We start from the raw sequence: 57,671 nt of genomic DNA, 5'->3' as shown, positions 1-57,671 counted from the left end.
CCATTGAAATACAAGTGATTTTAAAAACTGGCACGGCTTCTGCTTTATCTCTGGCACAACAACAATAACAACGCTTGAAACCTCAACAATAAAAACAATACAGAACGACTCCAGCACAACAAAAACAACAACGCGGAGGCGCAGCTAACTGATTCTTTTGGAGAGGATTTGCCCTTGGGGTTCGCCCCACAACCAGGCCGAGAACAACAAAAACTGCACTAAAGCAGCGCCTGCACTGGTTGGGTCACGGAATGATCAAGGCAGCATCAGCATCCAAAGCAATCCGTTTGCTCCTGGTACCCGATTTGGGCTACCCGAAACGGGCCTACAACAAAAACAACAGGCCCGCACAATAATAAAAACAAAGCACGCACCTATTTGGGGGGGAGCTTCGGCTCCCCCAGTAGCTTCACCCCACCTCGCTTTCCCCAGCCTGCCTTTTCCACCACTCCCCTTCCCGATGCTAGAATCCGCGCCAATCCTGCGGCGATCTGCAATTGTGGCCGCCTATCCCTGCAAACAGTGCATCCCATGCTGAAAAAGCTGTTCAAGTCGTTCCGCTCACCTCTCAAGCGCCAAGCCCGCCCCCGCAGCACGCCGGAAATTCTCGGCCCGCGCCAGCATTCCCTGCAACGCAGCCAGTTCAGCCGCAATGCGGTAAACGTGGTGGAGCGCCTGCAGAACGCCGGCTACCAGGCCTATCTGGTCGGCGGCTGCGTACGCGACCTGCTGATCGGCGTGCAGCCCAAGGACTTCGACGTGGCCACCAGCGCCACCCCCGAGCAGGTGCGGGCCGAGTTCCGCAACGCCCGGGTGATCGGCCGCCGCTTCAAGCTGGCGCATGTGCATTTCGGCCGCGAGATCATCGAGGTGGCGACCTTCCGCAGCAACCACCCGCAGGGCGACGACGAGGAAGACAGCCATCAGTCCGCCCGTAACGAGAGCGGGCGCATCCTGCGCGACAACGTCTACGGCAGTCAGGAGAGCGATGCCCAGCGCCGCGACTTCACGATCAACGCCCTGTACTTCGACGTCAGCAGCGAGCGCGTGCTGGACTACGCCCACGGCGTGCACGACATCCGCAACCGCCTGATCCGCCTGATCGGCGACCCCGAGCAGCGCTACCTGGAAGACCCGGTACGCATGCTGCGCGCCGTGCGCTTCGCCGCCAAGCTGGACTTCGACATCGAGAAACACAGCGCCGCGCCGATCCGTCGCCTGGCGCCGATGCTGCGCGACATCCCTGCCGCACGCCTGTTCGACGAGGTGCTCAAGCTGTTCCTCGCCGGCTACGCCGAGCGCACCTTCGAGCTGCTGCTCGAGTACGACCTGTTCGCCCCGCTGTTCCCGGCCAGCGCCCGCGCCCTGGAGCGCGATCCCGACTATGCCGGCGAGCTGATCCGCCAGGCCCTGGCCAACACCGACGAGCGCATCGCCCAGGGCAAGCCGGTGACCCCCGCCTTCCTCTTCGCCGCCCTGCTCTGGCCGGCACTGCCGGCGCGCGCCGCGCAGCTGCAGGAGCGCGGCATGCCGCCGATCCCGGCGATGCAGGAAGCGGCCCACGACCTGATCGTCGAGCAGTGCAAGCGCATCGCCGTGCCCAAGCGCTTCACCATCCCGATCCGCGAGATCTGGGACATGCAGGAGCGCCTGCCACGGCGCCAGGGCAAGCGTGCCGACCTGCTGCTGGAGAACCCGCGCTTCCGCGCCGGCTACGACTTCCTCCTGCTGCGCGAAGAGGCCGGCGAGCAGACCGGCGGCCTGGGCGACTGGTGGACCGACTACCAGGACGCCAGCGACAGCGAACGCCGCGCCATGATCCGCGACCTCAGCAGCCGCGCGGATGACGGCGACGACAGCGCACCGGCACGCAAGCGCCGCCGCGGCGGGCGCAACCGCCGCCGCGGCCCGCGCAGCGACGCGCCGGCCGGGGACTGATGGAAAGGGTCTACATCGGCCTCGGCAGCAACCTGGCCGAGCCGCTCCAGCAGCTGCGGGCGGCGCTGGCCGCGCTTGCCGAACTGCCGGCCAGCCGCCTGGCGGCCACCTCCTCCTTCTATGCCAGCGACCCGCTGGGCCCGCCCGACCAGCCGCGCTACGTTAATGCCGTGGCCGCGCTGGACACCGAGCTGGCACCGCTGCAGCTGCTCGACGCCCTGCAACGCATCGAGCTGGAACAGGGCCGCGAGCGCAAGGTCGAGCGCTGGGGCCCGCGTACCCTGGACCTGGACATCCTGTTGTTCGGCTCACGCCTGCTCGCCGAGGAGCGCCTGACCGTGCCGCACTACCACATTCACGCCCGCGCCTTCGTCCTCTACCCGCTGGCCGAGATCGCCCCAGCCGACCTGCAGCTGCCGGACGGCCGCCGCCTGCCGGAACTGCTCGCCGCCTGTCCCTATGCGGGCCTGGAGCGCCTGGTAACGCCGTAACAGCGCGGTAACACCCGCGATTGACTTCACGCCTCCCCATCGGGACTATAGGCGTCCCGTTGCCCCGAGGCAGCACAGACAGCGCTGCCCAAGAGGCCGAGCAGAGGCGCCACAAGCGCCGCGAAACGGCCCGCTGATGAGGACTCTCCGATGCCTGATGTAACCGTAAGCACCCTGCTGGGCATGAAGCAGAAGGGCGAAAAGATCGCCATGCTGACCGCCTACGACGCCACCTTCGCCCAGGCAGCCTGCCAGGCCGGGGTGGAAGTGCTGCTGGTGGGCGACTCCCTCGGCATGGTCCTGCAGGGCCACGACAGCACCCTGCCGGTGTCGCTGGCCGACATGGCCTACCACACCGCCGCGGTGAAGCGTGGCAACCAGGGCGCGCTGATCCTCACCGACCTACCGTTCATGGCCTACGCCACCCTGGAGCAGACCTTCGCCAGCTGCGCCACGGTGATGCAGGCCGGCGCCCACATGGTCAAGCTGGAAGGCGCCGGCTGGCTGGCCGAGCCGATCCGCCAGTTGGCCGAGCGCGGCGTACCGGTGTGCGCCCACCTGGGCCTGACCCCGCAGGCGGTCAACGTGTTCGGCGGCTTCAAGGTGCAGGGCCGTGGCGACGCCGCCGCACGCCAGCTGCGCGCCGACGCCATGGCCCTGGAACAGGCTGGCGCGGCCATGCTGCTGCTCGAGTGCGTGCCCAGCGAGCTGGCCGCCGAGATCAGCCAGGCGGTGAAGATCCCGGTGATCGGCATCGGCGCGGGCAATGCCACCGACGGCCAGGTGCTGGTGATGCACGACCTGCTGGGCCTGTCGCTGACCGGACGTACGCCGAAGTTCGTGAAGAACTTCATGGCAGGCCAGCCCAACGTGCAGGCCGCCTTCGCCGCCTATGTACGCGCCGTGAAGGACACCAGCTTCCCCGCCGAGGAACACGGATTCTCCGCATGAACACCGTCAAGACCGTACTCGAACTGCGCGCCGCCGTGGCGCGCGCGCGTGGCGAAGGCAAGCGCATCGCCTTCGTGCCGACCATGGGCAACCTGCACGAGGGCCACGTCGCCCTGGTGGAGAAGGCCGGCCAGCGCGCCGATTTCGTGGTCGCCAGCATCTTCGTCAACCCGCTGCAGTTCGGCCCCAGCGAAGACCTGGCCAAGTACCCGCGCACCCTCGTGGCCGACCAGGAAAAGCTGGTCGCCGCCGGCTGCCACCTGCTGTTCCACCCAGACGTGGAGGAGATGTATCCCCACGGCCAGGACGGCCAGACCCGGGTCAGCGTGCCCGGCGTTTCCGAGGGTCTGTGCGGCGCCAGCCGCCCCGGTCACTTCGAGGGCGTCGCCACCGTGGTGACCAAGCTGTTCAACATGGTCCAGCCGGACCTCGCCGTGTTCGGCGAGAAGGACTTCCAGCAGCTGGCGGTGATCCGCACCCTGGTGCGCGACCTGAACATGCCGATCCAGATCATCGGCGAGCCGACCGTGCGCGCCGAGGACGGCCTGGCCCTGTCCTCGCGCAACGGCTACCTGAGCGCCGAGCAACGCGCGCAGGCGCCGGCCCTGTATGCCACCCTGCAGCAGCTGGCCACCTCCATCCACAGTGGCGAGCGCGACTTCGCCCGGCTGATCGACAGCGGCAAGGCCCGCCTGGCGGACGCCGGCCTGCGCCCCGACTACCTGGAGATCCGCGAGGCCAACAGCCTGCGCCCGGCGACCGCCGGGGACCGCCAGCTGGTGATCCTGGCCGCCGCCTTCCTCGGCACCACGCGCCTGATCGACAACCTGGCCTTCGAGCTGTAACCCGCGCGACCACCGGCCTTGAAGCCCCTCGGGGCTTCGGGCACACTCTGCCGCCGCCGATTTCCCTACAGGAGCCTCCGCCATGCACGCCATCATGCTCAAGGCCAAGCTGCACCGCGCCATCGTCACCCACGCGGTGCTCGACTACGAAGGCTCCTGCGCCATCGACGGCGAGTGGCTGGACCTGGCCGGCATTCGCGAGTACGAGCAGATCCAGATCTATAACGTGGACAACGGCGAGCGCTTCACCACCTACGCCATCCGCGGCGAGGAAGGCTCGCGGATCATCTCGGTCAACGGCGCCGCCGCGCACAAGGCCGGCGTCGGCCAGCGCGTGATCATCTGCGCCTATGCCCATTACAGCGAGGCCGAGCTGGCCAACTTCCAGCCGCGCGTGCTGTACATGGGCGAAGGTGGCGAGCTGAGCCACACCAGCAATGCGATTCCGGTACAGGTCGCCTGACGCCGCCACGTACCGCTAAACTCCAAGCCCGGAACCTGCCGGGCTTTTTAATGCCCGAAACGCCGCACAACAAGGAATTTGCCGCCCATGGCGTACCATCAGCAGCCGCTCGACGTCACCACCCTGCCCGCCTGGCAGGCCCTGCTCCAGCACCGTCAGGCCATGCAGGGCTTCAGCATGCGCGAGGCCTTCGCCAGCGATGCGCAGCGCTTCGAGCGCTTCTCCATGAGTACCAGCGGCATCTTCCTCGACTACTCGAAGAACCTGCTCAGCGAGCAGACCCGCGCCCTGCTGGTCGACCTGGCCCGCGAGGCCGGACTGCAGGAGGCCATCGAGGCGCTGTTCAATGGCGAGCGGGTCAACGTCTCGGAAGGCCGCCCGGCGCTGCACACCGCCCTGCGCCGACCGATCGGCGACTGCGTGAAGGTAGACGGCGTCAACGTGATGCCGGAAGTGCACCGCGTGCTCAACCAGATGACCGACCTGGTCGGGCGCATCCACAGCAACATGTGGCGCGGCTACAGCGACAAGGCCATCACCGACGTGGTCAACATCGGCATCGGCGGCTCCTTCCTCGGCCCGCAGCTGGTCTCCGAGGCGCTGCTGCCCTTCACCCAGCACGGCGTGCGCTGCCACTACCTGGCCAACATCGATGGCAGCGAGTTCCACGAACTGGCCGCCAAACTGAATGCCGAGACCACCCTGTTCATCGTCTCGTCGAAATCCTTCGGAACCCTGGAAACCCTGAAGAACGCCCAGGCCGCGCGCACCTGGTACCTGGCCCGCGGCGGTACCGAGGAGCGCCTGTACCGCCACTTCATCGCGGTGACCAGCAACAAGGAAGCGGCCATCGCCTTCGGCATCCGCGAGAAGAACGTCTTCCCCATGTGGGACTGGGTCGGCGGGCGCTACTCGCTGTGGTCGGCCATCGGCCTGCCGATCGCCCTGGCCATCGGCATGTCCAACTTCAAGGAGCTGCTCTCCGGCGCCTACAGCATGGACACGCACTTCCGCAGCACCGCGTTCGAGAAGAACATGCCGGTGCTGCTGGCCCTGCTCGGCGTCTGGTACGGCAACTTCTGGGGCGCGCAGAGCCACGCCATCCTTCCGTACGATCACTACCTGCGCAACATCACCAAGCACCTGCAGCAGCTGGACATGGAATCCAACGGCAAGAGCGTGCGCCAGGACGGCAACCCGGTCAGCACCGAGACCGGCCCGGTGATCTGGGGCGGCGTCGGCTGCAACGGCCAGCACGCCTATCACCAGCTGCTGCACCAGGGCACCGCGCTGATTCCGGCGGACTTCATCGTGCCGGTGGTCAGCTACAACCCGGTCGCCGACCATCACCAGTGGCTGTACGCCAACTGCCTGTCGCAGAGCCAGGCGCTGATGCTCGGCAAGACCCGCGCCGAGGCCGAGGCCGAGCTGCGTGCCCGCGGCCTGGGCGAGGACGAAGTGCAGCGCCTGGCGCCGCACAAGGTGATTCCGGGCAACCGGCCGAGCAATACCCTGGTGCTGGAGCGCATCAGCCCGCGGCGCCTGGGTGCGCTGGTGGCCATGTACGAGCACAAGGTGTTCGTGCAGAGCGTGATCTGGGGCATCAACGCCTTCGACCAGTGGGGCGTGGAACTGGGCAAGGAACTCGGCAAGGGCGTCTACCAGCGCCTCACCGGCTGGGACCAGCCACCGGCCGAGGACGCCTCGACCCAGGGTCTGATCGACTTCTTCCGCGGCCGTCACCGCGGCTGATCGCCCCGTAGAGCCCGGCCCAGCGCCGGGCTCTGCGCTTTCGGGCGGCCGGGGCTTGAACCAAGCAACTGCTTGGATGCACCCTAGCGGGCATCGCGGCACGATAACAACAAGGACCCGCCATGTTCGAAATCAGCCTTCACCCGGTCAAGGACGAGGTGCGCCGGCGCGCCCACCTGAACAACGAGCAGTACCAGCAGCTCTACCGCCAGTCCATCGAGCAGCCGGACGGCTTCTGGGCCGAGCAGGCGCGGAAGTTCCTGCACTGGTTCAAGCCCTGGGACCGCGTGCAGCACAGCGACCTGGCCAAGGGCGAGGCCCGGTGGTTCGCCGGCGGCCAGCTCAACGTCGCCCACAACTGCATCGACCGCCACCTGCCGCAGCGCGGCGAACAGATCGCCATCATCTGGGAAGGCGACAACCCGGCCGAGTCGGCGCACATCACCTACAACAAGTTGCACCACAACGTCAGCCGTCTGGCCAACGTGCTGAAGAGCCGCGGCGTGCAGAAGGGCGACCGGGTGTGCATCTACATGCCGATGATCCCCGAAGCGGCCTACGCCATGCTGGCCTGCGCACGCATCGGCGCCATCCACTCGGTGGTGTTCGGCGGCTTCTCCCCGGACGCCCTGCGCGACCGCATCCTCGATGCCGACTGCCGCACGGTGATCACCGCCGACGAGGGCGTGCGCGGCGGCAAGTACATTCCGCTCAAGGCCAACGTCGACCAGGCCCTGCAGAGCTGCCCGAACGTCTCCACCGTGGTGGTGGTCGAGCGTACCCAGGGCGAGATCGCCTGGGTGGAGGGCCGCGACCTCTGGTACCACCTGGCCCTCAAGGAGGCCAGCGGCGACTGCCCGGCCGAGCCGATGGACGCCGAGGACCCGCTGTTCATCCTCTACACCTCGGGCTCCACGGGTAAGCCCAAGGGCGTGCTGCATACCACCGGCGGCTACCTGCTGGGCGCGGCGATGACCCACAAATACGTGTTCGACTACCACGAGGGCGACATCTACTGGTGCACCGCCGACGTCGGCTGGGTCACCGGGCACAGCTACATCGTCTACGGGCCGCTGGCCAACGGCGCCACCACCCTGATGTTCGAGGGCGTGCCCAACTACCCGGACGCCTCGCGCTTCTGGCAGGTGATCGACAAGCACCAGGTGAACATCTTCTACACCGCCCCAACCGCCCTGCGCGCGCTGATGCGCGAGGGTGAAGGCCCGGTCAAGGCTACCTCGCGCTCGAGCCTGCGCCTGCTCGGCTCGGTGGGCGAGCCGATCAACCCGGAAGCCTGGGAGTGGTACTACCACGTGGTCGGCGAGACCCGTTGCCCGATCGTCGACACCTGGTGGCAGACCGAGACCGGCTCGATCCTGATCACCCCGCTGCCCGGCGCCACCGACCTCAAGCCCGGCTCGGCGACCCGGCCGTTCTTCGGTGTGCAGCCGGTGCTGCTCGACGAACAGGGCAAGGAAATCGAGGGCCCCGGCGCCGGCGTGCTGGCGATCAAGGCCAGCTGGCCGAGCCAGATCCGCAGCGTCTACGGCGACCACCAGCGGATGATCGATACCTACTTCAAGCCCTACCCCGGCTACTACTTCACCGGCGACGGCGCGCGCCGCGACGAGGACGGCTACTGGTGGATCACCGGCCGCGTCGACGATGTGATCAATGTCTCCGGCCATCGCATCGGTACCGCCGAGGTAGAGAGCGCCCTGGTCCTGCATGACGAGGTGGCCGAGGCGGCGGTGGTCGGCTACCCGCACGACGTGAAGGGCCAGGGCATCTACGCCTATGTCACCCTGATGAAGGGCAGCGAGCCCAGCGAGGCGCTGACCAAGGAGCTGCTGGCCCTGGTCGGCAAGGAGATCGGCAGCTTCGCCAAGCCGGAGCTGATCCAGTGGGCGCCGGGCCTGCCCAAGACCCGCTCGGGCAAGATCATGCGGCGCATCCTGCGCAAGATCGCCTGCAACGAGCTGGAGAACATGGGCGATACCTCGACCCTGGCCGACCCCTCGGTGGTCGACAGCCTGATCGAACGGCGCCTCAATCGCTGATGCCCGTGGCGGGCCCTACCCCGCTTGATCCGGCGCGATCCAGCACCGACACTGGCGGCCATGGAACCGCTACGCCGCCAGATCGCCGCCCAGGTCCACAGCCTCACCGGCGCCTCGCTCAACCAGCTCGACCTCGACCAGCCGCGGGGCGACCCCGGCCTGTTCGGGCCCGCCTCGATGGTCTGGGAAGTGCACGCCGACTTCACCTCGATGATGGTCGGCGGCATCGCCGCCCTGCTCCTGCAGATGCTCCATCCGCTGGCCCTGGCCGGGGTGTGGGACCACTCCAACTTCCGTCAGGACCTGATCGGCCGCCTGCGCCGCACCAGTCTGTTCATCGCCGGCACCAGCTACGGCGGCGTCGCGGACGCCGAGCGTCTGATCGCCAAGGTGCGCAGCATCCACCAGCAGGTGGTGGGCCAGGCCCCCGACGGGCGCCCCTATGCGGCCAGCGACCCGGCCCTGCTGACCTGGGTGCACGTGGCCGAGGTGCACTGCTTCCTCAACGGCTACCTGCGCTACTGCAATCCTGACCTGCCGGAAGCCGAGCAGGACCGCTACTACGCCGAGGTGGCGCTGATCGCCCGGCGCCTCGGCGCGCAGGAGGTCCCCGATTCGCGCCAGGCGGTCAGCACCTACCTCGAGGCGATGCGCCCCCAGCTGCGCTGCGACGAGCGCACCCGCGAAGTGGTGCGCCTGCTGCACGCTGCGCCCATGCCCAGCCTGCTGGCCCGCCCCTTCGGCGGGCTGATGATGCAGGCCAGCTTCGACCTGCTGCCCACCTGGGCCAGCGCCCTGCTCGGCGAGAGCGTCCCGGCCTGGCGCCGCCCGCTGCTGCGCGCCAGCGTGCAGCGCACTGCCCAACTGCTGCGCTGGGCCGTGGCCGACAACACCGCGGCGCAGCGCGCCCGGCGCCGCCTGCTGGTGGCTGGCCGGTCAGAATCCGCTATGCGACCATAAGCGCCTTTCCGGTCACAGCCTGAACCGCATCGAGGACATGAACATGCAAGACGTTGTCATAGTTGCCGCCACCCGCACCGCCATCGGCAGCTTCCAGGGCTCCCTGGCCGGCGTTCCCGCCGTGGACCTGGGCGCCGCCGTGATCAAGCGCCTGCTGGAGCAGGCCGGCCTCGACGGCAGCCAGGTCGACGAAGTGATCCTCGGCCACGTGCTGACCGCCGGTGCCGGGCAGAACACCGCCCGCCAGGCCGCGATCAAGGCCGGCCTGCCGAATGCCGTACCGGCCATGACCCTGAACAAGGTCTGCGGCTCCGGCCTCAAGGCCCTGCACCTGGGTGCGCAGGCGATCTGTTGCGGCGACGCCGACGTCATCATCGCCGGCGGCATGGAGAACATGAGCCAGGCCCCCTACGTGATGCCTGCGGCCCGTACCGGCCAGCGCATGGGCCACGGCAAGCTGATCGACAGCATGATCCAGGACGGCCTGTGGGATGCCTTCAACGACTACCACATGGGCATCACCGCCGAGAACCTGGTGGACAAGTACGCCATCAGCCGTGAGGAGCAGGATGCCTTCGCCGCCGCCTCGCAGCAGAAGGCCGTGGCCGCCATCGAGGCCGGGCGCTTCGCCGACGAAATCACGCCGATCCTGATCCCCTCGCGCAAGGGTGACCCGGTCAGCTTCGCCCAGGACGAGCAGCCGCGCGCCGGCACCACGGCGGAGTCCCTGGGCAAGCTCAAGCCGGCGTTCAAGAAGGACGGCAGCGTCACCGCCGGCAACGCCTCCAGCCTCAACGACGGCGCCGCCGCCGTGCTGCTGATGAGCGCCGACAAGGCCAAGGCCCTCGGCCTGCCGGTACTGGCGCGGATCGCCGCCTATGCCAACGCCGGCGTCGACCCGGCGATCATGGGCATCGGCCCTGTCTCCGCCACCCGCCGCTGCCTGGACAAGGCCGGCTGGCAGGTGGCCGACCTCGACCTGATCGAGGCCAACGAGGCCTTCGCCGCCCAGGCCCTGTCGGTGGGCAAGGAGCTGGGCTGGGATGCCGCCAAGGTCAACGTCAACGGCGGCGCCATCGCCCTCGGCCACCCGATCGGCGCCTCCGGCTGCCGCGTGCTGGTGACCCTGCTGCACGAGATGATCAAGCGTGACGCCAAGAAAGGCCTGGCCACCCTGTGCATCGGCGGCGGGCAAGGCGTGGCCCTGGCCATCGAACGCTGATAGCAGGTCAATCGCTGCTGCGCTTGATCAGACGTTGTTGAAAGCAGGCTCGGGCTGCTCATTTACACACAAGTAAACTCCGCGCCCTCGCCAACTTTCGCCTAGCCTGACCTGCGCTCGCGACGCGATTGCTCCTGCTATCCCGATTAGCGCCGGCCGAGAGCCGGCGTTTTTCTTGGTAAACTGCGCGCCCTTCCCGTTCCGAGACGCCGCGCATGTCCTCTCTCGACCAGGCGCTGCGCGCCGCCCTCGACGCTCGCCAGCCGCTGCTGGCCGAGCTGCACCAGCAGCAGACCGACTGCTACCGCCTGTTCCATGGCAGCCAGGAAGGCGCTCCGGGCCTGACCATCGACCGCTACGGTGCGCAGCTGATGGTGCAGAGCTTCCACCAGCCGCTCGCGCACGATGAACTGCTCGACCTGCACGCCGCCGTCAACGAACACCTCGGCCTCGACCTGCAGCTGGTCTACAACGACCGTTCCGGCGGCAACTCGCGCATCGACCGGCGCGATCCGGTGTACCAGGCCACGCCCGAGGCGCTGGAAGACCTGGTCGGCCGGGAATGGGGCCTCAACTACCGGGTGCGCGGCCGCCATCCGGGGCAGGACCCGCTGCTGTTCCTCGACCTGCGCGAGGCGCGCGGCTGGGTCAAGCGCCACAGCGCCGGCAAGCACGTGCTCAACCTGTTCGCCTACACCTGCGGCGTCGGCCTGTGCGCGGCGGCCGGCGGCGCGCGCGCGGTGCTCAACCTGGACTTCGCCGAGGGCAATCTGGCGGTGGGCCGGGAGAACCTGGCACTCAACCCGGGCCTGGCCATGGACTTCGTGCAGTCCGACTACTTCCCGGCCATCCGCCAGCTGGCCGGCCTGCCCATCGCCACTCGCCGCGGGCACAAGCTGCCGAGCTACCCGCGCCTGCAACAGCAGCAGTTCGATCTGGTGTTGCTCGACCCACCCGCCTGGGCCAAGAGCGCCTTTGGCACCGTCGACCTGCTGCGCGACTACCAGAGCCTGCTCAAGCCGGCGATCCTCACCACCGCCGACGACGGCGTGCTGATCTGCTGTAACAACCTGGCGAAAGTCGAGCTGGAGGAGTGGCGCAACCAGGTGCTGCGCTGCGCCGAGAAACTCGGCCGGCCGGTGCGCGACTGCGCGCAGCTGCTGCCGGCCGCCGACTTCCCCTCGCGCGATGGCCGGCCACCGCTGAAGACCCTGATCCTGCGCTTCTGAGGCACCTGCCAGCGGCACTCTGATGGCCCACAAAGCGGCAACGGCCATGCCATACTCCAGGCTCCACAGACTGGAAGATGACGCCGTACCATGCTCAAAGGATTGCAACGTACCGCCTACGCCCTGGCCATCACCCTCGGCCTGTACAGCCTGCTCGGCTTCCTGATCCTGCCCGGCATCGGGCAACGGGTCGCCAACCAGCAGCTGGCGCAGCTGGCCACCGTTCCGGCGCACCTCGCGCGCGTCGAGCTCAACCCCTTCAGCCTGGAGCTGCAGCTCTGGGGCCTGCATATCGGCGAGGCGGAACAGCCGCAGATCGCCTTCCAGCGCCTGTATGCCAACCTGCAGCTGGACAGCCTGTGGAGCGGCGCCCTGCACCTGGCCGATATCGAGCTGGAAAAGGCCCACACCGAAGTGCTGTTCGCCAAGGACGGCACGTTCAACCTGACCGGCCTGTTCAAGCTGCCACCGTCCGAGGAGAAGCCCGCTACGGAAGAGCCGAGCGAGCCTTTCCCACTGCGCATCGGCCGCATCGCCCTGATCGAGAACGGCCTGCACTTCGAGGACCTGCGCCCCAGCGAGCCGGTGGAGTTCGTCTATGACTCGCTGAACCTGGAGCTGACCAACCTCAGCACCCTGCCCGACGACAACGCCGACATGCAGATGGTCGCCATCGGCCCGCGCGGCGGACGCATCGACTGGCAGGGCCAGGTCAGCCTTTCCCCCATCGCCTCCAAAGGCCAGCTGAAGATCAGCGACGGCCAGCTCAAGGGTGTGTGGCCCTATGTGCGCGACGCCGTGCCGCTGGTGCTGGAAGACGGCGTGCTCGACCTCAGCACAGAGTATTCGCTGAACCTGGCCAAGGGCACCGAGCTGCAGCTGAGCCGGGTCAGCGCCACTCTTGCCCGGTTCGCCATCAAGAGCCCGGAGGACAAACCTCTGCTGCGCCTGGAGCGCCTGGAAGTCGGCGACACCAGCCTGGACCTGGCCAAGCAGCAGGTGGTGATCGGCACCATCCGCAGCCAGAAGCTGGAGACCTGGGCGGCCCGCGAGAAGGACGGCCAGCTGGACTGGCAGAAACTGTTCGCCAGCCATAGCAAACCGACGCCATCGACCACGCCCGTCGCCGCACAACCTCCCGCGCCCAAGGCTCCGGCTCCGGCTCCGGCTCCGGCTCCGGCTCCGGCTCCGAGCGAAAGTGGCACCGGTTCCGTGCCCGCACCAGCTAGTGCGGAACAAGCCGAGACCGTCGCCCAGCAACAGAGTGGCAACGCGGAACCGCCACAGGAGCCGGCCAAGCCCTGGCAGGTGCTGCTGCGCGACGTGCAGCTGCGCGACTACCAGATCCACCTGGCCGACCGTGCCGCCGGCAGCCAGGAAGTGAAGCTCGACCTGGCCCCGCTCAACCTCGACCTCAAGGACTTCGACAGCCTGGGTACCTCGCCCTTCGGCCTCAAGCTGGACACCGGGGTCAACAAGAACGGGCAGATCCAGGTCGCCGGCCAGGTGCAGATCAGCCCGACCTGGGCCAAGCTGCAGGTCGCCACCCGCGACATCGACCTGCGCCTGGCGCAGGCCTACATCAGCCCCTTCGTGCGCCTGGAGCTGCGTAGCGGCTTGCTCGGCAGCGACCTGGCCGTCGACCTGAAGAGCGTCGAGCCGCTGGCCTTCAGCATCGGCGGCAAGGCCGAGGTCAACCAGCTGCATACCCTGGACACCCTCAAGGAGCGCGACTTCCTCAAGTGGCAGCAGCTGGTCGTCGAGGGCCTCGACTATCGCCATGGCGAGGGCCTGGCCATTGACAAGGTCAGTCTGCAGCAGCCCTACGTGCGCTTCATCATCAACGAAGACCTGACCACCAACGTCAACGACCTGATGATCCCGCAGCCGGAGCAGCCCAATGCCAAGGCCGCGCCGGCCGGCAAGCCGCTGCCGATCCGTATCGGCGGCATCGCCATCAAGGACGGCTCGGCCAACTTCGCCGACTTCAGCCTGACCCCCAACTTCGCCACCGCCATCCAGCAACTCAACGGCCAGATCGGCACCCTCGACAACCAGAGCCCGAAAACCGCCGGCGTCGATATCAAGGGCAAGGTCGACAAGTACGCGCCGGTCAGCATCAAGGGCCAGCTGACACCGTTCGACCCGATGAACAGCCTGGATATCGCCACCAGCTTCAAGAACGTCGAGCTGACCACCCTCACCCCCTATTCCGGCAAGTTCGCCGGCTACCGCATCCGCAAGGGCCGGCTCAACCTCGACCTGCACTACCGCATCGAGAAGGGCCAGCTGAACGCCGAAAACAAGCTGCTGCTGGAAGACCTGCAACTGGGCGAGCAGGTGGACAGCAAGGACGCCGTGGATCTGCCGATCCGCCTGGCCGTGGCGCTGCTCAAGGACACCCAGGGCAACATCGACATCCAGCTGCCAGTGCAGGGCGACCTCAACAATCCCGAGTTCAGCGTCATGCCCATCGTCTGGCAGACCCTGCGCAACCTGGTGCTGCGCGCGGCCCAGGCGCCGTTCAAGTTCATCGCCGGGCTGGTCGGCGGCAGCGATACCGACCTCAGCCAGATCCGCTTCGCCGCCGGCAGCGACGAGCTCGACGGCAGTGCGCAGAAGGCCCTGGACACCCTGGCCGCGGCCCTCAAGGAGCGCCCGGTGCTGCGCCTGGAGGTCGAAGGCATGAGCGCCCAGGCCAGCGACGGCCCGCCGTTGGCCCTCGCCCGCCTCGAGCGCGAGTACCAGAACACCCAGTACAAGATGCTCCAGCGCAGCGGCGAGCAGGTCCCCGCCGAGCCCGCGGAGCTGGTGGTGGACGAGGACGACAAGTCGGTGCTGCTGGAAGGCATCTACCGCAGCCGTCTCAAGCAGCAGCCGCCGGCGGAGTGGAAGGAGCTGCCGGACGAGGAGCGCACGGCGAAGATGCGCGACGCCGTGCTGCAGTCCTGGGGCCAGAGTGAACTGCTGCTGCGCCAGCTCGCCCAGGCCCGCGCCGCCAGCATCAAGGACTACCTGGTAGAGCGTGGCGGCCTGGAAGACCAGCGCATCTACCTGCTCGATGTCGCCCTCGCCGAGGCCCAGGCCGATGGCCAGGTCGCCACGGCCCTGCATCTGGGCAGCCAGTGATGCGCGGCCTGGCCCTGCTGCTCGGCGCACTGCTGGCCGGTGCCGCCCAGGCCGAGACGCTGCGCTGCGGCACCCAGCTGGTCAGCGTCGGCGACCGCGCCTTCGAGGTGGAGCGCAAGTGCGGCGTTCCGGCCTACCGTGACCTGGTGGGCTACACCCTCGGCGGCTACGATCGCCGCGAGCTGAAGATCGAGGAGTGGGTCTACGGCCCTGACAACGGCATGCTCAGCATCCTCACCTTCGAGGGCAACCGCCTGACCCGCATCGAGCGCAAACGCAACCGCTGACAGCCGCGAGGCGCCGGTGTAGGCTGGCGCCGTCGCCTCCCGGAGCCCCCGATGTACCGCGCGCTCATCCTCAGCCTCGCCCTGCTGCCCGTCGCCGCCCACGCCGGTTCCACCCTGCGTTGCGGCAGCGCCCTGATCAGCACAGGCGATCTCGCCAGCGAAATCCGCGACAAGTGCGGCGAGCCGGTCAGCGCGGACCTGCTCGGCTATCGCGAGGTGCGCGACTACTACGGCTACCTCAGCGAAGTCGCCATCGAGGAGTGGGTCTACGGGCCCCGCAGCGGCATGTACTACTTCCTGCGCCTGGAGGGTAACCGCCTGGTCAGGATCGAAAGCAAACGGGGCAATTGAAGCCCGCTCGTCACTCAAGGATGACCCTCATGAAACTGCATACCCCCCTTATCGCCGGCCTGCTGGCCATCGCCAGCCTGGATGCCCGTGCCGACTCGCTGCGCTGCGCCAAGGGCATCGCCAGCACCGGCGACCGCAGCGCCGAAGTGCTGAGCAAGTGCGGCCAGCCGGTCAGCAAGAGCGTGGTCGGCTACGTCGTCAGCGACCGGCAGAACATCGAGGTGCCGCAAGAGGAATGGGTCTACACCCCCGAAGGCGGCATGCAGTATTTCCTGCTGATCGAAGGCGGCGTGCTCAAGCGCATCGACAGCCGGCGCGGCTAAGCGCAAGCACATCCGCGCATGCTGATCATTCCCGCCGAGCACCCGCTGGACTGGAAGCGGCCACCGCTGATCACCCTCCTGCTGATCCTGCTCAATACCCTGATCTATTTCGCCTACCAGGGTGGCGACGAGGAACGCCGCACGCTGGCCGTGCAGGCCTACCTGGACGGCGGCCTGCTCGGGCGCGAGCGGGCGCTGTTCCTCGAGGACGTCGCCCGCCGCGAGCAGCTGGACGGTGACCAGCGTGCCTATGTCGACGGCCTGCGCCGCCAGGAGCTGGCTGCCTGGATTCTCCACGACCTGGAGTTCGAGCAGCGACTGCACCAGCGTGCCGACTTCCGTGCCGACCGGGCCTGGCAGGCAGCCCGCGACAAGGCCGAACGGGCCCGTGACCGCATCAGTGCCTACCGCTTCGGTTTCGTTCCGGCGCGCTTCAGCCTCGAAGGCCTGTTCGGTGCCATGTTCCTGCATGGCGACTTCATGCACCTGCTGGGCAACATGCTGTTCCTGTTCATCTTCGGCTTCGCCCTGGAGATCGCCCTGGGCCGCTGGGCCTACCTAGGCCTCTACCTGCTCAGCGGGGTCGCCGCGCACCTGCTGTGGTGGGCCGTGGATCCGGCCTGGGTCACCGGCGTGGGCGCCTCGGGTGCCATTTCCGGGCTAATGGGCATGTACGTCGGCGTCTTCGGCCTGCGGCGGATCAACTTCTTCTACTGGCTGGGTCCGCTGATCGGCTACTTCAAGGCGCCGGCCCTGTGGATACTGCCGGTGTGGATCGGCAAGGAGCTGTTCGGCCTGCTGCAGGCCGGGGACAACGTCAACTACCTGGCCCACCTGGGCGGCCTGCTGGCCGGCTTCCTGGCCGTCTGGCTGCCGCGCCAGGGCGGGCGCCTGAAGGTGGACGAAGCCTACCTGCACAAGCAAGACCCGGACGCACCGTTCAAGCGCGAGCTGGCGGCGCTGGACCGGCAGCTCGGCCAGTTCGCCCTGGCCGAGGCCGCGGCCCGCGGGCCCGAGCTGCTGAATCGCTATCCAGGCCGTGCGGAGCTGCTGGAGCGGCTCTATGCCGTGGCCCGCGGACGCCAGGACAAGGCGCTGCTCGGCAGCGTGCTGAAGCAGCTGTTCGCCCTGGCGGACGGCCAGCAGGCCCTGCCACTGCTCAGGCGCATCGCCGACGACAGCGACGAGGCCGGGCAGCGCCTGCTGCTGCACCCGGCCGTGCAGCTGCACCTGCTTACCCCCCTGATCCGCGCCGGCGAAGGCCAGCGTGCCCTGGGCGCCTGGCGGCGCCTGAGCCAGGGCGCGCAACGCCCGGCCCAGCTCCCCGGGCTGACCCTGCAGCTGGCGCGCCTGCTGGGCCAGGGCCGGGACCTGCGCGGCGTCACCGAGCTCAGCCGTTTCCTGCGTGACAGTTACCCGGAAGCCGAGCAGACGCGCCAGCTGGCCCTGCTCCAGCAGCACCTGGCGCGCTGATTCAGGCCTGCGCTGCCAGCCGGCGCAGGGTTTCCTCCAGGCGTTCCACCTCGCCGAGCAGCGGCGACTGCGGATAGCGCGCACGAATGTAGCCCAGCAGCTGCTGCGCCGGCTCCACCTGGCCGAGCCCCTCGGCGAAGCCGCGCGCGGCCAGCAGGTAGGCCCGCGGGATATGCGGATAGTCGGGGAAGCGCCGATGCAGGTTGCGCAACAGGCTCAGGCCCTCGCGGGTCTTGTGCCGCTCCAGCAGCGCCTGGGCGACCCGCTCGCAGACCTGGGCATCCTCCGGCAGGTAGTCGGCCTTGAACTGGCGGGCATTGAGCAGGGCCGTGGCCGCCTGCACCGGGTTGAGTCGCGCGGCCAGCGGCAGGTAGTGCTGCAGGTGGCGCAGGCAGCGCTCGCGGGCATTCAGGCCGAACAGCAGGCGATGGAAGCGCTCGTTGAGGGCGAAGTCATCGGGCATGCCGTTCAGCGCCTGGGCCAGCACCTCCAGGGCCCGCTCGCTCTGCCCCTCCTTGAGGCGAATCTCGGCCTCGGCCAGCGCCCGGCGCCGCCGATACTCCTCGGCGGGCAGGCCGCGCGGCGCGCCCTCCTCCACCGCCACATAGCCCAGGGCGCCCTGATACTGGAACACCGCATAGCCCATCATGGCGCACATCACCACGCTGAAGTAGCCGAACAGCAGGGTCGCCAGCGGCACCAGCACCACCTGCGGCAGGCCGCCGGTCAGCATGTAGGCGACCCAGCCCGGCGACTGCCAGAGAATGAACAGGAAGGCCCAGAGGATCAGGTAGCGCCAGCCCATGGCCTTGATCACCAGTCCCACCTGGTCGGGACTCAGCGCCGCACCCAGGGTCTTGTCCAGGGCCAGGCGGATGATGCTGGCCGGCAGCACCAGCTGCACGCCGAGGGTGGCCGCCCAGAACAGCGCCTCGCTGTCGAAGTCGGCCGCCAGCCAGACAACGGCGAAGCCAACGAAGAAGATCACCAGGAGCCGCCAGAACAGGCTGAAGCCCTCGCCATCCAGAGCCCCGCGCAGGCTGGGAGCCTCACGGGCGCCCAGGCTGGCGCTTTCGATCACGCTCTGCAGGTACTTGGTGGCGACGCAGAACAATGCCAGCCACAGCAGCTTCCAGGGCGGCATGAACAGGCTGGCCAGGCCCAGCAGGGCGGCAAAAGCCAGTGGAGCCGGCTGCAGGCCATAGCGGAAGAAGGCCGGGATGCGCTGCCAGAAGGGCTGCGCGGTGTTGGCCGCGCCGAGGAACTGCAGCTGGCCATGGCACAGCGGGCAGCTCGGATCCTGCTCGGGGGCCTCGGCATTCAGCGGGATGCAGCAATCGCCGTAGTCGCGCTGGCAGGGCGGGCAATGCCAGGTGGCGGGTTGCGCGGGGTGATAGCGGCAGTGGCTGATTTCCATCGCCTGACGTCCTTGTGGGTACTGCACCAGGCGCCATTGTCGGGGCAAACCGCAGGCAAAAAAAGAGGGCCCCGCAGGGCCCTCCTTTGCAGCATGGTCTCGGCTTAGACGCCCGAGGCTTCCGCTGCGGCGACGTCCTTGATCGACAGCTTGATGCGGCCGCGGTTGTCCACGTCCAGCACCAGGACCTTCACTTCCTGGCCTTCCTTGAGCACGTCGGTGACCTTGTCGATGCGCTGATCGCTGATCTGCGAGATGTGCACCAGACCGTCCTTGCCCGGCAGGATGTTGACGAAGGCGCCGAAGTCGACGATGCGTTCGACCTTGCCGACGTAGATCTTGCCGATCTCGGCCTCGGCGGTGATGCCGAGCACGCGCTGCTTGGCCGCCTCGGCCGCTTCCTTGGTCTCGCCGAAGATCTTGATCGAACCGTCGTCCTCGATGTCGATCGAGGCCTTGGTCTCTTCGCAGATGGCGCGGATGGTGGCGCCGCCCTTGCCGATCACGTCGCGGATCTTGTCCTGGTCGATCTTCATCGCCAGCATGGTCGGGGCGTTGGCCGACAGCTCGCTGCGCGACTGGGAGATGACCTGGTTCATCTGGCCGAGGATGTTCAGACGGGCTTCCAGGGCCTGGCCCAGGGCGATCTCCATGATCTCCTCGGTGATGCCCTGGATCTTGATGTCCATCTGCAGGGCGGTGACGCCCTTGGCGGTACCGGCGACCTTGAAGTCCATGTCGCCCAGGTGGTCTTCGTCACCCAGGATGTCGGTCAGTACGGCGAACTTCTCGCCTTCCAGCACCAGGCCCATGGCGATACCGGCCACCGGCGCCTTCATCGGCACGCCGGCGTCCATCAGCGCCAGGGAGGCGCCGCACACGGAGGCCATGGAGGAGGAACCGTTGGACTCGGTGATCTCCGACACCACGCGGATGGTGTAGGGGAACTCGTCGCCCTTCGGCAGCATGGCGGCGACACCGCGGCGGGCCAGACGGCCGTGGCCGATCTCGCGGCGACCGGCGCTGCCCATGCGACCACACTCGCCCACCGAGAACGGAGGGAAGTTGTAGTGCAGCATGAAGGGGTCTTTCTTCTCGCCTTCCAGGGTGTCCAGCAGCTGGGCATCGCGGGCGGTGCCGAGGGTGGCGACCACCAGGGCCTGGGTCTCGCCACGGGTGAACAGGGCGGAGCCGTGGGTCTTGTCCAGCACGCCGACTTCGATCTTCAGCGGGCGTACGGTACGGGTGTCACGACCGTCGATACGCGGCTTGCCGTTGACGATGTTCTCGCGCACGGTGCGGTATTCGATCAGGCCGAAGGCATCCTTGACCTCGCCGGCGGACGGCTGACCTTCCTCGCCGGAGAACTTGGCCACGACCTGGTCGCGCAGCTCGTCCAGACGGTTGTAGCGGTCCTGCTTGATGGTGATGGTGTAGGCCTGGGAAATGGCCTCGCCGAACTCGGCCTTGATGGCGCTGAGCAGCGCGGTGTTCTCGGCCGGGGCGGTCCAGTTCCAGGTCGGCTTGCCGGCTTCGGCGGCGAATTCCTTGACGGCCTGGATCACGGCCTGGAATTCCTGGTGGGCGAACAGCACGGCGCCCAGCATCTGGTCTTCGGTCAGCTCGTCGGCTTCGGACTCGACCATCAGCACGGCGGTCTCGGTACCGGCCACCACCATGTCCAGGCTGGAGGCTTTCAGCTGCTCGTAGTTCGGGTTCAGCAGGTAACCGGTGTCCTCGTGGAAGGCCACGCGGGCGGCGCCGATCGGGCCGTTGAACGGGATGCCGGAGATGGCCAGGGCAGCCGAGGTACCGATCATCGAGGCGATGTCCGGATCGGTCTTCTTGCTGGTGGAGACGACGGTGCAGACGACCTGCACTTCGTTCATGAAGCCTTCCGGGAACAGCGGGCGGATCGGGCGGTCGATCAGGCGCGAGGTCAGGGTTTCCTTCTCGCTCGGACGGCCTTCACGCTTGAAGTAGCCACCCGGGATCTTGCCGGCGGCATAGGTCTTTTCCTGGTAGTGCACGGACAGCGGGAAGAAGCCCTTGCTCGGATCGGCCTGCTTGGCGCCAACCACGGTGACCAGCACGCTGACGTCGTTGTCGATGCTGACCAGCACGGCGCCAGAGGCCTGGCGGGCGATGCGGCCGGTTTCCAGGGTGACGGTCGACTGACCGAACTTGAATTGCTTGATAACCGGATTCACGGTGTTTTCCTTCTCTTTGTTGCCTTGGGGAAATCGGGGGGAATGCCGGGAGTCGGACCCGTTGTCATACCCCTGAAAAGCCAGAAGCTGGAAGCCCGAAGCCGCCGGCCGGTATCAACCGTCCTGCAACCCCGTGCTCCCAGCTTCTCACTTCAGGTGCACGTCTTAGCGACGCAGACCCAGGCGACCGATGAGGGCGCTGTAACGAGTGGTGTCCTTACCCTTCAGGTAGTCCAGCAGCTTGCGACGCTGGTTGACCATGCGGATCAGGCCACGACGGGAGTGGTGGTCTTTGCCGTTGGCTTTGAAGTGATCCTGCAGCTTGTTGATGTTGGCGGTCAGCAGGGCAACCTGCACTTCCGGAGAACCGGTATCGCCTTCAGCTTGCTTGTACTCGTTAACGATCTGGGCTTTTTCTTCAACGCTCAGTGCCATGATGGGCTCCTTGAGTGAACAGGCCGGGAACCAGTCCCGTGTTTTAAAAAGAGGAATGACCGTGCCTGCTGACAGCCACCCTCGCTCCGGTCGCACCGACCGAATCCATCGCCCCGAGCCGCAACCCGGGGCGCCTGCCGACGCTAGGCGCCGGTCGAAATCAGACGCTTGGGCGCGATGCGCCCGTCCTCGCTCACCTCACCGATGCCGATGAAGCGGCCGGTATGATCCTGCACCCGCAGCATGCCGAACTTGGGCGCTTCCGGCGCCCGCACCGGCTGACCGTGCAGCCAGTAGTAGGCGCTGTGCTCGGACAGCTGCAGCAGCGGCCAGTGCTCCAGGCCGCTGTCCACCGGCAGGAGGAACTGGTCGAGGGCCTCGCTGCCGCCTTCGGCATGGACCTTCTCCAGCGTCTCCAGGCTGATGGCCTGGGCCAGGCCGAAAGGCCCGGCCTGGGTACGCCGCAGCTCGGCCACATGGGCACCGCAGCCCAGCTGCTGGCCGATGTCCTCGACCAGGGTACGGATATAGGTACCCTTGCTGCAGGCCACGGCCAGGCGCAGCTGCGCCTGCTCCAGGGCCAGTAAATCCAGGCGCGCGATAGTAACAGATCGCGGCTCGCGCTCCACTACCTCGCCGGCGCGGGCCAGCTTGTAGAGCGGCTGACCGTCCTTCTTCAGGGCCGAGTACATCGGCGGTATCTGCTTGATTTCACCACGAAAACGCGGCAGGACGGCCTCCACGGCCTCCCGACCGACGGTCACTTCGCGGCGCTCGAGGACTTCGCCCTCGGCATCGCCGGTGGTGGTGGTGACGCCGAGCTGGGCCAGGGTCTCGTAGCCCTTGTCGGCGTCCAGCAGGTACTGGGAGAACTTGGTCGCCTCGCCGAAGCACAGCGGCAGCACGCCGGTGGCCAGCGGATCGAGGCTACCGGTGTGCCCGGCCTTCTCGGCGTTGAGCAGCCAGCGCACCTTCTGCAGGGCCTGGTTGGAGCTCATGCCGCGCGGCTTGTCGAGCACCAGAATGCCGCTGACCTGGCGGCGGATACGTTTGACCTGGGCCACGCTCAATCGTCCTGATGCTTGCTGTCTTCGGCCACGGCGCGCTCGATCAGCGCCGACAGGTGCACGCCACGCGAGATGCTCTCGTCGAAGTGGAAGTGCAGCTGCGGCACGCTGCGCACCTTCATCGACTTGCCCAGCAGCATGCGCAGGTAGCCGGCGGCCTCGTTGAGGATTTCCAGGTTGAGCTTGATCTTCTCGGCAGCGTTCTCGCCCATCAGGGTGATGAACACCTTGGCGTGACCGAGGTCGCGGCTGACATCCACGGCAGTGACGGTGACGAAGCCCAGGCGCGGATCGCGCACCTCGCGCGGGATCATCTGCGCCAGCTCGCGCTGCATCTGGTCACCGATGCGCTGGGTACGGCTGTATTCTTTGGCCATTTTTCCTACCTCTCCCGCCGCCTTCGCGTGCGGGCTCAAAAGCGGCAAACGCCCGGCCGCGCACATGCGGGGCCGGGCGTCGCGTGTTGCAACTCGCGCTTAGAGCGTACGAGCCACCTGGACCTTCTCGAACACCTCGATCTTGTCCCCGACCTTGACGTCGTTGTAGCTCTTCACGCCGATACCGCACTCCATGCCGTTACGCACTTCGGCGACGTCGTCCTTGAAGCGACGCAGGGATTCCAGCTCGCCTTCGAAGATCACCACGTCGTCGCGCAGCACGCGGATCGGACGGTTGCGGTAGACGGTGCCCTCGATGACCATGCAGCCGGCGATGGCGCCGAACTTCGGCGAACGGAACACGTCGCGCACCTCGGCGGTGCCCAGGATGTTCTCGCGCACGTCGCTGCCGAGCATACCGGTGAGCGCCTTCTTGACGTCCTCGATGATGTCGTAGATGACGTTGTAGTAGCGCAGGTCGATGCCCTCCTGCTCGACGATCTTGCGCGCACCGGCATCGGCACGCACGTTGAAGCCGAACAGCACGGCATTGGAGGCCAGCGCCAGGTTGGCATCGGACTCGGTGATACCACCGACGCCGCCACCGATCACGCGCACCTGGACTTCCTCGTTGCCGAGGTCGGCCAGAGCACCCTGCAGGGCCTCGAGGGAGCCACGCACATCGGACTTGAGCACGATGTTGAGGGTCTTCTTCTCGTCCTGGCCCATGGTCTCGAAGATGTTCTCCAGCTTCGAGCTGTGCTGGCGGGCGAGCTTGACCTCGCGGAACTTGCCCTGGCGGAACAGGGCGACTTCGCGGGCCTTCTTCTCGTCAGCCACCACCATCATTTCGTCACCGGCATCCGGGGTGCCGTCCAGGCCGAGGATCTCGACCGGGATGGACGGACCGGCTTCCTTGATGGTCTTGCCGTTCTCGTCGAGCATGGCGCGCACGCGGCCGTAGTTGACGCCGACCAGTACCATGTCGCCCTGGCGCAGGGTACCGTCCTGCACCAGCACGGTCGCCACCGGGCCGCGGCCCTTGTCCAGGCGCGATTCGACCACCACGCCGCGGCCCGGGGCCGCCGGAGTGGCTTTCAGCTCGAGCATCTCGGCCTGCAGCAGCACGGCTTCCAGCAGCTCGTCGACGCCGGTACCGGCCTTGGCCGAAACGGGTACGAACGGGGTATCGCCGCCCCACTCTTCCGGGATCACATCCAGCGCGGCCAGGCCGTTCTTGATGTTGTCCGGGTTGGCTTCCGGCTTGTCCATCTTGTTCACCGCAACCACGATCGGCACGCCAGCCGCTTTCGCGTGCTGCACCGCTTCCTGGGTCTGCGGCATCACGCCGTCGTCGGCCGCCACTACCAGGATGACGATGTCGGTGGCCTTGGCACCACGAGCACGCATGGCGGTGAACGCGGCGTGGCCGGGGGTGTCGAGGAAGGTGACCATGCCGCGGTCGGTTTCCACGTGATAGGCACCGATGTGCTGGGTGATACCGCCGGCTTCGCCCGCGGCCACCTTGGCGCGACGGATGTAGTCGAGCAGGGAAGTCTTGCCGTGGTCGACGTGACCCATCACGGTCACCACCGGCGCGCGGGAGAAAGCCTCGCCTTCGAACTTCAGCGACTCGGCCAGCTGCTCTTCGAGGGCGTTCTCGCTGACCAGCTTGACCTTGTGGCCCATTTCCTCGGCGACCAGCTGCGCGGTCTCCTGGTCCAGGACCTGGTTGATGGTCACCGGGGAGCCCATCTTGAACATGAACTTGACCACTTCGGCGCCCTTGACCGACATCTGGGCGGCCAGCTCGGCAACGGTAATGGTCTCGCCGATCGCTACTTCGCGCACTATAGGTCCTGTCGGGCTCTGGAACCCGTGCTGATTACGCTTCTTCGGCTTCATCCGGCCGCCACGGCCACGACGGAAGTCATCGACTTCCTCGTCGGTGCTACGCGGAGCGACACGCGGAGCCGGTGCCTTGTCTTTCAGGGTCGGACGGTGCTGAGCATGCTTGCGGTCGCGGCGCTCGTCATCGTCGCTGCGCACAGGCTTGTCCTTCTCGGCGCGACGCGCCTCTTCCTTCTTGCGCTCCACGGCCGCAGCAGCGGTTTCGTTGACCACCACGGCGGGGGCCGGCGCATCAACGCCCGCAGCAGGCGCAACAGCGGCCAGGGCAGCTGCATCCTGCTGCTTGCGGGCTTCCGCCTCGGCCTGTTTGCGTGCCTCTTCCTCGGCCTTCAGGCGCGCGGCCTCTTCGGCGGCACGCTGCTCTTCCAGCTCGCGCTGCTTCTCGGCCTCGATTTCGGCCGGGCTGCGTTTGACGTAGGTCTTCTTCTTGCGCACTTCCACGCTGATGGTCTTGCTACCGGCAACCTTCAGGGTGGTGGTGGTCTTGCGCTGCAGGGTGATCTTGCGCGGCTCTTCCAGCTTCTCGCCGTGGCTGCTCTTCAGATGGGCCAGCAGGGCCTGCTTCTCGTTATCGGTCACCACTTGCTCGGCACTGGTGTGCGGCAGTCCCGCCTCACGCATCTGCTGCAGCAGGCGCTCCACCGGTGTGTCGACCACTTGGGCCAGTTCTTTCACCGTGACTTGCGTCATGCATTTCTCTCCTCAGGCCGCAACCGCTTACTCGAACCAATGGGCTCGGGCGGCCATGATCAGCTTGCCGGCACGCTCTTCGTCGATGCCGTCGATGTCGAGCAGGTCGTCGATCGACTGCTCGGCCAGGTCTTCGCGGGTAACTACACCACGCACCGCCAGTTCCTGGGCCAGGGTCTTGTCCATGCCGTCCAGGGACAGCAGGTCTTCGGCCGGTTGCGCATCGGCCAGTTTTTCTTCGTTGGCGATGGCCTTGGTCAGCAGACGATCCTTGGCACGAGCACGCAGTTCGTTGACGATGTCCTCGTCGAAGCCGTCGATGCTGAGCATCTCCTCCATCGGCACGTAGGCGATCTCTTCCAGGCTGGTGAAGCCTTCCTCGACCAGTACCTGGGCCAGCTCCTCGTCGACATCCAGCTCTTCGACGAAGCGCTGCAGGATGTCTCCAGTCTCGGCCTGCTGCTTGGCCTGGATGTCGGCCTCGGTCATCACGTTCAGGGTCCAGCCGGTCAGCTGGCTGGCCAGGCGCACGTTCTGGCCACCGCGACCGATAGCCTGGGCCAGGTTGTCCTCGGCCACGGCGATGTCCATGGCATGGGCATCTTCGTCGACGATGATCGCCGCCACTTCGGCCGGAGCCATGGCGTTGATCACGAACTGGGCGACGTTCTCGTCCCACAGCACGATGTCAACGCGCTCGCCACCGATCTCGCCGGAAACGGCCTGTACGCGCGAGCCACGCATACCGATGCAGGCGCCCTGCGGATCGATACGCTTGTCCTTGGAGCGCACGGCGATCTTGGCGCGCGAGCCCGGATCGCGAGCGGCGGCCATCACTTCGATCAGGCCTTCGGCGATTTCCGGAACCTCGATGGTGAACAGCTCGATCAGCATCTGCGGCGCAGTGCGCGACAGGATCAGCTGCGGACCACGGTTCTCGGTGCGGATCTCCTTGAGCAGGGCGCGCACGCGGGCGCCGACACGGAAGGTTTCGCGCGGGATGATGTCCTCGCGGGCCAGCAGAGCCTCGGCGTTATTGCCCAGGTCGACGATCACGCTGTCGCGGGTGACCTTCTTCACGGTGCCGGAGATGATCTCGCCGACGCGCTCGCGGTAGGCATCGACCACCTGGGCACGCTCGGCCTCGCGCACTTTCTGCACGATCACCTGCTTGGCGGTTTGCGCGGCGATGCGGCCGAACTCGATGGACTCGACAGGCTCCTCGATGACATCGCCGACCTTGGCGCCGGGCTGACGCTCCTGGGCCTGCTCCACGGTCAGCTGGGCCGCCGGGTTCTCCAGATCGTCTTCCTCGACCACGGTCCAGCAGCGGAAAGTCTCATAGCTGCCGTTATGACGATTGATCGCCACGCGCAGCTCGACCTCGTCGTCGAAACGTTTCTTGGTCGCTGTCGCCAGCGCCAGTTCCAGTGCCTCGAAAATCACACCGGCCGGTACACCTTTCTCGTTGGATACCGACTCTACAACCAGCAGTACTTCTTTACTCATCGTACGCCTCGCCTTTCGCAATCCATTGGACCCGCGGGATCCGCGTCTCAGTCAAAACGGGGGATAATATTGGCCTTGTCGATCAGATCGATCGGCAACAGGAATTCGTGGTCATCCACCAGCACCACCACGTCCTGCTCCTCCACTCCGCGGAGGAGGCCCTGGAAATTGCGCCGCCCGTCGAAGGGCGAACGCAGCTTGATCTTCACCTGCTCTCCGGCATGCTGGGCGAACTGCTCGAGAGTGAACAGCGGCCGATCCATGCCCGGCGACGACACCTCCAGGGTGTACTCACTGCTGATCGGATCCTCGACATCCAGCACAGCACTGACCTGGCGACTAACCACCTCGCAGTCGTCTACCAGAATGCCGCCTTCGCGATCGATATACACACGCAGCAACGAATGCCGCCCCTGGGAAATGAACTCAATCCCCCAGCACTGGTAGCCGAGAGACTCGACCACCGGGGCCAGCATGGCCTGCAACTGTTCCAGCTTGCTCGACACCCGAAGCCCTCCGCGCATGTCGTAGAAATAAAAAATGGGCGAAACGCCCATCCATCGTGCCGCCCGACCAGGGTCGGCGGCGGACTGTCCAGCTAGCAAAAAGCCCCTGAAAAGGGGCTTCACTACTACTGGTTGCGGGGGCTGGATGAACCAACGACCTTCGGATAGTGAATCCGACGAGCTACCAGACTGCTCCACCCCGCGCCAAAGCTGGGCCAGAAGTATACGGATCATGACCCACAGGGTCAACCAACGCCCTGGAAACGAAAGAGCCCGCGAAAGCGGGCTCTGTCTTGTATGGTACCGAGGAGGGGACTCGAACCCCTACAGCCTATGGCCACTACCACCTCAAGGTAGCGTGTCTACCAATTCCACCACCTCGGCAAAGAGGGTATTACTTCTGCTCCGGAGCCTGCGGAACGTCAGCCTGTTCGACTGCCGTCTTCTGCTCTTCGAGCACCGGAACGTCTTCGACGGCCGGCTTCTGCTGCACTTCGAGAACCGCCGGATCCGGCAGACCTTCTTGCGTCAGCATATCAGCTTTTTCTTTAGCAAAATACGCTAAGCCCAAGCTGGTAATGAAAAAAACCGTAGCGAGTATAGCAGTAAAGCGACTCAGAAAGGTAGCGGAACCTTGGCTACCGAACACGGTGGCCGAAGCGCCTGCACCGAAGGATGCGCCCGCATCGGCACCCTTGCCCTGCTGGATCAGCACGAAACCGACGACCCCGAGAGCCACCAACAGATGCAACACAACAACGATGGTTTCCAGCATTTTCTCAGTTTCCTGCAGCGCGACAGATCGCACCGAACTCATCCGCATTCAAGGAGGCTCCACCAATGAGCCCCCCATCGATATCCGGCATGCCGAACAGCTCGGCAGCATTGGCGGCCTTCACACTGCCGCCATACAGAATCCTCAAACCGCGCGCCACTTCAGCACTTTCGGCAGCTAGCTGTGCGCGAATCGCCGCATGCACTTCCTGCGCCTGCTGCGGGGAGGCAGTCAGTCCGGTACCTATGGCCCAGACCGGCTCGTAAGCCACTACAGCACTGGCAAACGCCCCAACGCCCAACTCATCGATGACACTGCCCAACTGGGCAGATACCACCGCCAGAGTCTGGCCGGACTGCCGCTGCTCCAGCGTCTCCCCCACACACAGCACGGGTACCAACCCACAGGATTGGGCCGCCGCAAACTTACGCGCCACCTGATCATCGCGCTCGCCAAGAACCAGACGACGCTCGGAGTGACCAACCAGCACCATGCTGCAGCCCGCATCGGCCAGCTGACTCGGCGCAATCTCTCCAGTCAGGGCACCCTGCATGGGCTCGACCGCAGAATTCTGCGCACCAACCGCGATTGCCTTACCTTCGAGACCGGCCAGCACTTGACCGATATACAGACAGGGGGGCATCACCGCGACCTCAACACCTGTCGGCAGCGCCAGCTGGCGCAAACCCTTGATCAGCTCTGCGACGCTGGCGCGGGTACCGTGCATTTTCCAGTTACCAGCTACCAGGGGGCGACGCATGCCGAACCTCGTCGTTCAAAGTGGGCGCAGATGTTACCCAAGAGCCTCCACCCTCGCAAGCCGATTCAGGCACAAACCTCGGCGACCACCTTGGCCAGCTCCTCGGCATAGGCACGCACCTGTCGCTCGTCGTCACCCTCGACCATTACTCGCACCAGCGGTTCGGTTCCGGACTTGCGCAGCAACACACGACCACGCCCAGCCATACGCTCGGTCACGCGCGCGCAGGCTTCCTGCACCGCCGGATGCTCGACCGGGTCGACCGAGCCATTCAGGCGAACATTGATCAATACCTGAGGACACTTGCGCAGTGCCTGCCGGGCCTGCGCCAGATTCACATCGGCACGCTTGAGCGCCATCAGCACCTGCAGCGCAGCGATGATCGCATCCCCCGTGGTGGTGTGCTGGCAGCACACCAGATGCCCCGAGTTCTCGCCACCCAGCTGCCAGTCGCGCCCCTGCAACTCGGCCATCACATAACGATCGCCAACCTTGGCGCGCACAAAGGGGATGCCTAGCTCGACCAGGGCCAGCTCCAGGCCAAGGTTGCTCATCAACGTTCCGACCACCCCACCCTGCAGCTTGCCGCGTTCCAGCAGATCGCGCGCGATGATGTAGAGCAGCTCATCGCCATCCACGGCAGCACCGGTATGGTCGACCATCAGCACGCGATCGCCATCGCCATCAAAGGCGATACCCAGATCCGCCTGCTGCGCCAGCACTTCAGCCTGCAGTGCCTCGACGTGCGTCGAACCGCAGTTATCGTTGATGTTTAGCCCATTGGGCTGCGCAGAGAGCACGGAAACCTGGGCACCAAGCTCACGAAACACGCTGGGCGCAACCTTGTAGGTGGCACCATGGGCGCAGTCGATGACCAGCTTGAGCCCGGAGAAGCTGGTACTGCTCGGCACGCTGCTCTTGCAGAACTCGATGTAGCGACCCGCTGCATCGTTGATGCGCGAGACCTTGCCGAGCTGCTCGGACTCCACCACCGTCATCGGCTGGTCGAGCAACTCCTCGATCATCAGCTCGATTTCGTCCGGCAGCTTGGTACCCTTGCCGGAAAAGAACTTGAAGCCGTTGTCATGATGCGGATTGTGCGAGGCACTGATGACGATCCCCGCATCGGCCTGAAAGGTACGGGTCAGGTAGGCGATGGCCGGTGTCGGCATCGGCCCCAGGAGCATCACATCCGCACCGGCAGCGACCAAGCCGGCCTCCAGGGCCGACTCGAACATATATCCGGAAATCCGCGTGTCCTTGCCGATCAGGATGCGGCACTTGCCCTGCTTGCGAAAAGCCATGCCGGCCGCCCAGCCCAGCTTGAGGATGAACTCGGGCGTGATAGGGAACTGCCCCACCAGACCGCGGATACCATCGGTACCGAAATACTTTCTACCCATTTCCTAAACTCCAGTTCTTATTCTGCTGCCTGCACGGCCGCGACCATACGCACCGCATCGACCGTTTCGGCGACATCGTGAACCCGCAGGATGCAGGCTCCCTTGGCCACCGCCAAGGCAGCCAGAGCGAGGCCGCCAGCCAGGCGCTCGTGCACCTCGCGCCCAAGCGCCTGGCCGATCATACTCTTGCGCGAAACGCCCACCAGCAGCGGCCGCCCCAGTTCGTGCAGCATTTCCAGATGCTTGAACAGGCTCAGATTGTGTCCGAGCGTCTTGGCAAAACCGAAGCCCGGATCGAGAACCAATCGTTCCGCAGGGATGCCGGCAGCGGCGCACTCGGCCATGCGCCGAGCCAGGAAATCGCGCACCTCGCCCACCACATCCTGATACTGCGGATTCTGCTGCATGTTGCCCGGCTCACCCAGCATGTGCATCAGGCAGACCGGCAACCCGGTGTCGGCCGCGGCTTCCAAGGCGCCATCACGACGCAGTGAACGCACGTCGTTGATGAGGCCCGCACCAAGACGAGCCCCCTCACGCATGACAGCAGGAGTCGAAGTATCGAGGGAGATGATCACATCCAGCTCGGCAGCGATGGCCTCGACCATCGGTGCCACCCGCTCGAGCTCCTCGACAGGGGAGACCGGCCGCGCACCGGGACGGGTTGACTCGCCCCCCACATCGATCAGGGTGGCACCAGCCGCCACCATCGCGGCGGCATGGCGCAAGGCAGCGTCACGCGCAGCGAAACGGCCACCATCGGAAAAGGAGTCGGGAGTGACGTTGAGGATGCCCATCACCTGCGGCTGGGCCAGATCGAGCATCCGGCTGCCACAGGGCAGCCGGAGCGGGTACTGCGGAAGAATCATGTGCGGGCCTTAGTGCTCACCCGCCGGGCCGCCGATCGGGGTCTCCGGGCGCTCGGCCTGCTCCTTGGATGCCGGAGTACCGGAACCACCCTGCCAGTCACGCGGCTCGCGCGGAGTACGACCAGCCATGATGTCGTCGATCTGGTCGGCGTCGATGGTTTCGTACTTCATCAGCGCGTCGGCCATCATATCGAGCTTGTCGCGATTCTCTTCCAGCAGGCGCTTAGCAGTACCGTAGCAGCCGTCGATGATGCTGCGCACTTCCTCGTCGATGGCCTTGGCGGTCTCCCCGGAGACGTTAGCGTGCTGACTGCCGGCGCTGCGACCGAGGAATACCTCACCCTCTTCCTCCGCGTACATCAGCGGACCGAGCTTCTCCGACAGGCCCCACTTGGTCACCATGTTCCGCGCCAGGCGGGTGGCGCGCATGATGTCGTTGGAGGCGCCGGTGGTGACGCCATCGAAGCCCAGGGTCATCTCCTCGGCGATACGACCGCCGAACAGCGAGCATATCTGGCTGGTCAGGGCGCGCTTGGACAGGCTGTAGCGATCCTCTTCCGGCAGGAACATGGTCACGCCCAGAGCGCGGCCGCGCGGAATGATCGACACCTTGTAGACCGGATCATGCTCGGGCACCAGGCGCCCGACGATGGCATGGCCGGCCTCGTGGTAGGCGGTGTTGAGCTTCTCCTTCTCGGACATGACCATGGATTTGCGCTCGGCGCCCATCATGATCTTGTCCTTGGCCAGCTCGAACTCCTTCATCTCCACCAGGCGCTTGCTGGCACGGGCGGCGAACAGCGAAGCCTCGTTGACCAGGTTGGCCAGGTCGGCGCCGGAGAAGCCCGGGGTGCCGCGGGCAATCACGGCCGGCTCGACGTTGTCGCCCACCGGCACCTTGCGCATGTGCACTTTCAGGATCTGCTCGCGACCACGGATGTCCGGCAGGCCTACCACCACCTGGCGGTCGAAGCGGCCCGGACGCAGCAGCGCGGGGTCCAGCACGTCTGGACGGTTGGTGGCGGCGATGACGATGATGCCATCGTTCATCTCGAAGCCGTCCATCTCCACCAGCAGCTGGTTGAGGGTCTGCTCGCGCTCGTCGTGACCACCGCCCAGACCGGCGCCACGATGGCGACCGACGGCATCGATCTCGTCGATGAAGATAATGCAGGGCGCATGCTTCTTGGCCTGCTCGAACATGTCGCGCACGCGGGAGGCGCCGACACCGACGAACATCTCGACGAAGTCGGAACCGGAAATGGTGAAGAACGGCACCTTGGCCTCACCGGCGATGGCCTTGGCCAGCAGAGTCTTGCCGGTACCCGGCGGGCCGACCATCAGCACACCGCGCGGGATACGCCCGCCGAGGCGCTGGAACTTGCCGGGATCACGCAGGAACTCGACCAGCTCACCGACTTCTTCCTTGGCCTCGTCACAACCGGCGACGTCGGCCAGGGTGGTCTTGACCTGATCTTCGGAGAGCAGGCGCGCCTTGGACTTGCCGAAGCTCATCGGGCCACCACGACCGCCGCCGCCGCCCTGCATCTGGCGCATGAAGAACATGAACACGGCGATGATCACCAGGATCGGGAAGCTGGCGACCAGCAGCTGGGTCCAGATGCTCTGGCGCTCCGGCTGCTTGCCGACGATCTCGACGTTGTTGTCGATCAGGTCCTTGATCAGGCCACGGTCCTCGATAGCCGGACGCACGGTCTCGAAGGTGGTGCCATCGAGATTCTTGCCGCTGATGATGTAGCCATCGACAGTGACCTGCCGGACCTTGCCTTCCTGGACCTGCTGGATGAACTCGGAATAGTTCAGCTTGCCGGCTTCGCTCGGGCTGGAGAAGTTGTTCATCACCGTGACCAGGACGGCTGCGATGATCAGCCACAGGATCAGGTTCTTTGCCATGTCGTTCAATTCGCTACCCTCGGAAACGAGCCCCGTCCTGAAACACGCTTCACATGACGGCTGGTGGATTACCAACCTAACTTACTACACAACCCGCCGCGGCAGGCAGGGACCGTCTGTAACCCTTTATGAGACCTCGACCATCGGCCCCGTCCGGCAAGCCAGCGGTTCCAGTCTAGGCGCCCTGGAAAACCCAGGCCAACCGAGTACCGCGGCAGCTCGCCCCCGCATCCCGCAGAACAGCCAAGCGACGAGCGGAAACCCTCACCGCACTCATATTGGGGCCATGCTGCAAATCACAAGGCCCGCAGGCTCCGCATAGCGACGCAATGCACCCTCACCAATGCCACATTCCCGCCCCGAATAGAAACGGGCGTAGCCGTGCCGGCTCGGGTAAACTATGGGGTTTTCGGCCGGCGCACCGGCAACAGGATGGTCAATGGCTAGGGCCAACCCGTCCAGCAGGGCCGACTTCCATAGCAACAGGGTCAGATTATGGCGCTTACCAACGAACAGAAGAAACACTTCAAATCTATCGGTCACCACCTGAAACCGGTATTGATCGTGGCCGAGAACGGCCTGACCGAAGGCGTGCTGGCCGAACTGGAGCGCGCACTCAATGATCACGAGCTGATCAAGGTGCAGTTCCGCCTGACCGAGCGCGATGATCGCCGCGCCCTGATCGACGAACTGGCCGCCGTCAGCCGCTGCGAGCTGGTCCAGGTGATCGGCAAGATGGCCCTGATCTACCGCAAGAACCCCAAGCCGAACAAGAACCTGTCGAACATCCATCGCTATCAGGCCTGATAGCGGCCCGCCCTACTCGCTCCGCTGCCCCGGCAGCGGTTGCAGCACCAGCACCAGGCCACACAGGGCCAGCACCAGATAGTTGAACTGCAGCCAGCGCTGGGCATCCGGCAGCCAGTGGCGCACGACGAAGAAGGCCGCAGCCATGCCCAGCACCACCAGCAACAGCTGACCGCGCATGTCGCGCCACAGGCTGGGCAGCCCCTCGGCCTGAGCCAGCACCATGCCCTGCAACAGCGCGCAGAAGGCGGCGAAGCCGATCAACAGCGGCGCCAGCACGGCGCTGATCTCGGCGATCAGCAGCGGCGCCAGCCCCAGCTTTTCCAGCGCCGGCAGCATGACGAAATGTAGCAGCCAGAGGCCGCCGACCCAGAAGGTCTGGGCCAGCTGCCAACTGATGCTGCCGGCACGCAGCGGTCGCTGACGCTTAAATATGGCGGACTTCGACAATCTCGTACTCGACCAAGCCGCTGGGGGTCTGCACCGCCACCACGTCACCCTCCTCCTTGCCCACCAGGGCGCGGGCGATGGGCGAACTGACCGACAGCTTGCCGACCTTGATGTCGGCCTCGTCCTCACCGACGATCTGGTAGGTCACGGTCTCGTCGGTATCGCAGTTGGCGATGTCGACGGTGGTACCGAAGATCACCTTGCCGCTGTGCGGGATGGTGGTGACGTCGATCACCACCGCATGCTGCAGACGCCCCTCGATATCGCGGATACGCGCCTCGACCATGCCCTGCTCCTCGCGGGCGGCGTGGTATTCGGCGTTTTCCTTGAGGTCACCCAGCTCACGAGCCTCGGCGATCGCCTGGCTGAGCGCGGGGCGGCGCACCTTGGTCAGATGCGCCAGTTCCTCTTCCAGGGCGCGAGCGCCCTGGACGGTCATGGGGTACTTGTTCATGCCTTGATTCCTGCATGCAGATCCTGCAGCCGGCGCACGGTCTTCTCGGGACCGAACTTGAGCGCCTCGCAGACCGCCTGCCCCGCCGCGATGGTGGTGGTGCAGTAGATCTTGTGCTGCAGAGCGTTACGACGGATCGAGTAGGAGTCAGCGATGGACTGACGCCCCTCGGTGGTGTTGATGATCAGGGTGACTTCGTCGTTCTTGATCATATCGACGACATGCGGACGACCTTCGGTCACCTTGTTCACCCGGCGCACCGGCAGACCGGCCGCCTCGATCACTTTGGCGGTGCCCGCAGTGGCCACCACCTCGAAGCCCAGCGCCACCAGGTCACGTGCTACCTGCACCGCCTGCTCCTTGTCGTCCTCGCGCACACTGATGAAGGCGCAGCCGGAGTTCGGCAGGATCTCGCTGGCACCGACCTGAGCCTTGGCGAAGGCTTCGCCGAAGCTGTCGCCGACGCCCATCACCTCGCCGGTGGACTTCATTTCCGGGCCGAGGATCGGGTCGACGCCCGGGAATTTGGCGAAGGGGAACACCGCTTCCTTGACGCTGAAGAACGGCGGGATGATTTCCTTGGTGTAGCCGACCTCGGCCAGGCTCTTGCCGGCCATGACCCGGGCGGCCACCTTGGCCAGCGACTCGCCGACGCACTTGGAGACGAACGGCACGGTACGCGAGGCGCGCGGGTTCACTTCGATGACGTAGATGTCCTCGCCCTGCACGGCCATCTGCACGTTCATCAGGCCGACCACGCCGAGCTCCAGGGCCATCTTCTTGACCTGCTCGCGGATCTCGTCCTGGATGTGCGCCGGCAGAGAGTAAGGCGGCAGCGAGCAGGCGGAGTCGCCGGAGTGCACGCCGGCCTGTTCGATGTGCTGCATGATGGCGCCGATCACCACGGTCTCGCCGTCGCACACCGCATCCACGTCCACTTCGATGGCGCAGTTGAGGAAGCGATCCAGCAGCACCGGGCTGTCGTTGGACACTTTCACCGCTTCGCGCATATAGCGCTTGAGCTCTTCTTCCTGGTAGACGATTTCCATCGCCCGGCCGCCCAGCACGTAGGACGGACGCACGACCATCGGGTAGCCGATGCCCTTGGACAGGGCCAGGGCCTCGTCTTCGCTGCGCGCGGTGGCGTTGGCCGGCTGGCGCAGGCCGAGGCGCTGGACCATCTGCTGGAAGCGCTCGCGGTCTTCGGCGCGATCGATGGCCTCGGGGCTGGTGCCGATGATCGGCACGCCGGCCTCTTCCAGGGCGCGACAGATCTTCAGCGGAGTCTGGCCACCGTACTGCACGATCACGCCTTTCGGCTGCTCGACGTGGACGATTTCCAGCACGTCTTCCAGGGTCACCGGCTCGAAGTACAGGCGGTCGGAGGTGTCGTAGTCGGTGGAGACGGTTTCCGGGTTGCAGTTGACCATGATGGTCTCGTAGCCGTCTTCACGCATGGCCAGCGCCGCGTGCACGCAGCAGTAATCGAACTCGATGCCCTGGCCGATGCGGTTGGGGCCGCCACCGAGGATCATGATCTTGTCGCGGGTCGACGGCGCGGCCTCGCACTCTTCCTCGTAGGTCGAGTACATGTAGGCGGTGTCGGTGGCGAATTCGGCGGCGCAGGTGTCCACGCGCTTGTACACCGGCAGCACTTTCAGCTTGTGGCGATGGGCGCGCAGGCTCTTCTCGGAAACGCCGAGCAGCTTGGCCAGGCGCGCATCGGAGAAGCCCTTGCGCTTGAGCTTGAACATCAGGTCGTAGTCGATGGCGGACAGGCCGAGGGTCTTGACCTTCTCCTCGTCCTTGACCAGGTCCTCGATCTGCACCAGGAACCACTCGTCGATGCGGGTCAGCTCGAACACTTCGGCGACGCTCTTGCCGGCGCGGAAGGCATCGGCCACATACCAGATGCGGTCGGCACTGGGCACGGTCAGTTCGCGACGCAGGGTGCTCTCGGCTTCCGGGTCGTTGAGGTCGAGCTTCGGATCGAAACCGGCGACGCCCACTTCCAGGCCGCGCAGGGCTTTCTGCACGGACTCCTGGAAGGTGCGGCCGATGGCCATGACTTCACCCACGGACTTCATCTGGGTGGTCAGGCGGGCGTCGGCCTTGGGGAACTTCTCGAAGGCGAAGCGCGGGATCTTGGTCACGACGTAGTCGATGGCCGGCTCGAACGAGGCCGGGGTACGACCGCCAGTGATGTCGTTGGAGAGCTCATCGAGGGTGTAGCCGACGGCCAGCTTGGCGGCGATCTTGGCGATCGGGAAGCCGGTGGCCTTGGAAGCCAGGGCCGAGGAGCGCGACACGCGCGGGTTCATCTCGATCACCACCATGCGCCCGGTGTTCGGGCAGATGCCGAACTGCACGTTGGAGCCGCCGGTTTCCACGCCGATCTCGCGCAGCACCGCCAGGGAGGCGTTGCGCATGATCTGGTATTCCTTGTCGGTCAGGGTCTGGGCCGGGGCCACGGTGATCGAGTCGCCGGTGTGCACGCCCATCGGGTCGAAGTTCTCGATGGAGCAGACGATGATGCAGTTGTCCTTCTTGTCGCGGACCACCTCCATCTCGTACTCCTTCCAGCCGATCAGCGATTCGTCGATCAGCAGCTCGCTGGTCGGCGACAGATCCAGGCCGCGAGCGCAGATTTCCTCGAATTCTTCACGGTTGTAGGCGATGCCGCCGCCGGTGCCGCCCATGGTGAAGGACGGCCGGATGATGCAGGGGAAGCCCACCTGCTCCAGCACGCCGTAGGCCTCTTCCATGTTGTGCGCGATGCCGGAGCGCGGGCAGGCCAGGCCGATGCTCTTCATGGCCTTGTCGAAGCGCGAACGGTCTTCGGCCTTGTCGATGGTGTCGGCGTTGGCACCGATCATCTCGACGCCGAACTTCTCCAGGATGCCGTGCTTTTCCAGGTCCAGGGCGCAGTTCAGCGCGGTCTGGCCACCCATGGTCGGCAGCAGGGCGTCCGGGCGCTCCTTCTCGATGATCTTGGCCACGGTGGCCCACTTGATCGGCTCGATGTAGGTGGCGTCGGCCATGGCCGGGTCGGTCATGATGGTGGCCGGGTTGGAGTTCACCAGGATGACGCGGAAGCCTTCTTCCTTCAGGGCCTTGCAGGCCTGGGCGCCTGAGTAGTCGAACTCGCAGGCCTGGCCGATGACGATGGGGCCGGCGCCGAGGATCAGGATGCTTTTGATGTCTGTACGTTTTGGCATGTTTCTTACTCGAATCCTTGGGTCAGTCGGCGGGGCTTAGCGGCGCTTGGCCATGGCTTCGATGAAGCGATCGAACAGCGGGGCCACGTCGTGCGGGCCGGGACTCGCCTCCGGGTGGCCCTGGAAGCTGAAGGCCACCTTGTCGGTGCGCTCAATGCCCTGCAGGGTGCCGTCGAACAGCGACTTGTGGGTGGCGCGCAGGTTGCCCGGCAGGCTGGCTTCATCCACGGCGAAACCGTGGTTCTGGCTGGTGATCATCACCACGCCGGAATCCAGGTCCTGCACCGGGTGGTTGGCACCGTGGTGGCCGTGGCCCATCTTCAGGGTCTTGGCACCGGAGGCCAGGGCCAGCAGCTGGTGGCCTAGACAGATGCCGAATACCGGGATATCGGTGGTGAGCACTTCCTTGATCGCAGCGATGGCGTAGTCGCACGGCTCGGGGTCGCCGGGGCCGTTGGAGAGGAACACGCCGTCCGGGTTCAGTGCCAGCACATCCTTGGCCGGGGTCTGCGCCGGCACCACGGTCAGGCGGCAGCCGCGCTCGACCAGCATGCGCAGGATGTTGACCTTGACCCCGTAGTCATAGGCGACCACGTGGTAGGGCAGCTCGCTGGCGGCGATTTCCGGGTGGCTGTCGGTCTGCAGGTTCCACACGCTGGAACGCCACTCGTAGCGCTCGGTGCAGCTGACCACCTTGGCCAGGTCCATGCCCTTGAGGCCGGGGAAGCTGCGCGCCAGTTCCAGGGCCTTTTCCTCGGTCGCGCCTTCGCCAGCCAGGATGCAGCCGTTCTGCGAACCCTTCTCACGCAGGATGCGGGTCAGGCGACGGGTGTCGATGCCGGCGATGGCGACGGTGCCGTTTTCCTTCAGGTACTCATCCAGCGGCTGCTTGTCACGCCAGTTACTGGAGATCAGCGGCAGGTCGCGGATGATCAGGCCGGCGGCCCACACGCGGTTGGATTCGGCGTCTTCCGGCGTGGTGCCGGTGTTGCCGATGTGCGGGTAGGTCAGGGTGACGATCTGCTGGGCATAGGAAGGATCGGTGAGGATTTCCTGATAGCCGGTCATGGCGGTGTTGAACACCACCTCACCAATGGTATGGCCATCGGCACCAATGGCTTCGCCGCGGAAAATGCTGCCGTCAGCGAGTGCGAGTATGGCTGGCTTAGTCAAGAAGACCTCCCTTAGATCTGCTGCTTGTTCAAACGCAGGTTGTAAAAAAGCGGGATGACGTATTGACCGTCACCCCGCTTCTTTATCTGATTCATTCTGCGTAACTTTTAGTGGACACACTAAAGCGGGCAGCTTACAGGAAAAGCCCTTTTCGGTCCAGCAATTGCATGGACCGAAAAGGTATTTCAGTTCAGGCCCAGCACGTCCTGCATGTCATAAAGACCGGCCGGCTGCGCCTGCAGCCACAGCGCCGCGCGCACCGCGCCCTTGGCGAAGGTCATCCGGCTGGAGGCCTTGTGGGTGATCTCCACGCGCTCACCCTCGGCGGCGAACAGCACGGTGTGATCACCCACCACGTCGCCAGCCCGCACGGTGGCGAAGCCGATGGTCTCGCGCTCGCGCGCGCCGGTCTGGCCTTCGCGACCATAGACCGCGACCTTCTGCAGGTCGCGCCCCAGAGCGGCGGCCACCACCTCGCCCATGCGCAGCGCGGTACCGGACGGTGCATCAACCTTGTGCCGGTGGTGCGCCTCGATGATCTCGATGTCCACCTCGTCGCCCAACACGCGCGCGGCGGTATCCAGCAGTTTCAGGCAGAGGTTGACGCCGACGCTGTAGTTGGCGGCGAAGACGATCGGGATCTCCTGCGCGGCCGCCTCCAGCTGCTGCCGCTCCTCCGGCGAGAAGCCGGTGGTGCCGATGACCATGGCCTTGCCGGCGCGCCGACAGATTTCCAGATTCTTCAGGGTCACCGAAGGGTGGGTGAAGTCGATCAGCACGTCGAACTGATCCAGCACGGCATTCAGGTCGCCCACCAGCTGCACGCCCAGCTTGCCCTGGGCCACCAGCTCGCCAGCATCGGCGCCAATCAGACTGCTGTCGGGACGGTCGATGGCGGCGCTCAGCTGCGCGCCTTCGGCCTGGCCGACCGCCTCGATCAGGTTCTTGCCCATGCGCCCGGCGGCGCCCATCACTGCAATACGTCGCATAGCCGAATCCTTAGATGTCACCGAAGAAACGCTTCATGCCATCGAACCAGCCGCTGGCCTTGGGCGAGTGGGAACTGTCGCCCTCCAGCGACTTGCGGAACTCCTCCAGCAGCTCGCGCTGACGCTTGTCCAGGTTGACCGGGGTTTCCACCGCCACCTTGCACAGCAGGTCGCCGGCCCCGCCGCCACGCACCGGGGCCACGCCCTTGCCACGCAGGCGGAACAGCTTGCCGGTCTGGGTGCCTTCCGGGATCTTCAGCTTGACCCGGCCGTCCAGGGTCGGCACTTCCAGCTCGCCGCCCAGCGCTGCGTCGGCGAAGCTGATCGGCACCTCGCAGTAAAGGTGCTTGCCGTCGCGCTGGAAGATCGGGTGCTCGCGCACGTTGACCACCACGTAGAGGTCACCGGCCGGCCCACCATGGGAGCCCGCCTCGCCCTCGCCGGACAGGCGGATGCGATCGCCGGTATCGACGCCCGCCGGCACCTTGACCGACAGGGTCTTGCTCTCTTCCACCCGGCCCTGGCCGTGGCAGCTGCCGCAGGGGTCGGTGATCATCTTGCCGCTGCCGTGGCAGCGCGGGCAGGTCTGCTGCACCGAGAAGAAGCCCTGCTGCATGCGCACCTGGCCGATGCCGCCGCAGGTGGTACAGGTCACCGGACTGGTGCCCTTCTTGGCACCGGTACCATCGCAGGTCTTGCAGCCGACCAGGGTCGGCACGCGGATGGTCACGGTGGTGCCGCGCACCGCTTCTTCCAGGTCCAGCTCCAGGGTGTAGCGCAGGTCGGAGCCGCGCTGGGCACCACCGCGCGAGCCGCCGCGGCCACCGCCGAAGAAGTCGCTGAACACGTCACCGAAGATGTCGGAGAAGTTGGCGCCGCCGAAACCGCCGGCACCGCCGCCCATCTGCGGATCGACCCCGGCATGGCCGTACTGGTCGTAGGCCGAACGCTTGGCGGCGTCGGAGAGCACCTCGTAGGCCTCGTTGGCCTCCTTGAATTTCTCTTCCGCAGCCTTGTCATCCGGGTTGCGGTCCGGGTGGTACTTCATCGCCAGGCGGCGGTAGGCCTTCTTCAGGTCCGCCTCGCTGGCGCCGCGCTCGACTCCGAGCACTTCGTAATAGTCACGTTTGGCCATAAATCCTCAACACCTCTGATTCACAGGCTCCAGACACGCCAACGCGGGAGCAAGCCCCCGCGCGGAGAATCGCCGACCGCAACGCGGCCGGCTGGCACCTTAGTAAGCGGGGCTTACTTGTTGTCCTTGACCTCTTCGAACTCGGCGTCGACCACGTCGTCGGCCGCATCCTTGGCACCCTCGGCGCCCTGGGCGGCTGCGCCCGGCTGCGGCTGCTCGGCATACATCTTCTGCGCCAGCGGAGTGGTGGCCTCGGACAGGGCGTTGATCTTGGCCTCGATCTCGGCCTTGTCGTCACCCTTGAGGGCCACTTCCAGGTCGCCGATGGCCTTCTCGATAGCCGCCTTCTCGTCGGCAGTGGCCTTGTCGCCGGCCTCGGTGATCATCTTGCGGGTGGCGTGGACCAGACCGTCGCCCTGGTTGCGGGCCGCGGCCAGCTCCTCGAACTTGCGGTCTTCCTCGGCGTTGGCCTCGGCGTCACGCACCATGCGCTCGATTTCCTCGTCGGACAGGCCGGAGTTGGCCTTGATCACGATGGACTGCTGCTTGCCGGTGGCCTTGTCCTTGGCGGACACGTGCAGGATGCCGTTGGCGTCGATGTCGAAGGTCACTTCGATCTGCGGCACGCCACGCGGCGCCGGCGGGATCTCGGCCAGGTCGAACTTGCCCAGCGACTTGTTCTGCGTGGCCTGCTTGCGCTCACCCTGCAGCACATGGATGGTCACCGCGCTCTGGTTGTCGTCGGCGGTGGAGAACACCTGCGACTTCTTGGTCGGGATGGTGGTGTTCTTCTCGATCAGCGGAGTCATCACGCCGCCCATGGTCTCGATGCCCAGGGTCAGCGGGGAGACGTCGAGCAGCAGCACGTCCTTGACGTCACCGGCCAGAACGGCGCCCTGGATGGCGGCACCGATGGCCACGGCTTCGTCCGGGTTGACGTCCTTGCGCGCTTCCTTGCCGAAGAACTCGGCGACCTTCTGCTGCACCAGCGGCATGCGGGTCTGGCCACCGACCAGGATCACGTCGTCGATCTTGCTGGCGTCGATGCCGGCGTCCTTCAGGGCGATGCGGCACGGCTCGATGGTACGGGCGACCAGATCCTCGACCAGGGCTTCCAGCTTGGCGCGGGAAATCTTCACGTTGAGGTGCTTCGGACCACTGGCATCGGCGGTGATGTACGGCAGGTTGACGTCGGTCTGCTGGCTCGAGGACAGCTCGATCTTGGCTTTCTCGGCGGCTTCCTTCAGGCGCTGCAGGGCCAGCGGATCGTTCTTCAGATCCATGCCGGACTCTTTCTTGAACTCGTCGACCAGGTAGTCGATCAGGCGCATGTCGAAGTCCTCGCCACCGAGGAAGGTATCGCCGTTGGTGGCCAGCACTTCGAACTGGTGCTCGCCGTCGACTTCGGCGATCTCGATCACCGACACGTCGAAGGTACCGCCACCCAGGTCATAGACGATCACGGTGTGGTCGCCCTTGGCCTTGTCCATGCCGTAAGCCAGGGCCGCGGCGGTCGGCTCGTTGATGATGCGCTTGACGTCCAGGCCGGCGATGCGACCGGCATCCTTGGTGGCCTGGCGCTGGCTGTCGTTGAAGTAGGCCGGAACCGTGATCACCGCCTCGGTGACCGGCTCGCCCAGGTAGTCCTCGGCGGTCTTCTTCATCTTCTTCAGCACTTCGGCGCTGATCTGCGGCGGCGCCATGTCCTTGCCGCCGGCCTGCACCCAGGCGTCGCCATTGTTGGCCTTGACGATCTTGTAGGGCACCAGCTTGATGTCTTTCTGCACCACGTCCTCTTCGAAGCGGCGGCCGATCAGGCGCTTCACCGCGAACAGGGTGTTGTGCGGGTTGGTCACCGCCTGGCGCTTGGCGCTCTGGCCGACCAGGGTCTCGCCATCGTTGGTGTAGGCGATGATGGAGGGGGTGGTGCGCGCCCCCTCGGCGTTCTCGATGACCTTGACGTTGCCGTTTTCCAAGATGGCCACGCAGGAGTTGGTGGTGCCCAGGTCGATACCGATGATCTTGCCCATGAATAGTCTCCGAAACTCTGTCTTTAACCTTGAGTACGTCGCGGCCTGCGGCACACGGCGTCAGCTACTGAATCGCTTGCCCTGTAGATGGGGCCGTTACCGGGTATTTCAAGCCTGCTCGTCGATCGACGGCGGCGGCGTCAACGGCGCCTTGCTCACCACCACCATGGCCGGGCGCAGCAGGCGACCGTTGAGCAGGTAGCCCTTCTGGAACACCTTGAGCACGGTGTTCGGCTCGGCATGGATGCTCTCCTCCATGGCCATGGCCTGGTGATGCTCGGGGTTGAACGGCGCGCCATGCGGATCGAGCGCTTCCAGCTGATGGCGCTTGAGGGTGTCGTGGAACAGCTTGAGGGTCAGCTGCATGCCCTCGCGCATGGCCTTGCTCGCCTCATCGGCGGCGCTGGTCAGCTCCAGACCGCGCTCCAGGCTGTCGACCACCGGCAGCAGGTCGTTGGCGAACTTCTCCAGGGCGAACTTGTGCGCCTTCTCCACGTCCTGCTCGGCACGACGGCGCACGTTCTGCAGGTCGGCGGCCATGCGCAGGGACTGATCCTGGGCCGCGGCCAGCTGCTCTTCGAGGGTCTGCACGCGAGTGGCCAGGTCGTCGCCGGCGGTCGCCTCGGGCGCCAGTTGCTCTTCCGGGGTTGCCGTGTCCAGGGTCTGTTCGTCTGCCATTGGGTCCTCCTGTGAATGCGACAGCGGGTCATGGCCCGCGCTTCTGGTCGCCTATATGGGGGCCCGCCACAGGGTTTCAAGGGTTATTGCCGAGGCAAAACAAAACACTGTACAAATAGACAGCACAACTTTTGGGAGCGCTCCTCATGCTGGTGCACCTGTCCGTCCACAACTACGCCATCGTCGAACACCTGGACCTCGAACTGCAGCGCGGCATGTCGGTGATCACCGGCGAGACCGGTGCCGGCAAGTCGATCATGCTCGACGCCCTCGGCCTGGCCCTCGGTGACCGCGCCGACAGCGGCGTGGTGCGCCCCGGCGCGGACAAGGCGGACATCCTCGCCAGCTTCGACCTGGAAGACATCGCCGAAGCCCGCGCCTGGCTGGCCGAGCGCGACCTGGACAGCGACGGCCCGTGCATCCTGCGCCGGGTCATCACCAGCGAGGGCCGCTCGCGCGGCTACATCAATGGCAGCCCCTGCCCGCTGGGCGACCTCAAGGCCCTGGGCGAGCTGCTGATCGACATCCACAGCCAGCACGAGCACCAGTCGCTGCTCAAGCCGGACACCCACCGCCGCCTGCTCGACGAGTATGCTGGCAGCCAGGAACTGGCCCGCCAGGTGCAGCTGGCCGCCCAGCGCTGGCGCCAGACCCGCCAGGAACTGCAGCGGCTATCCTCGACCGGCGACGAGCAGCGCGCCCGCCACCAGCTGCTCAGCTATCAGCTGGAAGAGCTGGAAAACCTGGCCCTGGGCGATAACGAGCTGGAACAGCTGGAACAGGAACACAAGACCCTGAGCAATGCCGAGCAACTGCTCGGCGCCTGCCGCCAGGTGCTCGACCTGTGCAGCGAGAGCGATGCCGGCAACGTACTGTCGGCGCTGACCGCCAGCCTCAACCGCCTCGGCGGCTTTGCCAACCAGCCCGGCGCCCTGAGCGAGGCGACCAACCTGCTGGCCAGCGCGCAGATCCAGGTCGAGGAGGCGGTGGGCGAACTGAACCGCTTCATCGACCACTTCGACGCCGACCCGCAGCGCCAGCAACTCCTCGAAGAACGCCTGGACGCCATCTACAGCCTGGCGCGCAAGCACCGCGTGCAGCCCACTGAGCTCGCCGAACTGCAGCAGCGCCTGCTCGAGGAACTGGAGAGCCTCAACGCCGACGACGAGGCGGTCGAACGCCTCGGCGAAGAGCTGGCCGCCTACGCACGCCACTACCAGGACAAGGCCGCCGAACTCAGCGCCCTGCGCCAGCAGGCCGCCAGCCGCCTGGCCGAAGCGGTGCAGGTGGAGATGCAGACCCTGGGCATGCCCGGCGGGCGCTTCAGCATCGGGCTGCAACCCGGCAGCCACGACGAGCCGCAACCGCAGGGCCTGGAGCAGGTGGAGTTCCTGGTCAGCGCCAACCCCGGCCAGCCGCTGAAGTCGCTGGCCAAGGTCGCCTCTGGCGGCGAGCTGTCGCGTATCAGCCTGGCCATCCAGGTGATCACCGCACAGACCTCGCGGGTGCCGACCCTGGTATTCGACGAGGTCGACGTCGGCATCGGCGGCCCCACCGCCGAAGTGGTCGGCCAGCTGCTGCGCCGCCTCGGCGAGCGCGGCCAGGTGCTGACCGTGACTCACCTGCCGCAGGTCGCCGCCCAGGGCCACCACCACCTGTTCGTGCACAAGCAGCGCGACAGCGCAGAGACCCGCACCGCCGTGGCCAACCTGGATACCGCACAGCGGGTCGAGGAAGTGGCGCGCATGCTCGGCGGCGTCGACCTCACAGAGGAGTCCCTGCAGCACGCCCGCAAGATGGTGACCCGCGCCCAGGCATGAAAACGAAAAAGGCGCCCCGCGGGGCGCCTTTTTCATTGGTTCGCTGTGCGCTTAGCTCTTCTTGCGCACGTAGAGCACCAGGTTGTGGTCGACCAGCTCGAAGCCGTGCTGCTTGACGATGTCCTTCTGCAGCTTCTCGATCTCCGGGTCGAAGAACTCGATCACCTCACCGGTGTCCACGCAGACCATGTGGTCGTGGTGGCCACCGTCGGCCAGCTCGAACACGGCATGGCCGCCGTCGAAGTTGTGGCGCTCGACCAGGCCGGCAGCCTCGAACTGAGTCAGTACGCGATAGACGGTGGCCAGGCCCACGTCTTCGCCGGCCTCCATCAGGGCCTTGTACACGTCCTCGGCGCTCATGTGACGCTGACCGGAAGTGGCCGAGTCGAGCATCTGCAGAATCTTCACACGCGGCAGGGTGACCTTGAGGCCAGCTTTGCGCAGTTCGTTGTTTTCAACCATGGTCTGCTTTCTCGTGGTTGCTGCTTCGCAGCTCCCGTTAATGCGGGTATGATCGGGGTTTAATTTGCCCAGCCAAGATAGTGGAAGTCACCCACCGATGCAAAACACCAAGCTCTTGCTGCCCAGCCTCACCCTCGTGGGTCTGCTCGCACTCGCCGGCTGTTCGTTTCCCGGGGTCTACAAGATCGACATCCAGCAGGGCAATGTCGTTACACAGGACATGATAGACCAGTTGAAGCCTGGAATGACCCAGCGCCAAGTGCGGTTTATCATGGGCAACCCGCTGATCACCGATACCTTCCACGCCAAGCGCTGGGACTACCTGTACAGCATCCAGCCGGGCGGCCGTCAGCGTTATCAGGAGCGCATCAGCCTGATGTTCGACGGCAACGACCAGCTGATCGGCCTGGCCGGCGACTTCATGCCGGGCGTCAGCCGCGACCAGGAAATCCTCGGCGAAGGCAGCGACACCCGCGTGCAACAGCCGCAGACCGAGGTCCGGGAAGAACCGGCCAAGCCGGGCTCGCTGCTGGAGCAGATCCAGGACGAAGTGGATGCCGCCGAGCCGATCCCGGTTCCCGTGCCGGAACCGCTCGATCCGATGCCGCAGTAATAGCCGGATACGAAAAGCCCCGCCAAGTGCGGGGCTTTTTCATTGCGCCAATAACCTCAGTCGTCGCCCGCCTTGGCCGCCGCAGCCTTGGCCGCGCGCTGCTTGCGCACTTCCTTGGGGTCGGCGATCAGCGGCCGGTAGATCTCCACCCGCTCGCCCTCTTCCAACACCCGCTCCTCGGGCCTGGCCACCGCCTTGCCGAAGATCCCCAGCGGGGCGCTGGCCAGATCCAGCCCGGGGAAATGCTCGTCCAGGCGCGAGCGCAGCGCCGCCTCGCGCACCGTGGTGCCAACGGGCACGCTCAGGCGCAGCAGCTTCTGCCGCTCGGCCAGGGCATAGACCACCTCGACGCTGATGTTCGGCTTATCCATGGAGTTGCTTGGCCCTCTGACAGAACGCATCGACCAGGGTGTTGGCCGCCTGGTTGAACAGCGGCCCCAGGGTGGCCTTGACCAGCGGACCGGCGTAATCGAAGGTCATGTCCAGGCTGATCTTGCAGGCCTTGTCACCCAGCGCCTTGAATTCCCAGGTGCCCTGCAACTGGGTGAAGGGGCCTTCCTCCAGTTGCATCTCGATCGATTTGCCCGGCACCAGGCGATTGCGCGTCATGAAGCGCTGGCTGACCCCACCCTTGGCCACGGTCAGGCTGGCGCGCATTGCCTCGGCACTCTCTTCCAGCACCTCGGAGGCCGAGCACCAGGGCAGGAACTGCGGGTAGCTGGCCACATCGTTGACCAGGTCGTAGAGAACCTGTGCCGGATAGGGCAACAGGGCCGAGCGTTGGATACGGGTGCTCATCAGCCTTGGATTCCTGAACTGCTACGCCGGCTCGCCGACGCCACGGAGCACGCATTGTGCGGAATTCGACCAGCCCCCTCAAGCGCGCCTGTCGCCAGGGCAGCGCCGACTCCCTATAATGCGCGCCCTATGGCCAAGCAGAAGAAACACCCCACCGGAACCATCGCGCTGAACAAGAAGGCGCTGCACGACTATTCCATCGAAAACAAGTTCGAGGCCGGCATCGCCCTGTCCGGTTGGGAAGTGAAGAGCCTGCGCGCGGGCAAGGCCCAGCTGGTCGACAGCTACGTGCTGCTCAAGGACGGCGAGGCCTACCTGTTCGGCGCCCACATCACGCCGCTGAAGACCGCCAGCACCCACGTCATCGCCGACCCCACCCGTACGCGCAAGTTGCTGCTGCACAAGCGCGAGCTGGGCAAGCTGTTCGGCGCCGTGCAGCAGAAGGGTTACGCCTGCGTGGCCCTGGCGCTGTACTGGAAGAAGCACCTGATCAAGTGCGAGATCGCCCTGGCCAAGGGCAAGAAGGAATTCGACAAGCGCGCCACCGAGAAGGAGCGCGATTCCGACCGGGAGATCTCCCGCGCCATGCGCAGCAAGGGCAAGGAAGAATAAGAAAAGGGCGGATATCCGCCCTTTTTCATGCCCTCCGCACTACAGCCCCTGGCGCCGCTGCGCCCGCTCAAGCCGGCGCGCCTCCTGCTGCGCCTCGGCCAGCACCTCCTGCACATAGTGGATATGCCGGTTGGACAGCTCGCGCGCCTCCTCGGCACGGCGCGCGATGATTGCCTCGAACAACGCCTGGTGCTGCGCGCGCAGCTGATCGCGAGTCTCGCTGCGCTGCAGGTACATGCCGCCGATATTGGTCACCACGTTGTGCTTGAGCAGGTCGAACAGCCCACGAATGGTGTGCAGCAGCACGGCGTTATGACTGGCCTCGGCGATGGCCAGGTGGAAGCGCGCATCGGCGGCACCCTCCTCCGCCCGGCTGGCCTTGCTGTTCGGCGCATAGCAGCGCTGCAGCTCGTCGAAGGCCGCCCGCAGGCGCTCGTGATCGAGGGCAGTAGCACGCTGCGCCGCATAGAAGGCACAGGAACCCTCCAGGGTGTGGCGAAACTCCAGCAGGTCGCGCTGGGCATCAGGATTGCTCTCCAGCAGGTGCAGCAGCGGATCGCTGAAGGTCGAGCCCAGTTCCGCCGCCACATAGTTGCCGCCGCCCTGGCGGCTGACCAACAAGCCCTTGGCCACCAGCTTCTGGATCGCCTCGCGCAGCGACGGCCGCGACACGCCAAAGCGCTCGGCCAGCACCCGCTCCGCCGGCAACCGCTCGCCGGCCTTCAGCGTGCCCTCGAGGATCATGGTCTCCAGCTGCTCGACGATGTCATCCGACAGACGGCGCTGACGTACCGGCCCCACTTCCATATCCCGCTCCCACTGGTTTGACCACCTGCATGGCTCTGCAGCCTTGCGTTCCAGCAAGCCTAAAGGTGCAGCCACGGGCAGGCAACCAGAGGCACTTCGACCAAAGTCGCAAGCCATGAAATTGACAGAAGCGCGGCCGGACTTTTACTCTGGCCCAGCCACTTTGTAAATTGGTATTACCAATTATGCAGAGCGCGCCCAACAACTCCAAGAATGCGCCGAGGTAACAAGATGCCCTTCACCCCCCGACTGCCGCGCCTGGCGCGTCACTGAACGGAGAACTCGCCATGTCCTCCGGATTGCTCGCCCTTCTCGCCTTCTCACCCATCCTGCTGGCCGCCGTGCTGCTGATCGGCCTGCGCTGGCCGGCCAAGCGCGCCATGCCGCTGGTCTACCTGCTCACCGCCGGCATCGGCCTGACCGTGTGGGACATGAGCTTCAACCGCATCCTCGCCTCCACCGTCCAGGGCCTGGTGATCACCGGCGGGGTGCTGTGGATCATCTTCGGCGCCATCCTGCTGCTCAACACCCTCAAGCACTCCGGCGGCATCACCGCGATCCGCGCCGGCTTCGCCACCATCAGCCCGGACCGGCGCATCCAGGCGCTGATCATCGGCTGGCTGTTCGGCTGCTTCATCGAGGGCGCCTCCGGCTTCGGCACCCCGGCCGCCATCGCCGCGCCGCTGCTGGTGGCCATCGGCTTCCCGGCGCTGGCCGCGGTGATCCTCGGCATGCTGGTGCAGAGCACGCCAGTGTCCTTCGGCGCGGTCGGCACGCCGATCCTGGTCGGTCTCAATACCGGCCTGGATAGCGCTGGCATCGGTGCGCAGCTGGCCGCCCAGGGTTCCAGCTGGGAGGCCTACCTGCAGCTGATCACCAGCGAAGTGGCGATCATCCATGCCACGGTCGGCACCCTGATGCCGCTGATCATGGTGCTGATGCTGACCCGCTTCTTCGGCCGCGAGAAAAGCTGGAAGGCCGGCTTCGAGGTGCTGCCCTTCGCCATTTTCGCCGGCCTGGCCTTCACCCTGCCCTATGCCGCCACCGGCGTGTTCCTCGGCCCGGAATTCCCCTCCCTGCTGGGCGGACTGATCGGCCTGGCCATCGTCTGTAGCGCCGCCCGCCTCGGCTTCCTGGTACCGAAGAAGACCTGGGACTTCGCCCCGGCCAACGAATGGCCGAACGAGTGGCTGGGCAGCGTCGAGATGAAACTGGACAGCCTCACCGTCAAGCCCATGGGCACCCTGCGCGCCTGGCTGCCCTATGTGCTGGTCGGCGCCCTGCTGGTGGTCAGCCGGGTGTTCCCGGAAGTCGGCGCCGCGCTGAAATCCGTGGTGCTGGTGTTCCCGGACATCCTCGGCGAGGCCGGCATCAAGGCCGACTTCATGCCGCTGTACCTGCCCGGCGGCATCCTGGTCGCCGTGGTGCTGGCCACCTTCTTCCTGCATGGCATGAAGCTGCGCGAGCTGGGCGCGGCGGTGAAGGAATCGACCGGTGTGCTGCTCGGCGCCGGCTTCGTCCTGCTGTTCACCGTGCCCATGGTGCGCATCCTGATCAACTCCGGGGTCAACGGCGCGGAACTGGCCAGCATGCCGATCACCATGGCGCGCTACGTGGCCGACAGCGTCGGCGGCATCTACCCGCTGCTGGCGCCGAGCGTCGGCGCCCTGGGCGCCTTCATCGCCGGCTCCAACACGGTGAGCAACATGATGCTGGCGCAGTTCCAGTTCGGCGTGGCGCAGAACCTGGGCATCTCCACCGCTCTAGTCGTTGCCGTGCAGGCCATAGGCGCGGCCGCCGGCAACATGGTCGCCATCCACAATGTGGTGGCCGCCTCGGCCACGGTCGGCCTGCTCGGGCGCGAAGGCACCACCCTGCGCAAGACCGTCTGGCCCACCCTGTACTACGTGCTGTTCACCGGCCTGATCGCCCTGCTGGCGATCTACGCTCTGGGTATCAGCGATCCGCTGCTCGCCCGCTGACCGCAAACCCGGCAGCGCCCCGCACAGTCGGGGCGCTGCCGCTCCAGCCCCATAGGACTAGAGCCATGATCATCTCCGCCTCCACCGACTACCGCGAAGCCGCCCGGCGCAAGCTGCCGCCCTTCCTGTTCCACTACATCGACGGCGGCGCCTATGCCGAGCACACGCTGGGGCGCAACGTCGCCGACCTGGCCGAAGTCGCCCTGCGCCAGCGCGTGCTGAGGAACATGGCCGAGCTGGACCTGTCCACCGAGCTGTTCGGCGAGAAGCTGGCCATGCCGGTGGCCCTGGCCCCGGTCGGCCTGACCGGCATGTATGCCCGTCGCGGCGAGGTGCAGGCGGCCAAGGCGGCGGCGGCCAAGGGCATTCCCTTCACCCTGTCCACCGTCTCGGTCTGCCCGATCGAGGAAGTCGCCCCGGCCATCGACCGGCCCATGTGGTTCCAGCTCTATGTGCTCAAGGATCGCGGCTTCATGCGCAACGCCCTGGAGCGGGCCAAGGCCGCCGGCGTCACCACCCTGGTGTTCACCGTCGACATGCCGGTGCCCGGCGCGCGCTACCGCGATGCCCACTCCGGCATGAGCGGCCCCAACGCGCCACTGCGCCGTGTGCTGCAGGCCATGACTCATCCGGCCTGGGCCTGGGACGTGGGCCTTTGGGGCAAGCCCCATGACCTGGGCAATATCTCCGCCTACCGCGGCAATCCGACAGGGCTGGCCGACTATATCGGCTGGCTGGGTGCCAATTTCGACCCGTCGATCTCCTGGAAGGACCTGGAGTGGATTCGTGACTTCTGGGACGGCCCGATGGTGATCAAGGGCATCCTCGACCCCGAGGACGCCCGCGACGCGGTGAAGTTCGGCGCCGACGGCATCGTCGTATCCAACCACGGCGGTCGCCAGCTCGACGGCGTGCTGTCCAGCGCCCGTGCCCTGCCGGCGATTGCCGACGCGGTAAAGGGCGAGATCAAGATCCTCGCCGACTCCGGCATCCGCACCGGCCTCGACGTGGTGCGCATGCTCGCCCTCGGTGCCGACGCGGTGATGCTCGGCCGCGCCTTCGTCTACGCCCTGGCCGCCGCCGGCGGCGCCGGGGTGAGCAACCTGCTGGAGCTGTTCGACAAGGAGATGCGTGTGGCCATGACCCTCACCGGCGCCCGCTCGATCGGCGAGATCGGCGCCGACTCTCTGGTGCGCGAGCTGCGCCACGCCGCGTCCTGATCCCGGAGCCGCCATGAGCCTGCCCGCCGCCTTTCTCGCTGAAGTCCAATGCTTGATCCCGCGCGAGCGTCTGTTTGACGATCCGCTGTCGACCCTGGCCTTCGGTACCGACGCCAGCTTCTACCGGCTGATTCCCCAACTGGTGATCCGCGTGGAAAGCGAGCGGGAGGTGGTCGAGCTGCTCAAGCTGGCCGGCGCCCAGCGCGTGCCGGTGACCTTCCGCGCCGCCGGCACCAGCCTCTCCGGGCAGGCGATTTCCGACTCGGTGCTGATCGTGCTGGGCGACAACTGGAACGGCCGGGAGGTACGCGACAACGGTGCGCAGATCCGCCTGCAGCCGGGCGTGATCGGCGCCAGCGCCAACGCCGTACTGGCACCGCTGCAGCGCAAGATCGGCCCCGACCCGGCCTCGATCAACGCGGCCAAGATCGGCGGCATAGTCGCCAACAACTCCAGCGGCATGTGCTGCGGCACCGCGCAGAACAGCTACCACACCCTGGCCGGCCTGCGCCTGGTGCTAGCCGACGGCACGCTCGTGGATACCGAGGACGAGGCCAGCGTCGCGGCCTTCCGCGCCAGCCATGCCGGGCTGCTGGCGCAGCTGGCCGAACTGGGCCGGCAGACCCGCGCCAACAGCGAGCTGGCGGCGAGGATTCGGCACAAGTACCGGCTGAAGAACACCACCGGCCTGTCGCTCAACGCGCTGGTCGATTTCGACGAGCCGCTGGATATCCTCAGCCACCTGATGGTCGGCTCGGAAGGAACATTGGGCTTTATCAGCGCGGTGACCTACCACACGGTGCCGGAGCACCCGCACAAGGCCAGCGCCCTGCTGGTGTTCCCCGATGTGGAAAGCTGCTGCCGCGCCGTGCCGGTGCTCAAGCAGCAGCCGGTGTCGGCCGTGGAGCTGCTGGACCGGCGCAGCCTGCGCTCGGTGCAGGACAAGCCCGGCATGCCGGAGTGGGTCAAGAGCCTGTCGGGTGGCGCCTGCGCCCTGCTGATCGAGTCGCGCGCCGCCACGGCCTCCGTGCTGGCCGAGCAGATCGAACGGATCATGGCCGCCATCGCCGAATTCCCGCTGGAGAAGCGGGTCGACTTCAGCAGCGACCCGGCCGTGTACAACCAGTTGTGGAAGATGCGCAAGGACACCTTCCCCGCCGTCGGCGCGGTGCGCGCCACCGGCACCACAGTGATCATCGAGGACGTCACCTTCCCGGTGGAGCGCCTGGCCGAGGGCGTCAACCGTCTGCTCGAACTGTTCGACCGTCACGGCTACGACGAGGCGATCATTTTCGGCCACGCCCTGGAAGGCAACCTGCACTTCGTCTTCACCCAGGGCTTCGACGACCCGGCCCAGGTCGCCCGCTACGACGCCTTCATGGGCGAGGTGGCGCAGCTGGTGGCGGTGGAGTTCGGCGGCGCGCTCAAGGCCGAGCACGGCACCGGGCGCAACATGGCGCCCTTCGTCGAGCTGGAGTGGGGCAGCGAGGCCTACCAGCTGATGTGGACCATCAAGCGCCTGCTCGATCCGCAGGGCATCCTCAACCCGGACGTGATCCTCTCCGAGGACCGCGAGCTGCACTTGAAAAACCTCAAGCCGCTGCCGGCCGCCGACGCGATCGTCGACAAGTGCATCGAGTGCGGCTTCTGCGAACCGGTGTGCCCCTCGCGCGGCCTGACCCTGACGCCGCGCCAGCGCATCGTCATCTGGCGCGATATCCAGGCGCGCAAGCGGGCCGGTATCGACACCACCGAGCTGGAAGCCGCCTACCAGCACCACGGCCTCGACACCTGCGCAGCCACCGGTCTGTGCGCCCAACGCTGCCCGGTGGGCATCAACACCGGCGAGCTGGTGCGCCAGCTGCGCGGCCACAAGGCGCGGCACGGCGGCACGGCCGACTGGCTGGCCGGGCATTTCGCCACCGCCCTCAAGGGCGCCCGCCTCGGCCTGCTGGCCGCCGACAGCGCCCGCCGCCTGCTCGGCGCACCGCGCCTGGCGCGCTGGGCCGCCGGCCTGCATCAGCAATTCGGCACGCCACTGTGGACAGCGGCCATGCCTCAAGTGGCGCAGCCACTGAAATGGGTGCCGCCGGCGCCCAGCGAAAAGCCACGGGTGGTCTACCTGCCCGCCTGCGTGTCGCGCGCCATGGGCCCGGCCTTCGCCGATGCCGAACAGACCAGCCTGCTGGACAAGACCCGCGCCCTGCTGGAGAAGGCCGGCTTCGAGGTGATCTTCCCGGCGGGGCTGGACAACCTCTGCTGCGGCCAGCCCTTCACCTCCAAGGGCTATGCCAAGCAGGGCGATGCCAAGCGCGACGAGCTGCTCGCCGCCCTGCTCAGCGCCAGCCGCAATGGTGAAGACCCCATCTACTGCGACACCAGCCCCTGCACCCTGCGCCTGGTGCAAGGCAACTCAGGCAGCCGGCTGCGCCTCTACGACCCGGTGAAATTCATCCGCGAAGAGTTGCTGGACAGGCTAGAGATCACCCCGCAGGAGGCGCCGGTGGCGGTCCATGTGACCTGCTCCACCCAGCACCTGGGCGAGGCCGAGCACCTGATCGAGATCGCCCGACGCTGCGCGAAGACGGTGGTGATCCCGGAGGGCATCCACTGCTGCGGCTTCGCCGGCGACAAGGGCTTTACCACGCCCGAGCTGAACGCCCATGCGCTGCGTTCGCTGAAGGATGCGGTGCAGATTTGCGAGGAGGGCATCTCGACCAGCCGGACCTGCGAGATCGGCCTGTCGACCCACAGCGGCATCGACTACCACTCGCTGGTCTACCTGCTGGACCGGGTCAGCCGGCCGCTCGCCCGCTGACGACGCGGCGCGCCACGGCTTGCCTATACTGGCTGCAGCACCGCCACTGGAGAGTCGCCATGCGCCGCCTGACCCTGCTTCTTGCCGCCGCCCTGCTCAGCACCCCGCTGATGGCCATGCACTGCCCGCAGGACATGGCCAAGATCGACGCCATGCTCAAGACCGACCCACCCGCCGATCCGGAGGTGCTCGCCGAGGTGCAGCGCCTGCGCGCCGAAGGCGAAGCCCTGCACAAGGCCGGCAACCATGGCGAGTCGGTCAAGGTGCTGGAAGAGGCGCTGAACCTGCTGCAGGCCAGCGAGTAATCGCCCGCCCCTAGGCCTCTTCGCCCAACAGAACCCGCGCCACCTGGCGCAGCTGCTGCAGGTCCACCGGCTTCAGCAGGCTGGCCTGGGCGCCCTTGGCACGCGCCTCGGCCAGCAGCCCCTCGTCGGCCGCTGCGCTGACCACCAGCACCGGCACCTCGGCCAGGCGCGCCTCCTCGCGCATCCGCTCGAGTACCTCCAGGCCACTGCCGTCGGGGAGGTCCAGGTCCAATAGCACCAGCGCCGGCGTCTGCTCGGCCAGGTGCAGCAGGGCGCGGCGCACCGAGGTCGCCCCCTCCACCCGAGCCAGGTCGCGCAGCCCCTCCTGCAGAACCTTGAGGCAGGCCGGGTGATCCTCCACGCACAGCACCGGCGCCAGCATCCGCGTCGCGGCCGGCGTATCCGTCTCGGCCGCCTCGGCCTGGGCCGCGGGCTCGGCCGCGCCGGGCAGCTCGATCCAGAAGCGACTGCCCAGGCCGACGTTGCTGGCGAAACCCATTTCCCCGCCCATCAGCTCGGCCAGCTCGCGGCACAACACCAGGCCGATGCCGGTGCCGGGGATGTTGGAATTCTCCCGCCCCAGGCGCTGGAACGGCTGAAAGAGCTGCTCCTGCTGCTCGGGGCTGAGCCCCGGACCGCTGTCCTCCACCCACAGTCGTACGCCGCCGGCACGCACCTCGTAGCCGAGCCGGATCATGCCTCGCGGGCTGTTGTACTTGATCGCATTGGACAGCAGGTTGAGCAGCACCTGGCGCAGGCGGCGCGGGTCGGCCAGCACGTAGAGCGGCGGATGGGCCTCGGCCTGCACCTGCAACTGCAGCTGGCGCTGCTGTACCTCCGGCTGCACCAGCTCGGCGCAGCCGCGCAGCAACGGGCCGATGTCCACCGGCTGCAGTTGCAGCTGCTGCTGGCGGCTCTCGATGCTGGACAGGTCGAGGATATCGTCCACCAGAGCCGTCAGGTGCCGGCTGGCCAGGACGATTTCCCGCGCGTATTCGGCCTCCTGGCGGCGCGCCTCGTCCGGCGCCGCCTCCAGTTCGATCAGCTGGGCAAAGCCGTGGATGGCGTTGAGCGGCGTGCGCAGCTCGTGGCTCATGCTGGACAGGAAGCGGCTCTTGGCCTGGCTGGCGGCCTGCGCCTCCAGGCTGGCGCGGCGCAGCTCGTCCTGGGTCTGCTTGAGGCTGCTGATGTCGACATGGGTACCGGCGGCGCGCACCGCACGCCCCTGGGCATCGCGCTCGATCACCTTGCCGCGGCTGAGCAGCCAGACGTAATGCCCCAGGGCATCGGCGTAGCGATACTCGGCCTCGAAGAAGTCCTCGCTGCTATCGTCGGCCAGGCTCAGACGCAGGTGGCGCACCCGCGGCAGGTCGTCCGGGTGCACGCGCTGGTTGAATTCGGCGAAGGGCATGCAGTCGGCATGTAGCCCGAAGCGCCGCACGAAACGCTCGCTGACGCGAATGCTGAGGCTGGCGGCCTCCACCTCCCAGAGGCTTTCCGTGGTGCTTTCCAGGACCAGCTCGAGGGTGCGCTGCACCTGCAGGCGGCTCGCCTCGCTGGCCTGCAGCTGCTGCCCGGCATGCTGAACTTCCTCGGCCATCTCGGCCATTTCCTGGATCGCCGTGGGCGGCGCCACCGGCCGCCGCTCGCCGACCGCGAGGCTGCGCATCATCCCGACTATGCCGGTGATCGGCTGCGCCAGCTCGTTGCTCAGGCGCCGTGAACGCAACCACATCCAGCTGCCGAACAGCAGATAGAAGAACACCAGGCCGGCGATCAGCAGGTAGCCGATCTTCAGGTACTGCTCGGCCAGGCGGTTGGTCTCGCGGAAGATGTTGGCCTCGTCCACCACCAGGAGCAGGCGCCAGCCGGTTTGCGGAATCTCGCTCCAGGCCATCAACTGGGCCCGGCCGCCCAGCTGCACCTCCTGCACGCCATGTGGCCGCTCGGCCATGGCGGCCAGCAGCGGGCGCAGCCCCTCCT

General features: G+C 66.3%; 49 protein-coding genes and 2 tRNA genes (1 of these 51 running past the window's edge). 23 read left to right on the top strand and 28 right to left on the bottom strand.

The genetic code is table 11. The features are described 5' to 3' along the window. Window positions 1-531: 531 nt before the first annotated feature. From DMO17_RS03455 to DMO17_RS03385, 15 genes are all read left to right on the top strand, one after another. Entirely contained in the window at window positions 532-1,938 is a 1,407-nt protein-coding gene (locus DMO17_RS03455) for a polynucleotide adenylyltransferase PcnB (RefSeq protein ID WP_110680923.1), read from the top strand. Beyond that, window positions 1,938-2,429: a 2-amino-4-hydroxy-6-hydroxymethyldihydropteridine diphosphokinase gene (gene folK, locus DMO17_RS03450; RefSeq protein WP_110680922.1), complete on the top strand. Its 492-nt coding sequence runs from the start codon at window positions 1,938-1,940 to the stop codon at window positions 2,427-2,429. Before DMO17_RS03455 ends, folK begins: the two co-directional genes overlap by 1 nt. A 150-nt stretch (window positions 2,430-2,579) precedes the next feature. After that, window positions 2,580-3,380: a 3-methyl-2-oxobutanoate hydroxymethyltransferase gene (gene panB, locus DMO17_RS03445; protein WP_110680921.1), complete on the top strand. Its 801-nt coding sequence runs from the start codon at window positions 2,580-2,582 to the stop codon at window positions 3,378-3,380. Further along, window positions 3,377-4,225, top strand: a complete 849-nt coding sequence (panC, locus tag DMO17_RS03440) for a pantoate--beta-alanine ligase (RefSeq protein WP_110680920.1) — start codon at window positions 3,377-3,379, stop codon at window positions 4,223-4,225. Before panB ends, panC begins: the two co-directional genes overlap by 4 nt. 82 nt (window positions 4,226-4,307) lie before the next feature. Next, a complete protein-coding gene (gene panD / locus DMO17_RS03435; protein ID WP_110680919.1) occupies window positions 4,308-4,688 on the top strand; it encodes an aspartate 1-decarboxylase in 381 nt (126 codons plus the stop codon). Between the two features lie 87 nt (window positions 4,689-4,775). Further along, window positions 4,776-6,440: a glucose-6-phosphate isomerase gene (gene pgi, locus DMO17_RS03430; protein ID WP_110680918.1), complete on the top strand. Its 1,665-nt coding sequence runs from the start codon at window positions 4,776-4,778 to the stop codon at window positions 6,438-6,440. Window positions 6,441-6,562: 122 nt separating this feature from the next. Next, window positions 6,563-8,500, top strand: a complete 1,938-nt coding sequence (gene acs, locus DMO17_RS03425) for an acetate--CoA ligase (RefSeq protein ID WP_110680917.1) — start codon at window positions 6,563-6,565, stop codon at window positions 8,498-8,500. Window positions 8,501-8,560: 60 nt separating this feature from the next. After that, window positions 8,561-9,460 (top strand): oxygenase MpaB family protein, encoded by a 900-nt coding sequence (locus tag DMO17_RS03420; RefSeq protein ID WP_110680916.1) that lies wholly within the window; start codon window positions 8,561-8,563, stop codon window positions 9,458-9,460. A gap of 43 nt (window positions 9,461-9,503) precedes the next feature. Further along, complete coding sequence (locus DMO17_RS03415) at window positions 9,504-10,682, top strand: acetyl-CoA C-acetyltransferase (RefSeq protein ID WP_110680915.1); 1,179 nt, start codon at window positions 9,504-9,506, stop codon at window positions 10,680-10,682. A gap of 215 nt (window positions 10,683-10,897) precedes the next feature. Next, complete coding sequence (locus tag DMO17_RS03410; protein WP_110680914.1) at window positions 10,898-11,911, top strand: class I SAM-dependent rRNA methyltransferase; 1,014 nt, start codon at window positions 10,898-10,900, stop codon at window positions 11,909-11,911. Window positions 11,912-12,001: 90 nt separating this feature from the next. Beyond that, complete coding sequence (locus tag DMO17_RS03405) at window positions 12,002-15,040, top strand: DUF748 domain-containing protein (protein ID WP_110680913.1); 3,039 nt, start codon at window positions 12,002-12,004, stop codon at window positions 15,038-15,040. Beyond that, window positions 15,040-15,327, top strand: coding sequence for a DUF2845 domain-containing protein (locus tag DMO17_RS03400; RefSeq protein ID WP_110680912.1), 288 nt, complete (start codon window positions 15,040-15,042; stop codon window positions 15,325-15,327). The genes DMO17_RS03405 and DMO17_RS03400 overlap by 1 nt, the downstream gene beginning before the upstream one ends. Window positions 15,328-15,378: 51 nt before the next feature. Next, window positions 15,379-15,678 (top strand): DUF2845 domain-containing protein, encoded by a 300-nt coding sequence (locus DMO17_RS03395; RefSeq protein ID WP_110680911.1) that lies wholly within the window; start codon window positions 15,379-15,381, stop codon window positions 15,676-15,678. A gap of 29 nt (window positions 15,679-15,707) precedes the next feature. Further along, the gene (locus DMO17_RS03390) at window positions 15,708-16,001 is read left to right on the top strand and encodes a DUF2845 domain-containing protein (protein WP_110680910.1); all 294 of its coding nucleotides are present in this window, start codon (window positions 15,708-15,710) and stop codon (window positions 15,999-16,001) included. A gap of 18 nt (window positions 16,002-16,019) precedes the next feature. Beyond that, a complete protein-coding gene (locus DMO17_RS03385; protein WP_110680909.1) occupies window positions 16,020-17,474 on the top strand; it encodes a rhomboid family intramembrane serine protease in 1,455 nt (484 codons plus the stop codon). 1 nt (window position 17,475) lies between these two features. Here DMO17_RS03385 and DMO17_RS03380 read toward each other — a convergent pair whose 3' ends face one another. From DMO17_RS03380 to ftsH, 15 genes are all read right to left on the bottom strand, one after another. After that, complete coding sequence (locus tag DMO17_RS03380; protein WP_110680908.1) at window positions 17,476-18,891, bottom strand: DUF4013 domain-containing protein; 1,416 nt, start codon at window positions 18,889-18,891, stop codon at window positions 17,476-17,478. A 104-nt stretch (window positions 18,892-18,995) separates the two neighbouring features. Continuing rightward, a complete protein-coding gene (pnp, locus tag DMO17_RS03375; RefSeq protein ID WP_110680907.1) occupies window positions 18,996-21,101 on the bottom strand; it encodes a polyribonucleotide nucleotidyltransferase in 2,106 nt (701 codons plus the stop codon). A 165-nt stretch (window positions 21,102-21,266) separates the two neighbouring features. Then, the gene (gene rpsO / locus DMO17_RS03370) at window positions 21,267-21,536 is read right to left on the bottom strand and encodes a 30S ribosomal protein S15 (RefSeq protein WP_011914369.1); all 270 of its coding nucleotides are present in this window, start codon (window positions 21,534-21,536) and stop codon (window positions 21,267-21,269) included. 143 nt (window positions 21,537-21,679) lie between these two features. Further along, on the bottom strand, window positions 21,680-22,600 hold the full coding sequence (gene truB, locus DMO17_RS03365) for a tRNA pseudouridine(55) synthase TruB (RefSeq protein WP_110680906.1): 921 nt from the start codon (window positions 22,598-22,600) through the stop codon (window positions 21,680-21,682). 2 nt (window positions 22,601-22,602) lie between these two features. Continuing rightward, complete coding sequence (gene rbfA, locus DMO17_RS03360; RefSeq protein WP_110680905.1) at window positions 22,603-22,980, bottom strand: 30S ribosome-binding factor RbfA; 378 nt, start codon at window positions 22,978-22,980, stop codon at window positions 22,603-22,605. Between the two features lie 99 nt (window positions 22,981-23,079). Then, on the bottom strand, window positions 23,080-25,581 hold the full coding sequence (gene infB, locus DMO17_RS03355; RefSeq protein WP_110680904.1) for a translation initiation factor IF-2: 2,502 nt from the start codon (window positions 25,579-25,581) through the stop codon (window positions 23,080-23,082). Between the two features lie 27 nt (window positions 25,582-25,608). Beyond that, window positions 25,609-27,090, bottom strand: coding sequence for a transcription termination factor NusA (gene nusA, locus DMO17_RS03350; protein ID WP_110680903.1), 1,482 nt, complete (start codon window positions 27,088-27,090; stop codon window positions 25,609-25,611). A gap of 47 nt (window positions 27,091-27,137) precedes the next feature. Beyond that, window positions 27,138-27,596 carry a ribosome maturation factor RimP gene (gene rimP, locus DMO17_RS03345; RefSeq protein ID WP_110680902.1) on the bottom strand — a complete coding sequence of 153 codons (459 nt, stop codon included), beginning with the start codon at window positions 27,594-27,596 and terminating at the stop codon, window positions 27,138-27,140. A gap of 129 nt (window positions 27,597-27,725) precedes the next feature. Next, a tRNA-Val gene (locus DMO17_RS03340) sits at window positions 27,726-27,800 on the bottom strand. A 94-nt stretch (window positions 27,801-27,894) separates the two neighbouring features. Then, window positions 27,895-27,980, bottom strand: a tRNA-Leu gene (locus DMO17_RS03335). A gap of 10 nt (window positions 27,981-27,990) precedes the next feature. Continuing rightward, the gene (gene secG / locus DMO17_RS03330) at window positions 27,991-28,371 is read right to left on the bottom strand and encodes a preprotein translocase subunit SecG (protein ID WP_110680901.1); all 381 of its coding nucleotides are present in this window, start codon (window positions 28,369-28,371) and stop codon (window positions 27,991-27,993) included. A 4-nt stretch (window positions 28,372-28,375) separates the two neighbouring features. Next, entirely contained in the window at window positions 28,376-29,131 is a 756-nt protein-coding gene (gene tpiA / locus DMO17_RS03325; RefSeq protein ID WP_110680900.1) for a triose-phosphate isomerase, read from the bottom strand. A gap of 65 nt (window positions 29,132-29,196) precedes the next feature. Continuing rightward, entirely contained in the window at window positions 29,197-30,534 is a 1,338-nt protein-coding gene (glmM, locus tag DMO17_RS03320; protein WP_110680899.1) for a phosphoglucosamine mutase, read from the bottom strand. Window positions 30,535-30,551: 17 nt separating this feature from the next. Beyond that, the gene (folP, locus tag DMO17_RS03315; protein ID WP_110680898.1) at window positions 30,552-31,403 is read right to left on the bottom strand and encodes a dihydropteroate synthase; all 852 of its coding nucleotides are present in this window, start codon (window positions 31,401-31,403) and stop codon (window positions 30,552-30,554) included. Window positions 31,404-31,412: 9 nt separating this feature from the next. Beyond that, complete coding sequence (gene ftsH, locus DMO17_RS03310; RefSeq protein ID WP_110680897.1) at window positions 31,413-33,317, bottom strand: ATP-dependent zinc metalloprotease FtsH; 1,905 nt, start codon at window positions 33,315-33,317, stop codon at window positions 31,413-31,415. Window positions 33,318-33,812: 495 nt separating this feature from the next. On the opposite strand from ftsH, the gene yhbY reads away from it, so the two are divergent. Further along, window positions 33,813-34,124, top strand: coding sequence for a ribosome assembly RNA-binding protein YhbY (gene yhbY / locus DMO17_RS03305; RefSeq protein ID WP_110680896.1), 312 nt, complete (start codon window positions 33,813-33,815; stop codon window positions 34,122-34,124). 12 nt (window positions 34,125-34,136) lie between these two features. Here yhbY and DMO17_RS03300 read toward each other — a convergent pair whose 3' ends face one another. From DMO17_RS03300 to grpE, 8 genes are all read right to left on the bottom strand, one after another. Continuing rightward, window positions 34,137-34,538, bottom strand: coding sequence for a DUF4149 domain-containing protein (locus DMO17_RS03300; protein ID WP_110681362.1), 402 nt, complete (start codon window positions 34,536-34,538; stop codon window positions 34,137-34,139). 13 nt (window positions 34,539-34,551) lie between these two features. After that, entirely contained in the window at window positions 34,552-35,028 is a 477-nt protein-coding gene (gene greA, locus DMO17_RS03295) for a transcription elongation factor GreA (RefSeq protein ID WP_110680895.1), read from the bottom strand. Then, window positions 35,025-38,246: a carbamoyl-phosphate synthase large subunit gene (gene carB / locus DMO17_RS03290; protein ID WP_110680894.1), complete on the bottom strand. Its 3,222-nt coding sequence runs from the start codon at window positions 38,244-38,246 to the stop codon at window positions 35,025-35,027. The genes greA and carB overlap by 4 nt, the downstream gene beginning before the upstream one ends. A 36-nt stretch (window positions 38,247-38,282) precedes the next feature. Next, window positions 38,283-39,419 (bottom strand): glutamine-hydrolyzing carbamoyl-phosphate synthase small subunit, encoded by a 1,137-nt coding sequence (carA, locus tag DMO17_RS03285; RefSeq protein ID WP_110680893.1) that lies wholly within the window; start codon window positions 39,417-39,419, stop codon window positions 38,283-38,285. A 185-nt stretch (window positions 39,420-39,604) separates the two neighbouring features. Further along, window positions 39,605-40,408, bottom strand: a complete 804-nt coding sequence (gene dapB / locus DMO17_RS03280) for a 4-hydroxy-tetrahydrodipicolinate reductase (protein WP_110680892.1) — start codon at window positions 40,406-40,408, stop codon at window positions 39,605-39,607. Window positions 40,409-40,418: 10 nt separating this feature from the next. After that, window positions 40,419-41,543, bottom strand: coding sequence for a molecular chaperone DnaJ (gene dnaJ, locus DMO17_RS03275; protein ID WP_110680891.1), 1,125 nt, complete (start codon window positions 41,541-41,543; stop codon window positions 40,419-40,421). A 113-nt stretch (window positions 41,544-41,656) separates the two neighbouring features. Next, window positions 41,657-43,573, bottom strand: a complete 1,917-nt coding sequence (dnaK, locus tag DMO17_RS03270; protein WP_110680890.1) for a molecular chaperone DnaK — start codon at window positions 43,571-43,573, stop codon at window positions 41,657-41,659. 108 nt (window positions 43,574-43,681) lie between these two features. Then, on the bottom strand, window positions 43,682-44,251 hold the full coding sequence (gene grpE, locus DMO17_RS03265) for a nucleotide exchange factor GrpE (protein ID WP_110680889.1): 570 nt from the start codon (window positions 44,249-44,251) through the stop codon (window positions 43,682-43,684). A gap of 146 nt (window positions 44,252-44,397) precedes the next feature. On the opposite strand from grpE, the gene recN reads away from it, so the two are divergent. Beyond that, entirely contained in the window at window positions 44,398-46,071 is a 1,674-nt protein-coding gene (recN, locus tag DMO17_RS03260) for a DNA repair protein RecN (protein WP_110680888.1), read from the top strand. A gap of 51 nt (window positions 46,072-46,122) precedes the next feature. Here recN and fur read toward each other — a convergent pair whose 3' ends face one another. Continuing rightward, a complete protein-coding gene (fur, locus tag DMO17_RS03255; RefSeq protein WP_110680887.1) occupies window positions 46,123-46,533 on the bottom strand; it encodes a ferric iron uptake transcriptional regulator in 411 nt (136 codons plus the stop codon). Between the two features lie 97 nt (window positions 46,534-46,630). Here fur and DMO17_RS03250 point away from each other — a divergent pair, with 97 nt between their 5' ends. After that, a complete protein-coding gene (locus tag DMO17_RS03250) occupies window positions 46,631-47,146 on the top strand; it encodes an outer membrane protein assembly factor BamE (RefSeq protein ID WP_110680886.1) in 516 nt (171 codons plus the stop codon). A 56-nt stretch (window positions 47,147-47,202) separates the two neighbouring features. Here the strand turns inward: DMO17_RS03250 and DMO17_RS03245 are convergent, their stop codons facing one another. Both DMO17_RS03245 and DMO17_RS03240 read right to left on the bottom strand, forming a co-directional pair. Beyond that, a complete protein-coding gene (locus DMO17_RS03245) occupies window positions 47,203-47,517 on the bottom strand; it encodes an RnfH family protein (protein ID WP_110680885.1) in 315 nt (104 codons plus the stop codon). Then, window positions 47,510-47,944: a type II toxin-antitoxin system RatA family toxin gene (locus DMO17_RS03240; RefSeq protein ID WP_110680884.1), complete on the bottom strand. Its 435-nt coding sequence runs from the start codon at window positions 47,942-47,944 to the stop codon at window positions 47,510-47,512. The genes DMO17_RS03245 and DMO17_RS03240 overlap by 8 nt, the downstream gene beginning before the upstream one ends. Window positions 47,945-48,073: 129 nt before the next feature. On the opposite strand from DMO17_RS03240, the gene smpB reads away from it, so the two are divergent. Then, window positions 48,074-48,556 carry an SsrA-binding protein SmpB gene (gene smpB, locus DMO17_RS03235; protein ID WP_110680883.1) on the top strand — a complete coding sequence of 161 codons (483 nt, stop codon included), beginning with the start codon at window positions 48,074-48,076 and terminating at the stop codon, window positions 48,554-48,556. 39 nt (window positions 48,557-48,595) lie between these two features. Here smpB and DMO17_RS03230 read toward each other — a convergent pair whose 3' ends face one another. Beyond that, window positions 48,596-49,363 carry an FCD domain-containing protein gene (locus DMO17_RS03230; protein ID WP_110680882.1) on the bottom strand — a complete coding sequence of 256 codons (768 nt, stop codon included), beginning with the start codon at window positions 49,361-49,363 and terminating at the stop codon, window positions 48,596-48,598. A 287-nt stretch (window positions 49,364-49,650) separates the two neighbouring features. Here DMO17_RS03230 and DMO17_RS03225 point away from each other — a divergent pair, with 287 nt between their 5' ends. From DMO17_RS03225 to DMO17_RS03210, 4 genes are all read left to right on the top strand, one after another. Beyond that, the gene (locus DMO17_RS03225; RefSeq protein WP_110680881.1) at window positions 49,651-51,345 is read left to right on the top strand and encodes an L-lactate permease; all 1,695 of its coding nucleotides are present in this window, start codon (window positions 49,651-49,653) and stop codon (window positions 51,343-51,345) included. 65 nt (window positions 51,346-51,410) lie between these two features. Further along, on the top strand, window positions 51,411-52,565 hold the full coding sequence (gene lldD, locus DMO17_RS03220) for an FMN-dependent L-lactate dehydrogenase LldD (protein ID WP_110680880.1): 1,155 nt from the start codon (window positions 51,411-51,413) through the stop codon (window positions 52,563-52,565). A 13-nt stretch (window positions 52,566-52,578) separates the two neighbouring features. Next, window positions 52,579-55,383, top strand: a complete 2,805-nt coding sequence (locus tag DMO17_RS03215; protein WP_110680879.1) for an FAD-binding and (Fe-S)-binding domain-containing protein — start codon at window positions 52,579-52,581, stop codon at window positions 55,381-55,383. A 59-nt stretch (window positions 55,384-55,442) separates the two neighbouring features. Beyond that, on the top strand, window positions 55,443-55,688 hold the full coding sequence (locus DMO17_RS03210) for a hypothetical protein (RefSeq protein WP_110680878.1): 246 nt from the start codon (window positions 55,443-55,445) through the stop codon (window positions 55,686-55,688). 10 nt (window positions 55,689-55,698) lie between these two features. Here the strand turns inward: DMO17_RS03210 and DMO17_RS03205 are convergent, their stop codons facing one another. Continuing rightward, a protein-coding gene (locus tag DMO17_RS03205; protein WP_110680877.1) for a hybrid sensor histidine kinase/response regulator crosses the window boundary here: on the bottom strand, window positions 55,699-57,671 show its 3' portion. Its footprint extends 946 nt past the window's final position; only the last 1,973 of its 2,919 coding nucleotides appear in the window; its start codon lies off the right edge, out of view; the stop codon is at window positions 55,699-55,701.

This window comes from Aquipseudomonas alcaligenes, from assembly GCF_003205495.1.
Classification (GTDB): domain Bacteria; phylum Pseudomonadota; class Gammaproteobacteria; order Pseudomonadales; family Pseudomonadaceae; genus Aquipseudomonas; species Aquipseudomonas alcaligenes_B.
Note: the sequence above shows the minus strand (reverse complement) of the source record. Positions and strands in the feature narration are given on the sequence as shown.

Bases quoted from the DNA above. Each gene is read 5' to 3' on its own strand.
- ftsH (WP_110680897.1), bottom strand. From the start codon at position 33,317: ATGGCAAAGAACCTGATCCTGTGGCTGATCATCGCAGCCGTCCTGGTC.
- DMO17_RS03225 (WP_110680881.1), top strand. From the start codon at position 49,651: ATGTCCTCCGGATTGCTCGCCCTTCTCGCCTTCTCACCCATCCTGCTG.
- rpsO (WP_011914369.1), bottom strand. From the start codon at position 21,536: ATGGCACTGAGCGTTGAAGAAAAAGCCCAGATCGTTAACGAGTACAAG.
- DMO17_RS03415 (WP_110680915.1), top strand. From the start codon at position 9,504: ATGCAAGACGTTGTCATAGTTGCCGCCACCCGCACCGCCATCGGCAGC.
- fur (WP_110680887.1), bottom strand. From the start codon at position 46,533: ATGGTTGAAAACAACGAACTGCGCAAAGCTGGCCTCAAGGTCACCCTG.
- panD (WP_110680919.1), top strand. From the start codon at position 4,308: ATGCACGCCATCATGCTCAAGGCCAAGCTGCACCGCGCCATCGTCACC.
- lldD (WP_110680880.1), top strand. From the start codon at position 51,411: ATGATCATCTCCGCCTCCACCGACTACCGCGAAGCCGCCCGGCGCAAG.
- panC (WP_110680920.1), top strand. From the start codon at position 3,377: ATGAACACCGTCAAGACCGTACTCGAACTGCGCGCCGCCGTGGCGCGC.
- DMO17_RS03215 (WP_110680879.1), top strand. From the start codon at position 52,579: ATGAGCCTGCCCGCCGCCTTTCTCGCTGAAGTCCAATGCTTGATCCCG.
- DMO17_RS03405 (WP_110680913.1), top strand. From the start codon at position 12,002: ATGCTCAAAGGATTGCAACGTACCGCCTACGCCCTGGCCATCACCCTC.
- DMO17_RS03400 (WP_110680912.1), top strand. From the start codon at position 15,040: ATGCGCGGCCTGGCCCTGCTGCTCGGCGCACTGCTGGCCGGTGCCGCC.
- grpE (WP_110680889.1), bottom strand. From the start codon at position 44,251: ATGGCAGACGAACAGACCCTGGACACGGCAACCCCGGAAGAGCAACTG.
- pgi (WP_110680918.1), top strand. From the start codon at position 4,776: ATGGCGTACCATCAGCAGCCGCTCGACGTCACCACCCTGCCCGCCTGG.
- dapB (WP_110680892.1), bottom strand. From the start codon at position 40,408: ATGCGACGTATTGCAGTGATGGGCGCCGCCGGGCGCATGGGCAAGAAC.
- DMO17_RS03250 (WP_110680886.1), top strand. From the start codon at position 46,631: ATGCAAAACACCAAGCTCTTGCTGCCCAGCCTCACCCTCGTGGGTCTG.
- rbfA (WP_110680905.1), bottom strand. From the start codon at position 22,980: ATGGCCAAAGAATACAGCCGTACCCAGCGCATCGGTGACCAGATGCAG.
- acs (WP_110680917.1), top strand. From the start codon at position 6,563: ATGTTCGAAATCAGCCTTCACCCGGTCAAGGACGAGGTGCGCCGGCGC.
- DMO17_RS03385 (WP_110680909.1), top strand. From the start codon at position 16,020: ATGCTGATCATTCCCGCCGAGCACCCGCTGGACTGGAAGCGGCCACCG.
- DMO17_RS03410 (WP_110680914.1), top strand. From the start codon at position 10,898: ATGTCCTCTCTCGACCAGGCGCTGCGCGCCGCCCTCGACGCTCGCCAG.
- DMO17_RS03240 (WP_110680884.1), bottom strand. From the start codon at position 47,944: ATGAGCACCCGTATCCAACGCTCGGCCCTGTTGCCCTATCCGGCACAG.
- DMO17_RS03210 (WP_110680878.1), top strand. From the start codon at position 55,443: ATGCGCCGCCTGACCCTGCTTCTTGCCGCCGCCCTGCTCAGCACCCCG.
- recN (WP_110680888.1), top strand. From the start codon at position 44,398: ATGCTGGTGCACCTGTCCGTCCACAACTACGCCATCGTCGAACACCTG.
- DMO17_RS03420 (WP_110680916.1), top strand. From the start codon at position 8,561: ATGGAACCGCTACGCCGCCAGATCGCCGCCCAGGTCCACAGCCTCACC.
- smpB (WP_110680883.1), top strand. From the start codon at position 48,074: ATGGCCAAGCAGAAGAAACACCCCACCGGAACCATCGCGCTGAACAAG.
- secG (WP_110680901.1), bottom strand. From the start codon at position 28,371: ATGCTGGAAACCATCGTTGTTGTGTTGCATCTGTTGGTGGCTCTCGGG.
- yhbY (WP_110680896.1), top strand. From the start codon at position 33,813: ATGGCGCTTACCAACGAACAGAAGAAACACTTCAAATCTATCGGTCAC.
- DMO17_RS03230 (WP_110680882.1), bottom strand. From the start codon at position 49,363: ATGGAAGTGGGGCCGGTACGTCAGCGCCGTCTGTCGGATGACATCGTC.
- folP (WP_110680898.1), bottom strand. From the start codon at position 31,403: ATGATTCTTCCGCAGTACCCGCTCCGGCTGCCCTGTGGCAGCCGGATG.
- greA (WP_110680895.1), bottom strand. From the start codon at position 35,028: ATGAACAAGTACCCCATGACCGTCCAGGGCGCTCGCGCCCTGGAAGAG.
- DMO17_RS03395 (WP_110680911.1), top strand. From the start codon at position 15,379: ATGTACCGCGCGCTCATCCTCAGCCTCGCCCTGCTGCCCGTCGCCGCC.
- DMO17_RS03390 (WP_110680910.1), top strand. From the start codon at position 15,708: ATGAAACTGCATACCCCCCTTATCGCCGGCCTGCTGGCCATCGCCAGC.
- dnaJ (WP_110680891.1), bottom strand. From the start codon at position 41,543: ATGGCCAAACGTGACTATTACGAAGTGCTCGGAGTCGAGCGCGGCGCC.
- DMO17_RS03245 (WP_110680885.1), bottom strand. From the start codon at position 47,517: ATGGATAAGCCGAACATCAGCGTCGAGGTGGTCTATGCCCTGGCCGAG.
- DMO17_RS03380 (WP_110680908.1), bottom strand. From the start codon at position 18,891: ATGGAAATCAGCCACTGCCGCTATCACCCCGCGCAACCCGCCACCTGG.
- carB (WP_110680894.1), bottom strand. From the start codon at position 38,246: ATGCCAAAACGTACAGACATCAAAAGCATCCTGATCCTCGGCGCCGGC.
- nusA (WP_110680903.1), bottom strand. From the start codon at position 27,090: ATGAGTAAAGAAGTACTGCTGGTTGTAGAGTCGGTATCCAACGAGAAA.
- panB (WP_110680921.1), top strand. From the start codon at position 2,580: ATGCCTGATGTAACCGTAAGCACCCTGCTGGGCATGAAGCAGAAGGGC.
- dnaK (WP_110680890.1), bottom strand. From the start codon at position 43,573: ATGGGCAAGATCATCGGTATCGACCTGGGCACCACCAACTCCTGCGTG.
- infB (WP_110680904.1), bottom strand. From the start codon at position 25,581: ATGACGCAAGTCACGGTGAAAGAACTGGCCCAAGTGGTCGACACACCG.
- folK (WP_110680922.1), top strand. From the start codon at position 1,938: ATGGAAAGGGTCTACATCGGCCTCGGCAGCAACCTGGCCGAGCCGCTC.
- tpiA (WP_110680900.1), bottom strand. From the start codon at position 29,131: ATGCGTCGCCCCCTGGTAGCTGGTAACTGGAAAATGCACGGTACCCGC.
- DMO17_RS03455 (WP_110680923.1), top strand. From the start codon at position 532: ATGCTGAAAAAGCTGTTCAAGTCGTTCCGCTCACCTCTCAAGCGCCAA.
- glmM (WP_110680899.1), bottom strand. From the start codon at position 30,534: ATGGGTAGAAAGTATTTCGGTACCGATGGTATCCGCGGTCTGGTGGGG.